Origin of the sequence: Maribellus sp. YY47, assembly GCF_023111095.1 — a bacterium.
Lineage (GTDB): Bacteria > Bacteroidota > Bacteroidia > Bacteroidales > Prolixibacteraceae > Draconibacterium.
Map to the genome: position 1 here is coordinate 230,687 of NZ_JALGYW010000004.1, position 50,358 is coordinate 281,044.

Genomic DNA, 50,358 nt, shown 5'->3' on the forward strand with positions numbered 1-50,358 from the left:
GATGGATCGTTCGTATCTGCGTTTAAGAAATCTTGAGATTGCTCATACCTTACCGGTAAACCTTTCCAAGAAAGCGTCGAAGGAAACCATACGTATTGCCGTTAACATTCAAAACTTGTTTACGATTGATAATGTACAATCAAAATACATCGATCCTGAAATTGGGCAAATGAATACATTCCAGCCTTATAGGGTATATAACCTTGGCGTAAATATTAACTTTTAAATGGCTTTAGCATGAAAAAATATATTTCAAAACTATTTACAGTGTTTGTCTCAGTGTTAGGCTTAGTTTCCTGTGCCGACCTGGATATTCCATCTGATGGACGAATGACGCTAAATGACATTTTCATGGATTATTATTCCACCAGAAATTACTTTAACAGATGTAGTGACTATATGCCGCAGGTTGGTTTTTCTTACGAAAATACCCCGTTGGCTTCGTTTTGCGATGAAGCACACGATGCCAGCGACGGCGTAAGCGGTGCTGTAAACGATTGGTATAACAACCGGACATCGTCATCAAACAATCCATTAGCATCGGGAGGCGATCCCTGGAGTCGTTATTTTGAGGGTATTCGGAAATGCAACACTTTTCTGGAGAGTATAAACGATCCAACTGTTGCTACTGCAAATATTGATGAAGAGGAGAAAAATGGCTGGATTGGTGAAGTTTATACCTTACGGGCATTTTATTATCTTCAATTAATAAAACGATATGGTGGTGTACCTATCATTGATGCACCTTACGAAATTACCTACGATTTTTCGCAAGATAGCCGTGCTACATTTGAAGCATGTGTAGATTTTATTTTGGCTGATTGCGACAGAGCTCTTGAAATTCCGGAGAGCAGTGTCTCGACCATCGGTTTTAGATGGGATATTAGTGATAATGAACGAGGTCATGTCACACGTGCGTTTGCATATGCCGTAAAATCGCAGGCAGCATTATACGCAGCCAGTCCGCTTTGGTATGAGCAGGGGAGCAAATACACCTGGGATAAAGTCACTGAAATTACAAAAGAAGCACTTGACGAATGTTTGGCTCATGGATTTGAACTTTTCGATATTACTCCAAACGCAGATATTGCTCAAAATGCTTATGCTTATTATTTTATTAATCGTTCCGATCCAAGCCGCTCGGTGGATAAGGAAACGATATTTGAAACTACATCTTCCCGCACAAATGTATGGAAATACGCAGGAACGCCCATTACAGAGGGAGCTTTAAAGGCAGGCGCTGGTCCTTCTCAGGAACTGGTTGACGCCTATGGAATGCAGGCAACAGGTGAAATGCCGGTTTTGGGATATTTCGATGCCAGCCATTTGCAGCCAATCATAAACGCCAGTGCCGGGTACGATCCTGCTAATCCATACGAAGGAAGGGACCCACGCTTTTATGCTTCTGTTTACTACAATAACTCGCCACGTTCACTAACTACCGGGAATATCGATAAGGATTTGTTTCCCTTAAGTTTTACTTCAACGATCAACAATATAACTGCAACTAAAAATGGTGACGAAGTAACTTTGGCAACAACAGGTAGTGATCCATGGATATTCACGACAACTTTAACCCGTCCGTTAACTGCAGGAGACAGTCGTGTTGTTTCGTTCGAATATAAAAGTAACAAATCAATTACTGATTCTGAGTTTTTCTTTTGTGTGGCTGGTGGCCCGCAGGGCGGAGTTGAATCAGGCCAGAATATTCACATTCCACAGGCTTCTGAATGGACTCGGTTTGAATACGATTTAACGACCGCTATCAATACGTGGGGTTTTGGCGTTAATTCAAGTGGAGGTGCAAGTCCTGAAAATCATTTTCTACGTTTTGACGTAACAGGCGGAGCTGGATACGAAATTACAATCCGTAATTTCAGAATCGAATGTTTTACACTACCGCCGGCACCTACGCCAGTCGAAACTTTTGTCGGAGGGAACTGTGAGATATCGGATCGGGTAAATGAAATTACAAATACCAGAACCGGCTATTACATGCGTAAGTTTAATAACTACAAATCGGGAGTAAATGTCGACCAGGATGGTTTGATGAAGATCTTCAGACTTGGTGAACTGTACCTGAATTTTGCAGAGGCAGCTTATCAATCAGTAGGTCCCGATGCAGCTGTGCCGTCAACAGTGGGCGGATCTGCTATGTCTGCTCGCCAGGCTGTGAATACAATACGCGAACGTGCGGAAATGCCGCCTCTGCCGGCAGGTTTGTCAGAAAGCGAGTTTGAGGTGCGGTATCGCAATGAACGTCAGGTTGAAATGGCATTCGAAGAACACCGGTTCTTTGATGTTCGCAGGTGGAAAATTCTGAATGAAACAGATGGTTTCGTTACCGGAATGAAAATTACCCAGGAAGGCGATTCTTATACATATACACGTATTAAGCTGGAAGATAGAGGTACTAATGCTGACAAGTACTTAAGGTACCCAATCGATCAGTCTGAAGTGTCAAAAATGGAGAGCTACACCGGTACCAGCTGGCAAAATCCAGGTTGGTAAGTTCATATCTTGTTTAGATGTAGTGTAATATTGAAAATGAGAAAGAGCAGCCAATTGGCTGCCCTTTTCTCATGATCAAAACACGATATTTTCCAGTTAAACCTAATGCTTTGTAAACGAACCTCTTTCTTTTTGAAAGAGCGTTCGACGCAAAGTTTCTACTACTGCCACTGTTGTCATTCGTATAATTTTAAACGACTTGAATATTAAAAAAGTAATATCATTGAAGGTATTCTTGTTTGGTCTTTCAAGATGAGCAGATTCGTCTATCGGTGCATTTTGCAGTTATAATTTTTCCTGAATTTGCCGATTCGCAGAACTCGTTAATCCTGAAAAACATCATGTATAAACAGGCTGCACCTATAAAATGGCACATTAATTTAAAAATGATTGGCTAACAGAAAACTTATGAATAAGCGATACAAAAAGGATTCAAGTAAGAGGGACCGATATAGATTAAGGTGCTTGATGGTGCTTTTTTGCTGTATGCTTATTTGTTCCGCAAAAGCCGGCGACAAAAACAAAGTTCAGGACAAATTTTCGGTACTGCCTTCGGGGGCCGTACAATTGGATGGATATTTAGACGGTTATATTCAGAAATCAATAAAAAACTGGAACAAAGGAGTGGTTCCTTATGCCTCTTTTGTTGATTTCTTTAGAAACGGCAGGCCTCAGTTTGCTTTAGGCGAAATGTGGGGTAAAGCGGTCCGCTCCGGCTGTATGTTTTACCGCTACACGCAAGATCCGGAATTAAAACGTATAATGGAGGCAACGGTAAAAGACTTGCTCTCTGCGCAACGTGCAGACGGAAGTATCAGTTGTATTGAACCTGAAAAACAACCCGATGCCAGCGATTTGTGGGAGCGAAAATATGTAATGCTCGGACTGGAAGAATATTACGAATGGGTAAATCCCGATCCGGCAGTTTTAAACGCTTTAATAAAACATGCCGATAATATTATATACTTAATCGGACATGCTCCAAAAACAGAAATTACCGATGTGGGCTGGAGTGCAACAAACATTGGTTACGAAGCATGTCATGTTGAGTCAAGCACTTTGTTCGAGCCTTTTATGCGTTTGTACAAGTGGACAAATGAGCAACGTTATTTAGATTTTGCGAGCTATATTTTCGAAGCAGGAGGTACGAAAAACTACAATGTTTTTGAGATGGCGCTCAATAATGTAGAACCCTATAAAATGGCCGGGCATTATCCAAAAGCCTACGAAACAACGTCATTATTTGAAGGCTTGGTTGAATACTACCGGGTGACTCAAAATCCCGAAGTGCTGCAAATGATTCAAAACTATTTTAATAATGTCAGGACCAAAGAGATAACGATAATTGGTAACGGAGGGAGCGACCAGCCCTATCATCCGATGGTTGCCGGAGAAGCCTGGGGAAATACCGCGGTAGAGCAAACCAATCCTGACATTACCCGTATGATGGAAACTTGCGTTGGCGTTACCTGGATGAAGTTCTGCAGCCAGGTTTCACGGCTTACAGGAACGTCATCGGCCATGGATGAAATCGAGAAATATGTTTACAACGGATTAATTGGTGCGATGAAACCGGAAGGCGATGGCTTCAGTTATGTAAATCTGCTGAATGGAACCAAAGTTAATGGCGAAGGCTGGGGCTGGATGTTCGATAGTCTTCATGTAACTTGTTGCAACCTGAATGGACCGATGGGGCTTGCCTACTTACCCTACGTGGCGGTTATGCGCACCGATGAAGGTCCGGTTGTGAATCTCTACAATACTGCAACAGCTGATTTTGTTACTGCCAAAGGAACAACGGTACAATTAAAAATCGAAACGGACTTTCCTCGTTCAGGGCTGGTGAAAATTAAAATTTTATCGGATAAACCGGCATCTTTCCCGGTGATGCTTCGTATTCCCGGTTGGAGTGAAAAAACGAGTTTGAGTGTCAATAATAAGCCGGTGGAAGTGACTCCCGGTACTTATGCTGAAATCCGGAGGAAATGGAATCCGGGCGATGAAATGGAACTGCAGCTCGATATGCGTTGTCGTATTGTTGATGCACCAAAAGGGAGTAACCGTGCCGGCGATCATTTTAACGCATTGATTCGCGGTCCGATCGTTTTAGCCCGAGATGAGAACATCGATGAAAATTACAATCAGCCGGTAAATATTGTTTCCGAGGATGGTTATGTGAATATTATGCCCGGGAAAAGTTCAGATGGTGCCGACTCTGGGATGGAGTTCCGGGTGCCTGTTGAAGGGGGCTTTATTACGGTTGTTGACTATGCATCGGTTAACAACTGGAACGGCAAACACATTTGTACTTGGCTGCCAACAGCTGAGTAGTAGTAGTAAGGCTAATAGTTTGAAACGGTCAAAAAAAATACAGACGAAATTAGATGAACGATGAAACAAACCATTAACATAATCCTGTTTTATTCGGCCTGCATGTTTTTATCCATTGTAAGCCTGGCTCAGCAAGCCGGTAAAAACAAGGCAGCAATTCCATCGTTTAGTAAAAAGTTAGCTCATCTTCCCGATGATATTCAACCGGTAATTGGTGCGTGGTTTTGGGGCGAAAATGATTTTACTGCTGATGGTTACAAAGCATCTGTTGATATGTTTGAAAGCTATTCGTGTTACGATCTCCTTGCTGTTGGCATCCGACGTTCCGGACACGATATTACAGATATTGATGTTCATAACCAGGTTAAACGGGCTGCTGAATACGCTCATGAAAAGGGATTAAAATTGGCCCTCGAACTGGATCCCAGAATAGCACGGCATAAGTTTCAGGCAATGTATCCCGATGAGTTGCAGCAATCATTGTGGCTTCAGGAAGTGCCGCTTTCAGAAAATGAAGCCGTTTCAACCATTGTAAAAAGTATTGACCTTTCCGATCACATGACTGGAAATAAAGTTCCGTATGTTTCGTTAAGCGGAGCCTTGCTGCGTGTGTATTCTTATACAAAAACTTCTGATGGGATCGATCCAAATACTCTTCAGGATATTAGCGACGAATGTAAGATAACCGTGTCGACAAAAGATTCGCTCGTGGTGAAACTGCCCGCAAAGCACGGATACAAAGAGCTTCGTGCCTGTGTAATGGTAACGTTTACACATCTTTATCCTGATGTTTTTGCTCCGCATTTAATCGAGTTTACACGTAATATTATTGACGCTTATGCCGATGTCCCCCTGGCAGGAGGCATGAGAGACGAATGGGGATTTCCGCCAAGTACGCCTGCCGACCGAATGGCTGGCGGGAATCATTTTTGGTATTCGAACCATTATGCCGAAGCGTATGCTAAAAAGACGGGAGGACGGGAGCTGTTGGCCGACTGCTTGCTGATGTATGCCGGAATAAAAGGAAAAGAAGCGGAACGTTACGGCGTAATCAATGCCTATATGGAACTGAATCGTGAACGTAACATTGAGTTGGAAAACGATTTCTACGAAAACATAAAAAAGGTTTTTGGACCGGATGCTGCAGTGGTGACCCATCCCACCTGGTTTCCCTATCCCAATAAGCTGGAGGCAAAAAAGAACGGTCTTTATTGGTGGGCAGCAAAGCGTGACTGGGCGCAAACCGATGAGGTGACTCCGTTTGCGGCACGAACTGCGGTCGCAAAAAAATGGGGAAGTCCGGTGTGGTACAACCAGTATTATGGAACACAACGGGAAGCCTACGAAGACGAACTTTGGAGTTCAGTATTGGCCGGAGGAAGAATAAACTATCATCCGCTATATCCTAGCGATAAAAGCAGGCAGGAAAAGTACACCGAGTTGCTTAAAGGTGAGTTAATGCAGGGGGAGAGCCGGGTCCGACTATTGAATTTTATAAGCGAGAGCCCCTTGAATTGTCCGGTCGCTGTTGTTTTCGGCCATCCTTCGGCAATGAACTGGGCGGGACCGTATGCCGAAGATTTGGGAATGACACTGATTAATCGTTTGTGGAGTGAGGGGATTCCTGCCGATTTGATTCCAACCAGCGAAATTGAAAACGAAAGCATGCAAATCGATGAAGATGGATGGATTACTTATGGAAGTCAGCGCTATGCTGCCGTTGTTTTATACCATCCCGAATTTGAGAAAAACTCAACATCAACATTTTTTCAAGAGGCCTCAACCGGACAAACGAACCTGTTTCGGATCGGGAACTGGACACGCGATTTTAACGGACAACTTTTTGATGGAAACGCGGCTTTGCCTTCAACAATGAAAATTTCAGAAAACATTGAAGACCTGATTAAAAAAGTTCAAAAAATTCTGAAAAAGCAAAAAATCGAGTTGCAGACACCTGCTTCACGCTTGCTTTCAGGATTTGGTTATGCTTCCAATACTCCGCCAACTCAGGGATTTTGTCGATTGATCGATGGTACCCTTATCCAGGTGGCGGCGATAAATCATCCGTCAGGCGATCCAATTGAATCTAAAATGAAAGTTGGAAAATACGAAGTTGTTTTTAATGCACTTGGAGTTGCAGCAGTACGGCTGGATGATAATGGACAGCTGGAGGCTCTTGCAGCTGGTGGATTGACCTTTTTTAAAACCGGTAATTTATCGATCAGGTTGGATAAGCCGGTTGATCTCGCAATATGGACTAACGACAAGGGAGAGCTGGAAGGAGTGATTCAAGGTGAAGTTGAAGATGTGCCTCAGGCTCTGCTCGATATTACTCAAAACTGGACCTACATAAACAGTCCTTTAAAATTTGACTAAATAAAGTAAGGAGGTGAATCAAGGCGTTCACTGTCAATATCAAAAATGAATAATCAATAAAAATCGAACGATGAATAATTGCCAATCCAATTTAAATCTGAAAAGAATATTGAGTTTACTATTCCTGTGTCTGCAGCTTCCGCTGTTTTCGCAGTGTAGCAATAATGAACCGGCGGCGGTTGTGGTCGTCGAAAGCACTAAACCTGTTATCGACAACGAAGTACTGACATTGAAACTCGATTTAACCCGCGGCGGTGCCATTTCCTATTTGTCGTTGTCGGGCAAAGACCGGAGTATAGTAAATATTTTTGATGAAGGCCGTTACATTCAGCAATCGTATTATGCGGGCAAAAGTGTAAACCGGCAGGACGAAGGACAATCGGCAAGCTGGTCGCCTTGGAGTTGGAACCCGATACAGGTAGGCGATGCTTTTCGAAATCGTGCTGAAATCCTCGATTTTCAGAAGTCGGAAAATGAAATTTATGTAAAATGCATACCCATGCAATGGGATATGAACAATAAACCGGCAGAGGCCGAAATGGAACAGTGGACCACGCTGGATGGAAATGTGTTGAAAGTAAAGAATCGCCTGACGTGTCACCGCACCGATACCATTTACGGAGAGGGAATTTTAAATGATCAGGAATTGCCGGCAGTTTACCCGATTTCTGCCCTGAGTAAGCTGTACAGTTACATGGGCGACGCCCCGTTTACGGGTGCCGATATCACGCAGCTCGAAGTTGTAAATCTTGCCAGCGGCTTTTGGGGAATTTACAACAATGTGCCGGAAAACTGGATGGCTTTTGTTGATGATTCCGGGTGGGGGATGGCTGTTTATAATCCACAGTGTATCCGCTTTTTAGCCGGAATGTCGGGCACTCCGGGCGCTGAAGCTGACGAAGCTCCTACATCGTATATCGCTCCGGTAAAAAAAGCAACCTTGAATAAAAACAGCGTGTACGAATATGAATATTACATCGTGGTAGGTACGCTTACCGATATCCGCAAAAAGATTTACGAATTGCATTTGGATAAAAATTAAAAATAATGAAACCCAAAAGGCGAAATAGGTACGGTAGATTGTTTCTGGTTAGTTGTTTCTGGTTGGTTTTTGGGAGTTGTTTCACTTCCGGAGCTCAGGAAAACAGCGGTAAACATTGTCTGGGAAATGGAAATTACTGTGTTTATGCCAACGGGGTTGATATTCAACAGGTGTTTGGCCCTCCTTACAGCACTCCGTCCTTTTTTAATTCATCGTTGAGCACATCGGGTATTGAGGTTGAAACCAGCAGGGAACCCGGAACTGATATTTATATACACAAGCTTTATAAAAACGGTAAAAAAGTTGGTACAATAACCGATTTTGTTCCCGCTGGAGTGGATTGTTTTTGCCGGACTTCGGATTTAACCGAACCTGTATATTTCTCGCTGTCGGTTGAAAATCATCGCAATTCTGTTTCTGTAATCGATTATCCTCGACACGAAAAAGAGTTCGGGATCAATAATAGTTTGTTGGTTAGTGCTTTGCCGGGCGTATTTGTTTACAACGACTATCCAAGCCCGTTTGAGATTAACCACCAGATTGTAACAAACGGTTCGGTTCGTGTTTACCCCAGTGCCGACGATAAAATGGAGTATATGCTGAAATTTGGAGAGGGGAAAGGTGTTTTGTACCTGGTTGGAGGCCCGGCGTTTCAGCAGTTAAACAGCAATCTGGATAAAATCCTTCGCCAAAAACCGGAGGAATTGCTTTCAAATACCCGAGGAGACTGGCATAAATTCGTAACACAAAGAACTGACTTTGCCCGGGAAATCGACGGACAGAATCCGGATAAAGCCGAACTGATGAAAGCGGTTGACGATGTGTCTGTTTTGCTGAGAACCCAACAAGGCGAATCGGGTGGAGTATTGGCAGGGCATTACTATCACATGGCTTATGTGCGGGACGAATACGGTGTTTCGCGGGCCTTTTTGGCGCTGGGATACTACGATGAAGCACGTAAGATTCTGGATTTCTATTTCGATGTCTGGCAACGATTTGGTGTACTTTATAATGCACAGGCCATCGGTATTCCCGGTATTTTTCATAAACACGAAAACGACGAGGTCGAAATCACCGGTTATTTGCTCATTCAGGCATTTGATTACCTGAAGAAAACCGACGATAAAGCCTTTGTTAAAAAGATATTGCCTTTTCTGGAATGGAGCTGGGAGGTTCAAAAAAAGAACCTGGTCGATAACATGCTGCCCTTTAACGGCGATGAGACTTACATTGCAGGGGGACTGATTCCGCGCAAGGTTTTAAACGATGGTTCTGCCGAAGCTACCTTGCTTTTTGTTGAAGGAGGAACACGTTTATTACGATTTATTGAAAATGAACAACTAAAAGATGCCGCTTGGTTAAATGAAAACAACGACTTGCTCGATCAGGTCAAAGCCGGTTTCCGAAAGAATTTCATGAAAAATGGTCGTTTAATGGCCAACAATCCCTCGCGTGCAGAACATTGTGACTATCCTGAATTCAGATACGGAGTATGTCTGTACCCGGGGCATGGTGGCTATCGCGGAATTCTGAAACACCACAAAGGTTCCTTGTATTTCTGTAAAGAATGCTATGGAAAAGTCAGCGACGGGATTGAGTCGGAGCCTTCGGATGAGTTTTTCCTTCCCTCGGTTTATCTGATGCCCATTTATGTGGATGCCGAATTATTTACGAACGAAGAAAAAGAGACGATGCTGAATGAGTTGGTGGCGCTTTACCAGCAAAAAGGACGTATAACGGTTGCACAGCAGGAAGGAAAATTGCTGGGATACGATTACGGCTTGTTTTTGTATGCCCTTACCTGGTTTAATCATCCACTGGCAAAAGATATTTACCTGAAAATGATGGATCTGCGCGACGAAACCGGAACATGGTGCGAATATTACCTCAACGATGTTCCGAACGGTTGCCGTTACCGCCCGTGGGAGAGCGGGATAAATATTGAAGCCGCAGTAAATTATGTGGAGGGGAATCAAATCACAAAAAATAGAGACGAAATTAATGACGTAAAATAGTGGAAGTATGAAGACATTAGATTTTTACAGATTATTACCGATGACGTTGTGGCTGTTACTTTTCAGCGCTGCCGCTTTCAGTTCGTGTGAAAAAGACTCGGTGGAAAAACCTGAAACGGAGCCTATCGTTGTAAAAAGCTATTTTAGCTTCAATTCATCATCTGCGCACGATCTGGAGGTGACCAACGATGGCGCCCACCAATATAAAATTCAGACAACAGGAACCGATCCGTACGTTACTTTAAATCCGCTGACAAGTAGTATTGCAGAGGATAAACTTGTGTTTACGTTTGAATACCAGAGTACCGCTGCGCTCAACAATCTGCAATTGTTTCTTGCACCGCCAACAACCGAAGAGCGCTCGGTGAAATCGGAGGAACTGACAGAATCAGGCAGTTGGAAAACCTTTTCCATCGATCTGGGTGATTATATCGATGAATTTAGCTGGGGAAATACAGGACATTACTTGCGACTTGATTTTGGCAACAGCTCGGGAGTTACCATTCTGGTCCGTAATATGGAAATGAGGGTGCGCACCGAAAGTGAGCAGGCGTTGGCCGATGCACGTGCCGAAGAACGCGAAAGGTTGCGCATTCTGGAAGAAAAACTAAATAATTATCTGGCAGCTACATTCGATGCATCTGTTACTGATGTGTCGGTTTCGGCTTCAAAAATTACGGTTACGGGAAATTGTCCCGATCCAGCCAATCTTTTGTTGTGTGAAGTCACTCCTTATCAGGATTTGGTAGAACTTACCAATTTTGAAAATGGCGTAGCACCCGGAAGTCAGAACTTTTCCATCGAGCTGGATCGTTACATTGAAAAAGACGGTTTCAACTACGATCGCAGCCTGTCGAAGTGGGTGTTGGTAAAAAGCGGTTCCATCACCGATGAAATTGTTTCGTTTGCCCGTTACGCCAGCGAGATAACTCCACAGGAAACAATGCCGGCCGGTCAGTTAAGGAGTAAAAAGGGACTTGGAGGTTATGCCGTTAGCCGTGGGTTTCAGCAAGATCTCGACGACCTGAAAATTACGAGTGTAACCGTAAATGTAGCGCTTACTTCTTATATGTACCTTCAACCACGGGCTAATACGTTTGAACATGTGTATGGCGGGAAATCCTATTATTTCAACAAGGCAAGAATAGAAGAACTCGATAGGACCATGCAGAAAGCCTACGAGAAAGATATTATGGTGGCTGCAATCATTTTGATTCAAAAGGCTTCTGAATGTGCCGATCCTGAAATTGGTGAATTGTTGCAGCATCCGGGGTTTAGTGGCGAAGGCTTTTTTACAATGCCCAACATGACCAACGCGGCCAGTTTAAATTGCTATACCGCAGCACTCGATTTTCTGGCCAGTCGCTACAACCGCCCCGACAACGCCTACGGAAGAATTCATAACTGGATTATGCACAACGAAGTAGATGCCGGATTAACCTGGACCAACATGGGCGATGTTCCCATGATCAATTTTATGGATACCTACATTAAATCCATGCGGCTGTGCCACAATATTGTGCGGAAATACGACGAGACAGGTCAGGTGCTCGGATCGTTTACCCATTCGTGGAAAGATGCGGTGGAATCGTATGCAACCGTGGATATGCTGGAGGTACTCAAAAAAGAATGTGCTGCCGAAGGAGATTTTCAGTGGGGACTGGCTTGTCATCCGTATCCGCAGGATTTAAATGAGCCCAAAACATGGAACGATGCAAAAGCGACGTTTAGCATGAGTTCATCGCTGGTTACCTTTAAAAACCTGGAAGTGCTGGATGCCTGGATTAAAAAGGCAGAGAATAAATTTCAGGGAACCATAAAACGCACATTATGGCTATCGGAAAACGGAACCAATTCAAGAACCTATGGTGAACAGGATTTAATGGAACAGGCTGCGGGCCTGGCGTATGCCTGGAAAAAATTAGAGTTGCTTGATGGCATTGATGCCATTCAGTGGCACAACTGGATTGACAACCGCGGCGAATTTGGCTTACGAATTGGCCTGCGCCGCTATCCCGACGATGAGGAAGATCCGGGTGGCGCAAAACCGGTGTGGTATGTTTACCAGGCTGCAGGCACCGATCAGGAAGATACGGTTTTTGATCCCTATAAATCGCTGATCGGAATTGGCGACTGGAGTGAAATTATGCACACCGTGTTGGCTCCGTAGAGTGCTTTCGTAGTTGTTCGGCTGCTGATTATCCGGGAAACAACGGACAGTGCAGGATACAAATCTGCGCTTTTTACAGTTGATTCGAAAAACATATGACATAAACCAATGAATAAACATAAAATGCGAACTAAATATTTTCTTTTATTCTTTTTGATCATCGGAACCTTGGCGGCATCTTCCAAGCCAAAATCAAACTTTACATTGTGGCAGCTTCCGTCGCAAATTAATACCATCGGCAATTCGTATGTTTTTAAAATGAGCGATGGGAAAGTGGCGGTTATGGATGGCGGAGTATCGGAAGAAGCGGATTATTTGCGGGGTTTTTTGGCGGCGCTGGGTAATCATGTCGATATTTGGTTTATCAGTCACCCGCATCCTGATCATATTGGTGCCATAACCGAAATATTAAAAGAGCCCAAGGGCCTCAAAATTGATCTGGTGGTGCATTCCGGGTTTTCTCCGGAACACCGGAAGACTGAGCCGGGCAGCACCGAAAAAGCAAACGGTTTTTACGAAGCACTGGCACAATCCGGCATTCCGCAGGAAAATATGACGGTACCGGGAAAAGTTTTTCAGCTCGATCAAACCCAATTTAAAATTTTAGATGTGAAAAACGAAGAAGTTACGGTAAATCCTTTTAACAATTCGTGTATGGTTGTACGGGTATGGGATGCTAAAAAATCGATGGTGTTTTTGGGCGACAGCGGAGCAGAACAAGGCGATCGCCTGTTAAACGGTCCTTTCCGCGATGAGTTGGATTGCGATTACCTGCAAATGGCGCACCATGGTCAGCAGGGAGTGAGCAAAGAATTTTACCGGACCATCAAATTCAGCGCTTGTTTATGGCCTACGCCATCGTGGGTGTACAACAACGATGCAGGAAAAGGCTTCAATACCCATATTTTAAAAACCATTGAAATACGTGATTTGGTAGATTCATTGGGGATAAAAGAGCAATATATCAGCTTTCAGGGCTTAAGTAAAATTGACTAGCAGATAACAGGACAGGCCGAAAATGGCATTGAACAATAACCTATAACTCTTGGGGATGTAGTATTTTTATGGACTACACAAAAACATAATGGAACAATGACAAAATTACCTTTCAAAAAACTACTGACCTTTATTATGGCGATATGTGCGACAGCTTTTTTCGGTTTGAATGCTAACGCGCAAAATCGCTGGGAATTAGCTCCCGACGGAAAGATTACCTGGAAAATTAGCGATAAACTTCCGCATTCCGATCATATCGAGATGAGTGGCGACAGTATCTCCGTTATTCTGAATTATACGGTTATTGCCGATCGTTCATTTAAACTTGAACGAAAATTGGTGTGGCCCATGCTGCGCACTATTCCCAATAATACCCATGCCAGTTTAATTCGTTGGGTGAACGACGATTGCCTCTCGAAAGTGCTGGTAAATGGGAAAGCCTTACAAAACATCGAAACCACGAGCCTCGCACACGGCGGACTGATGGAAGTGAAAAGTTCATCGGATCAGGTGGAGCTGGTGCGCACCCTGTTCCCGTCTACAGAACATCCGGCGTATTTCGAACATTATGTGCTGACCAATAAATCGAACGATCGATTGGCGCTTGAAATTCCCGATTACACGATAATCACTTCCACCGATCCGGAGCGGGGAGTAGAAGGAAGTTATAAAATTCTGACAGAAGTGGAAGGCGGAGGATTCTATGCGTTAAAACCCGGAGAATCGGTTGAATGGAATATGCGTATTGCTGCCAAACCTGAGACCGGGAGTTTTGCTTCGCAATCGGTGAGCGTGGAAAAACAATCACGCGAAAAACTGGTGGCTTCCTGGTGGAACAACCTGGTGCTCGAGACTCCCGATGAGGTATTGAATCGCGCTTTTGCTTTTGCCAAAATACGAGCTTCCGAAAGTATCTATAAAACCAAAGGCGGCTATATGCACGGTCCCGGAGGTGGCGCCTATTATGCTGCCATTTGGGCCAACGATCAGGCTGAATATGTCGGGCCGTTTTTCCCGTTTCTGGGCTACGAAAAAGGGAATGATTCGTCGCTGAATGCTTACCTGCATTTTGCCCGGTTTATGAATCCGGAATACAAACCCATTCCAAGTTCGATTATTGCCGAAGGAATCGACATCTGGAACGGTGCCGGCGATCGCGGCGATGCTGCGATGATTGCTTATGGCGCCTCACGTTTTGCACTTACTTTGGGCGACCGGGAAACGGCTGAAAAACTCTGGCCGCTGATTGAATGGTGCCTCGAATACAACAAACGAAAACTGAATGATGGCGGCGTAGTTTCTTCCGATGCGGATGAGCTGGAAGGGCGTTTCCCGGTCGGCGATGCAAACCTGTGTACTTCAAGTTTGTATTACGATGCCTTACTCTCGGCTGCAAAGTTGGGAAAGGATTTGGGAAAAGATGCCGCTCAGCTCAAAACCTATCAGAATGAAGCAAAAACACTAAAAAGCAATATCGAAAGCTTTTTTGGACGGAAAGTGGAGGGCTTCAACACGTATCGCTATTACGATGGCAACGATGTGTTGCGCGCCTGGATTTGTATTCCGCTGACGGTGGGTATTTACGACCGGGCAGAAGGCACCATCGACGCCTTGTTCTCGCCACGTTTGTGGACTGATGACGGACTGGCTACGGAAGCCGGCGATAAAACGTTCTGGGATCGTTCCACCTTGTATGCCCTGCGTGGTGTGCTTCAAGCCGGAGAAACCGAAAAAGCCATGGAATTTCTGGAGTATTATTCGCAACGAAGATTGCTTGGCGAACATGTTCCGTATCCGGTGGAAGCTTATCCGGAAGGTGGTCAGCGCCACTTGTCGGCTGAAAGCGGGCTGTATTGCCGCATTTTTACCGAAGGTTTGTTTGGCATCCGGCCAACCGGACTCTCAACCTTTGAGTTGACACCGCAGCTCCCGGAAGGTTGGGATAGCATGGCGCTTCGGAAAATTCATGCATTTGGCGAGGTGATGGACATTGAGGTGCAACGGAAAGGAGCTGGCATTCAGGTAAAGATTATTGCTTCAGATAAAGCGATTTCAAAGAATTGCAAAAATGGAAAAACCATACAGATTAACCTGTAATAAAAAGACAACCAACTCAACCTGACCGGAATAGCCGGCAGCCTAAATAAAAAAGGATGACAAACAAAGTAGTACTCATATTTACCGCTTTCATACTTACATTTAGTTGGTGTAAAGCGCAGTATCTGCAACGGGAAATTCCCGAATTTGGGAAATGGATCAGCAATTGTGAGGCAGAATCGACCGACAATGCTGATAGGTACTCCAATCACCCGGCTCCTTTGTTTCGCAGAGCGTTTGCAACACAGACGCGAATAAAAAAAGCTACCCTTTTTATTACGGCTGCCGGATATTACCAGGCCAGTTTAAACGGAGAGAGAATAGGCGATATTTATCTCGATCCGGCTTGGACCGATTTCAGCAAACGAATTTATTTTTCAGAATTCGATCTTACTGAAATGATAAAAAAAGGGGAGAATTGTCTGGGTGTTACCGTCGGAAATGGATTCTATAATCCGCTGCCCATGCGCATGTGGGGAAATCTCAATCTTCGGGATGCATTAACAACCGGTATTCCCGCCTTTACAGCTGTTTTACGGCTTGTTTACGACAATGACAAAACGGAAACAATTCAGACCGATGAAACCTGGAAATTTGCGGATGGCCCCCTCTTAAAAAACAATGTTTACCTGGGAGAGTGGTACGATGCGCGCCTGGCCCCAAAAGGCTGGAATACCCCGGATTATAATGACTTGGAGTGGACTGCCGCTTGCGTGGTGAAATCGCCGGGAGGAGAACTTTTACCTCGCTTTTTCCCACCGATAAAAGTAACCGAAAGAATATCTCCTTTAACGATTCGCTCATTAGCCGACGGACTTCAGATGGTTGACATGGGCGTCAATTTTGCGGGTACTTATAAAATCAGACTAAAAGGAAAAACCGGGGATACCGTTTCATTTCGATTTGGCGAACGTATTTACGATGACGGTACGCTTAATCCGATGACGAGCGTTTGCGGGCAGATTAAGCGCGAAGGAACAGGAGGTCCGGGTGCTCCCGATATTGCCTGGCAAGCCGATACTTATGTGTTTGGTGATGATCAGGAAATCTGGTACTCACCTGAATTTACCTTTCACACCTTTCGCTACATGGAGATTAGCGGCCTGTCGTATCCGCTTTCGGTGGATGACCTGCAAGGACTGGCGCTTAATACTGCAGTAGAAGAAACCAATCATTTCGAGTGCTCTTCTGAGTTGCTGAACAAAATACAGGAGATTTCGGTCCGGACGTTTAAATCCAATTTGCAGGGGGTGCAATCCGACTGTCCGGCACGCGAACGATTTGGCTATGGAGGGGATATAAATGCGGTAGCCGAATCATTTATTTATAATTTCGATATGCACTCTTTTTATCGTAAAGCGATTTACGACTGGGTGGATGCGATGAACGATTCATCGTTTGCCGATACTGCTCCTTTTGTTGGCTTGAAATATTGTGGCATTAGCTGGGAGTCGGCATTTCTGTTTCTTCAGGATGAATTGCTCAAAAATTACAACGACACCGGAATTGTTCGCGAACTGTATCAACTCGATCTGAAATGGATGGAGAAAGCCGATCGCTTGATTCCCGGATTGATCGTAACTGAAGGCTTGGGCGATCACGAATCGTTAATACCGGTTCCTGTTCAGATAACCGGAACCTGTCATTACCTGAAAGCCGCCAAAGTGATGAAAGAATTTGCGGCATTGATGAATGACCGGATAAATGAGGAGAAGTTTGCGAAGCTGGAAAGCGCCATCCGAAACGAACTTTACGAGAACTTCTGGAGAAATCCTGATGCTGATCTGACAAAAGTAAACAAGCAGACACTGTATGCCGCCTTGCTGGTTTCCGGAGTTATTCCTGAAAATGAAAAACAGGCTGCTGTTGATTCGCTCGTTTCGGCAGTTAATGAAAACGGGCACGGACATTTTACAACGGGAATTTTTGGAACCTACTTCATATTGGAAGCTCTTTCGCAGGCTGGTTTATCTCAAATGGTTTTTGATATTGTCAACAGTCCTGAATTTCCGGGATGGGGATACATGGTGGAGAATGGTGCCACCACGCTTTGGGAAACCTGGAAAGAAAGTGACAATGTCTATTCGAACTGTCACCCCATGTTTGGCAGCGTTTCCGGCTGGTTTTTCCGCTGGCTGGGCGGGATTCAACAGGATGCAAATTCGAAAGGATTTAAGCTTTTTCATCTTGTGCCGCAAACTCCGGAAGGATTGAATTTTGCAAAATGTTCGTATAAAACACCTTATGGCCTTATTCGGTCGGAGTGGGAGCGAAAATCAAACGGCAAAGTGATATATCGGATTACCGTTCCGGAAGGAACAAAGGGCGTTTTAAAAATAAAGTCGCCGGGAAAACCTGAAGTAAGAATCGATACCGGAGCAAAAGAAATGAAACAGGAAGGGAAGAGGGTAAATGAGTTTTATTTGATGGAGTTGGAAGCTGGAAAATATGAAATCGCATCAAGTAAGTAACCCATTTTTTTTGTGACGAAAGATCTAAACCAATAAAACAATTAATATGAGACAATTAAGGACTATGCTTTTTGTGCTGTTTTTGCTTAGCCCGTTTTCCGGGCAGCTGATGGCACAACAGGTAAACAGCGATCAGTGGGTAGCAACCGACGCGCTTGGACGTGAACTGTGTACCTTCGAAAATGCAGGAAATGAGAAGAAAGACAAATTCATCGCTATGTTTTACTGGACCTGGCATCAGGGAAACGACGACACAACCTACCAGGTAAAAAACATTACAGAAATTGTACGGAAATATCCCGAGGCAATGAAGGATTATCATCATCCGGCCTGGGGAACCAAACAACCCGGATTTTTCTACTGGGAGCAGCCTTTGCTGGGCTACTATAAAACCACCGATCCGTGGGTGCTGCGCAAACATGCCGAGATGTTGGCCGATGCAAAAGTCGATGCAGTATTCTTTGATTGCACCAACGGTAGCATTACCTGGAAAGATTCGTACGAAGCACTCCTGAAAACATGGGATCAGGCGCAAAAGGACGGTGTGAATGTGCCCAAAATAGCGTACATGCTTCCTTTTGGCCCGGTTCCACATGCATTGGTTTCGCTTCGTCAGCTATACCGCGATGTGTACAAACCCGGCCGGTATAAAAACCTGTGGTTTATCTGGAAAGGAAAACCCTGCATCATGGGCTATCCCGATAATCTGACCGATTCGGAGGAAGACCGAGAGATTGCCGAGTTTTTTACGTTCCGTCCCGGACAACCCGACTATGTGGATGGTCCCACACGCAATGATCAGTGGGGATGGCTCGAAAATTATCCGCAACATGGTTATGTAAAAGGCGAAAACGGCAAGTTTGAACAGGTGACGGTGGGAATTGCCCAAAATGCCAGCCCCGAAACCAAAGGTCATTGCAGCGCTTTTAACCTGCCCGGATCGTTTGGCCGTAATTTCACTCAGCGCGATGGTTTTGATCCTCGCGTGGAAGGCTACTTGTACGGTTGGAATTTTATGGAGCAGTGGGACCGTGCTTTTGAGCTCGATCCTGAACTCGTTTTTGTGACCGGATGGAATGAATTTATTGCCGGACAGTGGTTGCCCAAAGACAGCTGGACAGGCGATCCTTTTTCTTTTGTGGATCAGTTCGACTGGGAACGAAGCCGCGATATTGAACCCAATAAAGGTTGGGGAGACCGCGGAGATGTTTACTACCTCCAGTTAGTCGACCAGGTGCGGAAATTTAAAGGAATGGCAGTACCCGAGGAGGCTTCTGCTGCAAAAACCGTGAAGCTCGGAAAAGCCGATGACTGGGCCGATGTGAAACCTTATTTCGCGCATTACATGGGTAATACCATGCATCGCGATCACCGCGGACGTTACGATCAGTACTATGTAAACAACACCGGGCGAAATGATATTGCCGGCGCTAAAGTAGCCCGCAATAATCAGAATATTTATTTCTATGTGGAAACAGCAGAAAAACTGACTTCCAAAACCGACAGGAACTGGATGATGCTTTTTATTGACAGCGACCGCGATAAATCCACCGGCTGGAATGGCTACGATTTTATCGTAAACCGCATAAATCCGGATAAAAAAGCAATCGTGGAAAAAAATGTGGGTAACCGCTGGGAATGGGAAAAAGTAGCCGAAACCAATTATGCGGTTAACGGAAACAAGCTGGAGCTGGAAATTCCCCGCGCAGTGTTGAACCTGCTTGGTAAAAACGTTGACATTGAGTTTAAGTGGAACGATAATATGCAGGAAAACGGAAACATCATGGATTTTTATGTCAACGGTGATACCGCACCCGGTGGACGTTTCAATTTTGTATATGCTGAATAAATAAGATCAAGCCAACTAAATGTATATGAACCTAAAAATTTTCTCAAAAAAATACCTGATTGCTTTTATTTTACTGTTAGTAACGGTCGGTCAGGCATTTCCTCAAAACCTGGAAACTACCGGCAACGCCAAATGGATTTGGTATCCGGGCGATTTTGAAGTGTGGCTGCATACCCAGGTAGCCGGGAAACGGCAGGAACGCGGTCAGCCTTATCCTCCGTTTTGGCGCGTGGATGTGCCTTATCCGGTAATCCGTTTCGAAAAGCAGTATGAACTTGAAACGCCTGAAACGGTTAAGATTTATGCTGATGGTCGCTATTATATGCGCATTGATGGCGTTATTCAAACGGATTTCGATCCGCAGAATTTTACGCTGCCAGCCGGTAAACATTCGCTGTTATTTCTGATTGAAAACTACAAAACTTTTCCTTCGCTTTTAATTCAGGGAAATCATGTTCGTACCGATAACAGATGGACGGTAACCAATCAGGACAATTCGTATTACGGTGCGGCATCGGCCGATTTCGCCAAGCCCGATGCACCACCAGCCAGCTTTAGTTTGGAATATACGCCCATTACAGCCAAAGTTATTCAGCAGGATAAAAATGCACTCTTGCTTGATTTCGGAAAAGAAACTTTTGGAAAAGTGGTGGTGGAAAAACTAAAAGGGCAGGGCCGGCTGAAGTTATTTTATGGTGAATCGAAAGAGGAAGCTTTGGCAAAAACAGAAGCCGAAACATACGACTACCTGGACATTAATCGCCAATTTACAACCGATGAAACCACCGATACGCGGGCTTTCCGATACATTTATGCCGTTTGGGACGAAGGGGTTTCTTTTCAGGAAATCACAGCCTTGTACGAGTACCTTCCGCTGGAACAGAAAGGAACTTTTGAATGCTCGGATTCTTTGTTGAACCGGATTTATGACGTGTCGTTGTACACACTGCAACTGACGACACGTGAATTTCATCTCGACGGAATTAAACGCGACCGCTGGATTTGGAGTGGCGATGCTTTGCAAAGTTACCTGATGAATTTCTATTCATTTTTCGACGAGGGCGTGAACACGCGCACCTTGTATGCTTTGCGCGGACACGATCCGGTTAAAATGCACATCAATACCATTCTTGATTATTCCTTTTACTGGATGATCGGCATCTACGATCACTTTTTGTACACCGGCGACAGCGCTTTTGTAAAGCAGATTTATCCGCGGATGAAAACACTCATGGATTTTTGCCTGGAACGGACCAATAAAAACGGTTTTGTGGAAGGCCTTCCCGGCGATTGGGTATTTATCGACTGGGCGCCAATCGAAAAAGACGGAGAAATAAGTTTTCAGCAGTTGTTGTTGGCCCGAAGTCTGGAAGCCATGGCTTTGAGTGCCGAAATTGTCAACGATCAGGCTTTTGCCGAACGTTGCAAAAAGCAATCGGAAACGATCCGGCAGCAAATTGTGGATGTTTTCTGGAGCGACGAGCGCGGTGCTTTTCTGCATAAACGCAAGGATGGCGTATTGGACAATACCGTCACCCGCTATGCCAACATGTTTTCCATTCTTTTCGGTTACGCCGGCAACGACATGATCGGCAAGATTCGCGATAACGTGATTTTAAACGATGAGATTCTGAAAATAACCACGCCCTACATGAAGTTTTACGAGCTGGCTTCGCTTTGCGAAATTGGCGAGCAGCAAAAAGCCATTGAGTTTGTGAAGGACTACTGGGGCGGCATGCTTAAGCTGGGGGCAACTTCGGTTTGGGAGGCTTTCGATCCGGAGCAATCGGGAGCCGAGCATTACGCCATGTATGGCCGGCCGTTCGGAAAAAGCCTTTGCCACGCTTGGGGCGCCAATCCCATTTACCTGTTTGGGAAATACTTGCTGGGCGTAAAACCAACTTCGCCGGGGTACAACGATTACGTTATCTCACCTTCGCTCGCCGGCCTGGATTGGATAAAAGGGAAAGTGCCAACGCCTTCCGGAGCCATCGAAATTTACATGGACAAGCGGGTGATCAACGTGAAAACCATTGACGGGAACGGTATATTGCGCATCAAAAGTAAAAGCAAACCAAAAGTGAAAAAAGGCATTGATGTGCGTGCCCTGGAAGGTGGAATCTACGAGATTGTACTAAATACCGCCGGAGAATATGAGGTGCGCTACAATTAATTTATTTCCGAAGAAATAGAAATGCAATCAACTATAAATCAATACAAACAATGAAAACAATTTTATCATTATTTACCGCTTTTTTTATTGGATTGACCTTGTTGGTTTCCTGCGGGAAAACCGAAAGTGAATCCACTAAAAAAATGGAAACAGCCTTTATTAATCCGCCCGATTCGATTCAAACCAGTTGCTACTGGTACTGGATTTCAGATAATATCTCAAAAGAAGGAGTAGAAAACGACCTGATTTCGATGAAAGAAGCGGGTATAAACCGTGCTTTTATTGGCTACATCGGGCAGGATGATGTGCCTTACGGAAACGTGAAAATATTCAGCGACGAGTGGTGGAACATCCTTCATGCAGCGCTAAAAAAAGCAACCGAGCTCGACATCGAAATTGGAATCTTCAACTCGCCGGGCTGGAGCCAGTCAGGAGGTCCCTGGGTGCAAGCCGATGAAGCCATGCGCTATTTGGCGACTTCTGAATTGCACGTAAAAGGTCCGCAAAAGCTGAGCAAAAAGCTGGAAAAACCACTTGAGCCTTTCCAGGATGTAAAAGTGATTGCATACCCCGAACCCAAGTTTTACGAGCAAAGTTTTGATGCTCAAAACGGAAAGATTACTTCATCGCCCAGCGTGCAGGGATTGACAAAAATTGCCGATAAAAATACAGCTACAGGGGTTAATTTTCCGGCCAAGGGCGATTTTACCATCGATTTTGAAGCGAAAACTCCGTTTACTGCACGCAGTCTTTCGGTAACTTCCATCGAAAAAGGAATCAATAACCCGGCTGTTCTCCAGGTAAAAGAAAACGATGGAAACTACCGTACGCTGGCTGAATTTGCCATCGACCGCTATAATGCTTCGTTAAATGTGGGCTTTAAACCCTACGCGCCAATCGTTGTGTCGTTTCCGGCCGAAACAGCCACTTCGTTTCGCCTTGTCATCAAAAATGTAAATCCGGGAATGGGCCTTGCTGAAGTTGCGCTTTCATCGGCTCCGCGGGTGGCACGCTTCCCTGAGAAATCACTGGCGAAGATGTACCAGACACCACTGCCTTACTGGAAAGAATACCAGTGGCCCGGGCAAGCAGAACCCGAAGTGAAAGATGCGGTGATCGACGCTTCTAAAGTGATCGATCTAACTGCTCAAATGTCGGCTGATGGTACTTTGAACTGGGAGGTACCCGAAGGAAACTGGGTAATTCTAAGAACCGGCATGACACCTACAGGCGTGACCAACGGGCCGGCATCGCCGGAAGCAACCGGTTTGGAAATCGATAAAATGAGCAAAAAGCACGTTGAAAAGCATTTCTATGCCTACATCGGCGAAATGCTGGAACGTATTCCGGAAGCCGACAGAAAAACGTTTAAAGTGGTAGTTCAGGACAGCTACGAAATGGGAGGCCAGAATTTTACCGACGGTTTTCTGGACGAATTTAAAGAACGATATGGCTACGATGCATTGCCGTTTTTACCGGTTTACGAAGGTTTTGTGGTAAACAGCCAGCTTGAGTCTGACCGCTTTTTGTGGGATATGCGGCGCATGGTGGCCGATAAAGTGGCTTACGATTATGTGGGTGGCTTGCGCGATGTGAGTCATAAACATGGGCTGAAAACCTGGCTCGAATGTTACGGCCACTGGGGATTTCCGAGCGAATTTTTAATGTATGGCGGACAGTCGGACGAGATTGGCGGCGAATACTGGAGCGAAGGCGAGCTGGGAAACATCGAAAACCGGGCCGCAACTTCCTGCGGACACATTTACGGGAAAACAAAAATTTCTGCCGAATCGAACACGGTTGCCGGCGGTTCTTTTATGCGCTATCCGGCGATGTTCAAACAGCGCACCGACCGCTTTTTTGCCGAAGGAATCAACAATACCTTGTTACATGTTTACATTTCGCAGCCTTACGAAGACAAAAATCCGGGGGTGAATGCCTGGTTTGGCAACGCTTTCAACCGGAAAAATATCTGGTATCCGCAGCTCGACGTGTTTGTGGATTACCTGAAACGTTCAAATATGATGCTTCAGCAAGGTTTAAATGTGGCTGATGCAGCTTATTTTATTGGCGAAGATGCGCCCAAAATGACCGGAATTACCGATCCTGCTTTGCCGGTGGGCTACCAGTTCGATTATATGAATGCCGAAGTAATCGAAAAATACATGACGGTTAAAGACGGTTTGATTACGCTTCCGCACGGAACACAATACCGGATATTAGTATTGCCAAAACTGGAAACGATGCGTCCTGAATTACTGGCTAAAATCAATCAGCTGGTAAACGAGGGAGCCGTTGTAATGGGACCAGCCCCGCTGCGTTCGCCCAGTTTGCAGAATCAACCGGAAGCCGATCAGCAACTGCAGCAAATGGCTGCTGAATTGTGGGGCGATGTGGATGGCCTAACCGTAAAATCGCGAAAAGTGGGCAAGGGTATGATCCTGAATGGTTTGTCGATGGAAGAAGCTTTTGCATTGATGGACTGTATTCCTGATTGTAAACTTCCGAATGATAACAGCATTCATTACGGGCACCGTACGATGGATGGCGCAGAAGTTTATTTTGTTGCCAACCAAACGGATAAAACAAAAGTGGTTTCTCCTGAATTTCGCGTAAGCGGCCTCCAGCCCGAGCTATGGAATGCAACCACCGGTTCGGTGCGTGACCTTCCGGCTTACGAACAGTTGGAAAATGCCACTGCCGTACCGCTAAAACTGGCACCTTACGAAAGTGTGTTTGTGGTATTCCGCAAAAAGGCAGGCAAAGCAAAAGCGCAGGGCGTGGAAGCGAATTTCCCGGTAGCAAAAGTTTTGGCTGATATGAGCAAAGCCTGGAAAGTACAGTTTGACCCATCGAAACGCGGACCGGAAGAACCGGTTGTTTTTGAAACACTTCAGGATTGGTCGAAATTTTCTGACGAGCGCATCAAATATTACTCGGGAGCCGCATCGTACGAGCAAAGCTTTCGTTTGGATGCTGCACCAACAGCCGAAAACATAGTATTGAGTCTGGGCGATTTAACCGCCATGGCCAAAGTGTATGTAAATGGAGAATATGCCGGAGGCGTGTGGACTCCTCCTTATCAGATCGATATTACCAAGCTGGTAACTGCAGGTGAAAATACATTAAAAATTGAGGTGGTAAATACCTGGGTAAACCGCTTGATCGGCGACTTAAATTTGCCGGAAGATCAGCGTGAGACCTGGTGCCCGGTAAATCCGTATAAAGCCGACAGTCCGTTGCAGGCATCGGGATTATTCGGGCCGGTTACTGTTTCCGAAGTAAAATACTAATTCTCATTTATTCAGGTGCAATCAACCGATTGCGCCTGAATATACTGTTTTGCGCAGCGTTTAATTCAACCAATATAACCAATGAAACGAATACTGATTTTAATAAGCTTTACAATTTTGGCAGTTTGGCAACTCCATGCACAGTCGATCATTCTGACCAGTGATGAGCAACTCGAAGCTTTGACCGATCCTGAACAAAAGCTGGACTTATCGCTGGGGTACAATAAATATGTCCGCAGCCTGCGCGAAATTTGTGAAGAAGGACAACGACGCGGATCAAAAGAGATCAATCTTGCTTTCGATGAGTTTTTCAGGCAATACAGGAACGACACCGGAGCCGAGCGGAAATTAACGCCCGATATGGATGCCTATGTCGATAAAATCAAAATCGTGAGCGACTTCGCAAAAAAATATGACCTTGGGCTTTGCCTGAGTTTGCTAAGCCCGCTGGAACTGGGACAAGCTTATAAAAAACAGACCGGCAACAGTGGTCGCTGGCTGGCTTACAAAGTTGGTTTTAGGGATCCAAAAACCGGAAAATTTGATATTTCAATCTGGCAGCAACTTTACTGGACCAATAACAAAGGCAAATCGCCGATGGTGCTGAAAGGTGTTAAAGCTTATGCTTTTAAGGAAAGTGGCGGCGATATCCCATTTAGGGTGGTGGAGCCTGAAAACATCGTGCCTTTAACCGATGTGCAGTATGAAGCGACGGATACTATGAATTATGCAGCACGCGGAATCGGACAGAGCATCGACATGCGGCATCTGCAGGTATTTGGCGAAAAAGCTGAATATCCGGGTTACGACCGAGTGCTGGTGATGCTTGAATACGAAACGCAGGAAATGGATTATTTTAATGCTGATGCTCCGGTATTTCTAAAGTCGCTGATGGATAAATACCACGAAAAGGGAGTGAACCTAACCGCTTTGTATTCTGATGAAATGCACATTCAACAGGATTGGAGCTATTTCAGCCATCATGAAAACGGACAGTTTGCCGAACGCTATCTGAGCCAAAGCTTTTCGGATACCTATTCTAAAAAATTCGGACAACCTTTCGATGATAAATACCTGCTTTATTTTGTCTTCGGAGCGCCGAATTACGAACCATTTGCGCAGTCGGTAATCAATGTGCAGTACGTTATGGGGCCGAATCCGGAAGATATTCACCGTACTTTTTTGCTGCGTGACCGCTACTATAAGTTGCTCAATAATGGCGTAGTGGATTTGTTTAAGGATGCAAAAACGTATGCTGAATCTCTTTTTAAACGCGAATTAAGAACGAGTGCACATGCTTCGTGGGCGGAAAGTCCAACCATCGATTTGTGGAATACCGAGAAACAACCGGGCTTTGCGAATCAGTATGAATATACTTCGAATTTTATCTGGAGTAATACCGTGCACCAGGCATCTGCTGCGTGTTACGATTACTTTAAATGGGGAGAATACCTGGAGCCTACCGGTAACGATTTTGCCGAATGTGGCTGGAGTGACCGGAATTATTATGGTGCTGCAATGGCAACTTCAATTGGTGTAATTAACAAATACCCCAATGCTTACGCTGCAGCTTGGGGATTCCCGAAGGAAGCCCTTGAACGCAGAATGGCGATCAACCATGCTTTTGGCGCACAGCCTCCCCGCGATATTGAGATGATGACCGGCGGCGTTCACCGTGATGTGGAAGTACTTGCCATCTACCCCATGAGTCTGGTTGCGGTTGAAGAACGTTTTGGTAGCTGGATGACCCAGTATGGTTATGCGAATTACCTCTCGGCTGCCAAGCTGCTGCAGATGGGAAAACTGCAGGACGATGGCAAACTGGCGGTGAAAGACAAAAGTTATGGCACTGTCGTAGTATTGTTTGAGCCGCTTCCGGAAAAAGGATTGCTCGACCTGCTTGCACAATTTGTTGAAAAAGGCGGGAAAGTACTCTGGTATGGAACGCCTCCGATGCTCGATTCCGAAGGAAAAGATTGCACGGCACAATGGCAAAAACTTGCAGGTGCGACTTATCATTTCGATAATTATATGGGCGAAATTGCTGCCGGAAAAGAAGTTGCGTTTTCGGGAAGCTTTTCGCAGGTGCCAACGCAAACCATCCTGACCGACTTTCTGGTCGATCGCATTTATCCTGTTGATCCCGAAGCAGGCGAAGTGGTTGCCCGTTGCGATGGAAAAGTGGTTGGCGTGAAAAATAAGCTTGGAGAAGGTGACTTTTATTATTTGGGATTCCGTCCGCGCGACGACCAATCGAAAAGCCTGGGTTACGAAACACGCACTTTGTTCGAAAACCTCAATGCTGCCGGCGCTTATCCTCCGTCGGGTGCCATATCCGGAATTAATGACAATCCTTCTGTGGTTTCGCGTACCTCCGAGTACTTTGTTACCACCTTCCCGAATACAACGACCATGGTTGTTCGCCACTATCGCACACACCGCGAAAACTGGGAAGGGGGCTTTTCCCGCAATGCTGAACATGATGCGCAGGCATTGGCGGTAAATCCTTTGCCTACCGATAAAATTGAACTGGACGATGCCGCCATTAACGGGCATCGCATTACGTACAACGGGCGCTTGTGGATGGCATTCCGAACGAACGAAAACAGACTGTCTGCTTTTATCGGAAACAATTGCAATGAAATCACCATCGATGGAAAACTCTATCACTTTACCGATCAGCCTCTTGCGAAGCTTGTTTTTATTCCTGAAAGTAAGGAGAAAAACACGCTGTATCATGTTCAGGTATCCGGCCTCGGGAAGGTGAAATTGCCCATTGCTCCGGGAAAGAAAAGTGTGAAAGTGAAAGTCGGAAAACAATCAGTTCCGTTTAAAGCGACGAATGACGAAATCGAACTGGAAATAGGAGAATCGCTTTCCGGCAAATGGATAACAGTAGTGCTTTAAGTGTAACCCATAAAGAAATGAAACCAATGAAAGTAATCACAAATCCTGTTCTCTTCCTTTTCCTGTTTGGACTCGGACTGGTAAGTTTTTCCTGCCAAACCCGTGAAGAGAAAGACACAACTTCCATAGCGGAAGATAAAAATAGTTACTACCGCGATATTTTTCCTGACACCTGGGTCGCCAACGATGCCTTGGGAAGGGAGATGCCTTCTTCTGATGAAGTTGGTCCCCGGAAAGATGATCAACGCCGGGTAGTGGGAATCTTTTACATAACCTGGCACACACAGGGGCTGGCTAAGCTGGAGCAACCTTATCGTGCCGATGTAACCAAAATACTGGAGAAAGATCCGTCGGCACGACTAAAAGCCGACCATGAACTGTGGTACACCAATTCGTATCACTGGGGAGAACCGGAAATGGGATACTTTTTAAGTCAGGATGAATATGTGATTCGAAAAGACATGTCGATGCTGGCCGATGCCGGAGTTGATGTGCTGGTGATGGATGTAACAAATGCAGTACGTTATTGGGATGAATGGGAAGTTACGTTCAGCACGATGCAGAAAATGAAGGCCGAAGGAAACAAGGTGCCGCAGTTTATTTTCTGGGCTTTTAACGGTCCGGTAATTACAGTTGTTCAGGATTTGTACGATCGTATTTACAAAGAGAAAAAGTACGAGGATCTGTGGTTTTACTGGGATGGGAAACCGCTGCTACTTTATAATGGAAAACCAGCCATGGATGCCAACGGTGGCGGGGTGAAAAATCCAAATCCGCACTACGATGCTGCTGCAAAAACTGATGAAAACCATCTGCATTACGGCGACCCGGATTATGCGGAAGAATTCTATACCGATTATACCAAAGAGGTAAAAGACTTTTTTACCTTGCGTACCATGTGGTGGGGCTATTACGAGTGGGCCGGCGAACGTTTTGTTGGCACCGAAGACAACTGGAGTTTTGGCTACAGTATGGCCGATCCAAAAGTAAAAGCGCTGAAACCCGAAGAGCTTCTTTCCACACATCAGGGCAAACGCGAGCAGGCAGCCGTTACGCCGGCACAGCACCCGGTAACCATGACCAAAGAAAATATGGGAGTGGGAAAATCGTGGTCGCGGCAATATGGCGAACCGCCATTAAATGAGTATGATATGCCCGATTCAGCGTATGTTCCGTGGCTGGGAAAAACGGTGAGCCATCCAACTGATTATGGTATTTATTTCCAGGAACGCTGGAATGAAGCGATTGCAGCGAATCCCGAATTTCTTTATATCAACGACTGGAACGAGTGGACCGCCGGGAAATATCAGCCCGACGGAGGCGGAACAACACCCTGGCTTGGACGCGATAACCCGTTCTTTTTTGTCGATCAGTACAATGCTGAATTTAACCGCTGTATTCATCCGATGAAAGGGGGTTACACCGACAACTATTACATGCAAATGGCGCAGAATATTCGTCGCTACAAAGGAATCAGACCGATTCCCGAGCAGGAAGGATATGATAAGATGAAGGCTGACGGCGATTTTTCAGATTGGGAAAAAATACAGAATGAATTCCGTGATACGCAGGGCGATATTTTTCACCGCGATGCGATAGGATATGCCGGCGTTCAGTATACCAATAATTCGGGGCGGAACGATATTATAACTGCGAAAGTTGCTGTGGACAAAACGAACATCCATTTTTATGCGGAAACTTCAAACGAACTGACGGCGCACAGCGATAACAACTGGATGCTGTTGTTGATCGATGCCGATAAAAATCCTGAAACCGGCTGGTATGGCTACGATTTTATTGTCAACAAAAAAGTCCTTGATGAGAAAACCACAACGCTGATGCGTTACCAGCAAGATAATGCTGCTCAACCCTGGGCGGAAGTTGCCACACTCGATTATCGGTATGCCGGGAAAGAACTGGAATTGAGCGTTCCGAGAGCACTGCTAAACCTGGAAGGAAACGCGGTATCGTTTGATTTTAAATGGGCTGATAATCCGTCAGAACTCGAAGACCCTATTTCGCTGTGCTTAAACGGAGATACGGCTCCCAACCGCAAGTTTAATTACCGGTTGATTTGGAGAAAATAATTTTGAAGATCAGTCTTTTCGAAAAAAATGAAATATGAATAATAGGAGAAATAACATAAAAAAAGCAGCAATTGGCAGCTGTTTGTTTGGGATATTATTCGCTCTCAGTTTGTGTACAAATAAGGTACAACCTGAAAACGATTATACCGTGGCTGCATTTTACTGGCCTGCATATCATTACGAACCCAGGGCTGAATTTTTGTTCCCCGATAAAAAAGGAGAATGGGAGATCATTTACAATGCTGTTCCAAAAGAAGAAAACCACGCGCAACCTAAAGTTCCCGAGTGGGGTTATGTTGACGAGGCTGATCCAGTTGTAATGGACAAAAAAATTGAAACAGCCGTCGAGTATGGTGTGGATGTTTTTATTTTCGATTGGTACTGGTATGAAGGGCACCCGTTTCTGGAGGACTGCGTAAACAACGGATTCCTGAAAACCAATAACAATCGGATGAAGTTTTATCTGATGTGGGCCAACCACGATGCCACTACCTACTGGGACGTTGATAATCCCAGTATCGACTCAATAATATGGCCGGGAGAAGTGGATCGGGAGCAATTCAATATTGTGGTTGATCGGGTGATTGAAAACTATTTCAAAAATCCGTCTTATTATAAAATTAATGGAGAACCGGTATTTTGCATTTATGAGTTGAATACACTGGTTCGCGGACTGGGAGGAGCACAGGAGACCAGAGAGGCATTGGATTATTTCAGGCAGAAAACGATTGAAGCCGGATTTCCGGGACTGCATTTGCAGGGGATTCTGTGGTCAGCTCTTCCCGCGTCGCTTGAAGGGGTACCGGCCGATAATGTGAAAAGCCAGGATGATGTTTTAGCTTATTTGGGATTCAACAGCCTGACCAATTATTGCTGGGCGCATTTGCAACAGCCCGACGGCGATTATCAAAAATGGGGCGATGCTTCCACTGCGATGTGGAGCAGTTTTAGCAAGGATTTTAACGTTCCTTATTTCCCGAATGTAACGATTAGTTGGGATGCCAATCCACGCTTTTTATTCAAGGCCGATTACATCACAAATTCAACACCCGAAAAATTTGAAAACTATCTGAAAAAGGCAAAAAAATACGTCGACGAACATCAGCTAAATCCTAAACTGATCACCATCAATGCCTGGAACGAATGGTCGGAAGGAAGCTACCTGGAACCGGACACGGTTTGGAATTACGGTTATCTCGAAGCCGTGAAGAATGCCATGAATACGAAAGAAAAGTAGCATGATGCGAATTACGAATGAAAATCTGAAAAATATAAAAATGCACAATCCACTTACTAATTTACTGGTCGTTCTCTTTTGTTGTATTTCGTTTTTCGGATGCGCCGAGAAAGGAACAGACGAGAAAAAAATAAGCACTGGCTTGTCAGAAGAGATCATTGTACAGCCTCTGGCGGGAACCGATGAGTTGGGTAGAATCTTACCGCTGAACGAGAGTGTTGGAAATCCAAAATCCAATCGTCAGGTCGGGATCTTCTACTTTCTGTGGCAGGGCGATAAAGGCTCGCCAACTTCTGAAAAGTACTGGGATTTAACCGAGATTGTTCCGGACCACCCGGAAGTTTTGGAAGATGTTACTCATCCGCAATGGGGAACAACGAATTATGGCGGGTATTATTTCTGGGGTAAGCCTATCTACGGTTATTACCGGGGCGACGACTACTGGGTGCATTTGCGCAGTATGCAGCTGCTCGCTGATGCACAGGTCGATTTTCTGGTCCTTGATGCCACCAATACCCTGATTTATCCTGAACAGTCGGAAGCATTAATGCAGGCCATTGAAGACATTCAGACACAGGGGATAAAAGCGCCCCGGATTGTTTATTACACGAATACCGCTTCGGGCAACACCATGCAAAATATTTACAATACTTTTTATAAAACGGGAGCGCCGCATTATCATCCGTCAACCTGGTATTATCTGGATGAAAAACCGTTGATCGTCGGAATATCAGATGAAGCCGCCGGAAAAGATTACGAATCGTTCTTTACCTTCCGCGAATCGCAATGGCCCAATGTTCCAGTGTTAACCAATGGCTGGCCCTGGATCGAATTCAAACGTCCACAACAGGTTTACAGCAACAATAAAGGCGAAAAGGAAATCATCAATGTATCGGTTGCACAGCACCCCGATGTGCCTGCTGGAATGGGGGGCTCGGCTTTCTACGGCAACAGCAATAACTGGGGCCGCAGCTACCGGAATGGTTCTCCGGGAAATCCGGAACAGGATATTCGCTATGGTTACAATGCACAGGAACAATGGGACTTTGCACTCAACCAAGATCCTCCGTTTATTTTTATCACCGGCTGGAACGAGTGGATCGCCGGAAGATGGCCCAGCCCGGATGGCAATCCAAAGCACTCTTTTTTCTGCGATCAGGCCAGTCCAGAATACAGTCGCGATATTGAACCTACCCGGTCTGCCGGATTAAACGACAACTACTACATGCAAATGGTGGCCAATATTCGCCGTTACAAGGGAGTTGCAGCCTTACCGCAATCGGTGAAACCAAAAACCATCCGTAAAATGGAAGATTGGGATGATGTGGCTCAGCTGTATACCGATTATACAGGCGACACAAAAGAACGTAATCATCCCGGGGCAGAATCGAGCCCGGAACGGATGTATACGAATGTTACGGGCCGCAACGATTTTTCGCAGATGAAAGTGGCCAGCGACGATCAAACGATTTTCTTTCTGGCGCAAACCAGCGAAGCAATTACCGGCGAAAAGACAAGTAACTGGATGAATCTTTACATCGATACCGACAGAAATGCAAAAACCGGTTGGCTCGGTTATGATTTTCGCGTGGCAGAAGGAAATCAATTGCAGCAGTACGCTAATGGAGCGTGGGAGAATGTTGCGGAAATTGATGTGGAGACGGATAAAAACAAGCTGATGTATCCCATTCCGCTTAAGCTGCTTAAACTCGAAAACAAACCCAATATTGAATTCAAATGGTCGGATAACATGCAGGATGAAACCGATCCTTTGGACTGGTATGTGAACGGAGATGTGGCACCGGGCGGACGTTTTAATTTTATTTATACCCTTGAAAATGAATAACAACAATAGAAAATTACAGTATTGCCTTTTAATTATTTCCATTTTGCTTTTTTCTGCCTGTGCGAAAGAGCAGGCCCAATTAAAAGTGGAAGAACTACGGTGTTGCAACCTGGTTAATCCCGAGGGGATTGAAAGCCCTTTGTTGGGCTGGAAAATCAAAACACAGGAGCAGGGACTGGTTCAAAATGCCTGGGAAATCCAGATCGCCAGTTCCCCGGAACAATTGCAAAAAGGGAAAGCCGATGTGTGGAATTCTGGAAAACAACTGTCGGATCAGCAATTTGATATCATTCCAGAGGGGGTAGCTTTCGAGGAAACCGGAAAATATTTCTGGCGGGTACGCATCTGGGATGGAAACGGTTCGATAAGCTCCTGGAGCGAACCGGCAAGCTTTTCAATCGGTTTGCTGAACGAAAATTCCTGGACAGGCAAATGGATTAGCTATCCGTATTCAAAAGAGCGGCCTTTGCCTTATTTCAGAAAAACCTTTCAAACCGGTGCCGCGCAAGATGCTGCCGTGGAAAGAGCCACCCTGTATTTTTGCGGGCTGGGTGCCGGAGAACTTTACCTGAACGGCCAGCTGGTGGATTCAACGCGGTTTTTAGATCCGGCTCAAACCAATTACGAACAATATGCCTTATACAGTACATTTGATGTAACGTCGCTGCTTGAAAAAGGAGAGAACTGCATGGGTGTTATGCTCGGAAACGGTTGGTTTACTCAGGATGCCGCCTGGAACGGAGCGCCGTTTAGTTACGGTCCGCCCATGCTGAGAGCCCAGCTGGTGGTTTTCTACAACGACGGATCGAAAGACATTATTGCCAGCGACGAAAGCTGGACATGGCACGAAGGTCCGGTACAAAAAACAAACATTTACATGGGCGAATCGTACGATGCCCGCAAAGAAATCAAGGGCTGGAGTACAGCCGGTTTTCAGGCTGAAAACTGGCAGCCGGCGCAGTTGGTTGAAAACTCGGCCCCGCCGGTATTGAAGGCGCAACTGATGCACCCGATTCGGAAAAAAGAAGTCATTTCGGCTGTAGATATGTGGCAGGATGCATCGGGGAACTGGTTTTTCGATTTTGGTGCGAATGCTGCCGGAGTGGTTCAGTTGCAGGCAGAGCAGCCGGCGGGAACGAAACTCAATATTAAAATGGCAGAGGAGCCCCAAAAAGATGGCGGGCTTGATTATTCAACCCTTGGCTGGATTCACCACGGAAAAATATTTGAGCACGAGTACGTTTGCAAAGGAGAAGGAATGGAAAGCTGGAGTCCGCGTTTTGCGTATCACGGATTTCGCTATGCCGAACTGAGTGGTTTTACGGGAAAGCCGGACTTGTCGACACTGAGCCTGGTGGTGGTGCACAGCGATGTGGAAAATACCGGTTCTTTTGAGTGTTCTGAACCACAGATCAACCGCTTGCACGAACTGGCCATGCGCACGGTCTTTGGCAATTTACACGGGATCCCAACCGATTGTCCCGACCGTGAAAAATGTGGCTGGCTGGGCGATTCGCATGCCTATGTAAAGATGGCGAACGTCAATCTGCAAATGAATAATTTCTGGGAAAAATACCTCGAAGATATTCGCTCGGGAGCTAATCCGAAAGAAGAAAAAACTTTGTTTCACGAACGATTTAATACCACTTTTTATTTTACCGAAAAACCTTCCGGATTGCCCTATATGATTGCTCCCGGCAAACGGCTTTGCGGCGTGGCTTCGCCCGATTGGGGAACGGCGCTCGTTCAGCTGCCTTGGTGGTTGTATGTGTATTACGGCAACGCTGCGGTTCTTGAGGATTATTATCCCGAAATGAAAACGTGGACCGATCATGTGGCAAGCCTGGCTTCCAATCCCGAACGAACATCGAACTACAACAAGGAAACCAAACACATTGTCTACCAGGGCCTGGGCGACTGGTGTCCTCCCGGTGGCAATGAAATGATGGATACACCGATTGAATTTACATCAACGGCTTTTCACTACCTCGATGTTTGTATCGTTGAGCAGACTGCGCGTTTACTGGGTTTTACTGCTGATGCTGAGAAATATGCCAGTCTGAAAAAAGCGATTGCCGGCGAAATGGTGGAAACGATGTACAATGAGTCAGAAAAAACATTTGGCAGCCAGACCGCTGACGTGATGGCCTTAGATTTTGGACTTGTTCCTGCGGGCGATGAGGAAGCGGTAGCCCAGGCGGTGGTGCGCAATATGACAGAAAAGCACGATGGTTTTATGAACTGCGGAATATTCGGAATTGGCCGCGTGGGTAGCATGTTGGCGCGTTACGGACAAGCTGAAGCTGCCTTTAAAATGTTTACAAAAACCGGTGAAAACAGTTTTGCCCGAATGTGGGATAAAGCGGGGGCAACATCGTTGTGGGAAACGCTTCCGGTAAGTGAGGCCAGCGAAGAAAGTGGCCGGGAGGCTTCACACAACCATCCGATGCAGGCGGGATACGACATTTGTTTTTATGAAGACATGGCTGGCATTCGTCCCGATGCTTCCGCTTACAAAGTGATTCGCTTCGAACCCTTGTTTATGGATTGGATGGACTGGGCCAAAGCAAGCATTGAATCGCCCTATGGTAGCATTGTCAGCGATTGGAAACACATGGCGGACGAAGTGGAATGGAACCTTGAAATTCCGGCCAATTCATCCGGAATAGTTGCTTTGCCGAACGGAAAAAAGCTGAACGTCAACGGAGCGTCTTTGGATGAAAATACCTTTGCGGTAGCAGAGAAAAAAGACTCAAAAACTTTCTACCATTTTCCATCCGGCAGCTTTCAAATTCGGATAAGTGATTAGTCAAAATTAAAAGCTAAGAAATAACACAAGTAATAAGAAAAATGAAAACGTTAGGACTCACATTTATACTGGTATGCTTTCTCTGTTGTTGTAGTGGCGCACAAACCGTTATTCCGCTATATGATGGCGCGATTCCCGGAGAAAAAGAGCATGAGAACAAAGAGTACGATGAAAACGGAATTTATTTTGCCGTGTCAAAACCTGACCTGACAATTTACCTTCCGCAGGATGAAAACCAGGCAAGAACAGCGGTAGTCATTTGTCCGGGAGGTGGATATCATGCGGTTTGCGCCAGTTACGAGGGGCATAAAATTGCAAAGGAAATGAACAGAAAAGGGGTGGCTGCCTTTGTGCTGAAGTACCGTTTGCCCAGCGACGAAAACTGTTCAAATAAAACCATCGCTCCCTTACAGGATGCGCAAAGGGCCCTGAAAATTGTTCGCGATAATGCCGAAAAATGGGGAATCAATAAAGACCGGATTGGAATTATGGGATTTTCAGCCGGAGGTCATTTGGCTTCAACGGCCGGCACCCACTTCTCAAAAGATTATATCGAAAACAAAGAAGGGACAAGTTTACGTCCCGATTTTATGTTGCTGGTTTACCCGGTCATTTCCATGCAGCCGGGATTGACGCACGGCGGTTCGCGCGATAATTTGCTGGGAAAAAATGCTTCTGACGATTTGCTGGAGCTTTATTCCAACGAAAAGCAGGTGGCCGAAAATACTCCTCCGGCGTTTTTAACCCACGCCATGGACGACGATGTGGTACCGGTAGAAAACAGCATTCGTTTTTATGAAGCCATGAAAGCAAAAAATGTTCCGGCCGACATGCACCTGTTCTCCAAAGGGAAACACGGTTATCCGCTTGAACCGGCCAAATCGAACTGGCTGAATTATGTCTTTCAATGGATGCAGGAGCAAGAATTGATCAAACAATAAACAGCTATTAAGTAACAACAATAATTGATTTATAATGAACAACAAATTTTTATTCATCTTATTTTTTCTGGGGATTTCCATCGGTGTCCGTGCTCAGGTTCCTCCTGTGGTGGAGGGTGCCAACTCATCGATACGTTCAACAGCGTTAACGCAAAAGTTTTTAAGCCCGACAAGAGTAGTTTGGAAGTCGGACGAAACCGGAACACAGGTAAAAAATGCAGAGCGCATTTTAACGCCCGGTATCGGACAGGCGGATTTAAATAGCGGCACTTACCTGACCTTGATCAACGGCAAGGATAATAAAGCCGGATTGATTCTTGATTTTGGATGCGAAATTCAGGGCGGAATCGAGATCATTACCACCATAAACAATCCCAACCCGGCAGGACGTGTTCGCGTGCGCCTTGGCGAATCGGTGAGCGAAACGATGAGTGATGTGGGTGTTGAAGGCGCCACTAACGATCATGCCATTCGTGATTTTGTGGTACAATTGCCTTGGCTGGGCCGAATTTTAGTGGGAGAGTCGGGTTTTCGTTTTGCCCGGATCGATTTGGTTGATCCCGATACAAAACTTGAGATCAAGGAAATCAGCGCCGCGCTGCGCTACCGCGACATTCCGTACCTCGGATCATTTGCCTGTAACGATGAGCGTTTGAATAAAATCTGGATGACCGGCGCTTACACGGTGCATCTGAATATGCAGGATTACCTGTGGGACGGTGTAAAACGCGACCGCCTGGTTTGGGTGGGCGATATGCATCCTGAAGTAATGACCATCAATTCGGTTTTTGGAGATAATGAAGTGGTCCCCAAAAGTCTTGACCTGGCCCGTGATTTAACACCGCTGCCCGGTTGGATGAACGGGATCAGTTCGTATTCGATGTGGTGGCTGCTGATTCAACGCGACTGGTATTATTATCACGGCGATTTGAATTACCTGAAAAAGCAAAAAGAATACCTGATGGCTTTGCTTCATTTGCTGGAATCAAAAATTGATAAAAACGGTAAGGAAGTGCTGGATGGCAACCGTTTTCTGGACTGGCCTTCGAGCGAAAACAAAGAGGCGGTGCATGCGGGTCTGCAGGCTATGATGGTGATGACATTTAATGCCGGAGCCGATTTGTGTAAAATTTTGGGCGATAAGGAAACCGCAAAACTTTGCCTGGCAACGGTTGAACGATTGAAACAACATGTGCCCGAAATGGCCGGATCGAAACAGGCAGCTGCCTTGTTGGGAATGTCGGGAGTTGTTAAGCCGGAAGACGCGAATAAGGAGGTTTTGGCAAAAGATGGCGTGCATAAAATGTCGACTTTTTACGGCTACTACATGCTGAAAGCCCGCGCGATGGCAGGCGATTACCAGGGAGCGATCGACAATATTCGCGAATACTGGGGCGCGATGCTCGATTTGGGCGCCACAACGTTTTGGGAAGATTTCGATATCGACTGGACAAAAAATGCAGCACGCATTGATGAGGTGGTGCCCGAAGGCAAAGTTGATGTACACGAAACCTATGGCGGCTATTGTTACGAGCAGCTGCGTCACAGTTTTTGTCACGGCTGGGCATCGGGGCCAACAAGTTGGTTGAGTCAGTATGTACTAGGCGTGAACGTGCTGGAACCGGGCTGTAAAAAAATCAAACTGGAGCCGCACCTGGGCGATTTACAGTGGGTGAAAGGAAGTTTTCCAACGCCTTATGGTGTGCTGGAAATCGAACACCGCAAACAGGAAAACGGTACGGTAAAAACAACTTATAATGCTCCAAAAGAGGTGAAGGTTATACTGTAATCAGTTCGATATCAATTTATAAAAAACATCAGCATTCTTTTGAAATTAATGGTCTGACGAAAAAAGGCGAATTAATTTCAGTTCAACCGAAAATTAAAAATGATAAATCATCAAATCAATTACGCTGCTATGGTAAGGCAAGAGAACAACGAAAATAAAGCTTCGTCTCTTAAACAGCTGTACACCATCGTTTTATTTATCTGTTTAGTCTGTCCTTTTACCGGGCAGGCTGCCGGTATTCATATCCTTCCTCAGCCATCCGGTATCGAAGACTTTCATAAAGAAATTTCGTTAAAACAAAAGCTAAAAGTTTTTATTGATCAAAATGCGAATCTCGATAAAGATTACCTGCTGGAGGTATTCACCGACGAGGGTTTTACAGTTAATTTTTCCACTTCGGAAAAGGGTGCTGATGTGGTTTTTAAATTGAATGCGACTACAGTAAGCGAAAAGGATGGCTATCGGTTATCCGTTTATGGGCCGCAAAGGAAGAAACAGATTTATGCGCTGGCGAATTCGACAAATGGCTTGCTGTATGCCCTGCAAAGTTTCCGGCAATTGATTATTCGAGACGGTGAAGCGTTAAAAGTCCCGGCTTGTGAAATACAAGATTCTCCCGCTTTTGGTTGGCGGGCTTTTATGTTGGATGAATCGCGGCATTTTCAGGGGAAAGAAGTGGTAAAAAAACTACTGGATGAGATGGCCCGGTTGAAAATGAATGTTTTTCACTGGCATTTGGTGGATGATCCGGGATGGCGGGTGGAAATAAAAAAATACCCGCTTTTGACCGAAATCGGCTCAAGGGGCAACTTTACAATGATGCGCGAAGGAATCACTCCGATGGATTCTGCCCATTTCAGCTCGTCGGCGCGGTGGTTTTATACGCAGGACGAAATCAGAGAAATGGTGGACTATGCGCATGCCCGGGGGATTGTCATTATGCCGGAGATCGAAATCCCGGGACATGTAACTGCTTCGTTGTATGCATACCCCTGGCTGGGGGCTTCGAGTAAACAGGAGGGGAAAACCGTTGCGGGTGATCTGTACGATGTAACTGATCCGAAAATGCTGCAGTTTTTTTATGATGTTTTGGATGAGGTGATGACCCTCTTTCCCGACGGCATTGTGCACATCGGCGGCGACGAAGCAAACTATGTGCATTGGCAAAATTCGCCGGCGATCAACGCTTTTATGCAGGAAAAAAACATCACGACGTATACCGATCTGCAAATCTGGGCGATCAACCGGGTTTCGAAACATTTGTCAGGCAAAGGCCTACGGATGATGGGATGGAACGAGATTACCGGCGAAAATATTCGTAACGAAGCGCACGTTCAAAAAAGCGAATCGGAAACCCTGGCTCCCGGAACGGTAGTTCAGTTTTGGGATGGCGAAGTCTCGTTGATTAATAAGGCCATTGCGAAAGGTTACGATGTGGTCAACTCAAACAGGATTTATACCTACCTGGATTATGGCTATGAAACGACTTCGTTGGAAAAAGCCTACAGTTTTCAACCAATACCGGAAGGCATTGCTGAAGGAGATAAGCAAAAGATTTTAGGAATTGGGTGTCAGATGTGGGGCGAATACACGCCAACGCCGGCACGTTTATATTATCAGACTTTTCCCCGTATTGCTGCATTTGCCGAAGTTGGATGGGTGGCACAGGAGCGCAAAGGTTCCTATCAATCTTTTAGGGAAAGGCTGAAACCGCTGGAAACAATCTGGGAAAAAATGGGCTACCTGAACGATCAAAAAGAGATGTATTAGAAGGTAAGTAAACGAAGAAGGAAGATTGAATTGTGTAATCGCTAACCTGCAAAACTGTTTTAAACCTGTTGAAATGAAAAGTATGCAAACATTTAAATTCTTTCTGTTAAAACAAAGTTCATTTAATCATAAATTAGCTATTTCGCTTTTTTCAATTGTGAAGGTATATTTTGTAATCGCTTTTTTGCTGATTTCCTTGTGTAGTTGTGGTTCAGATAGTGGTGTTACTACTGATGATGCGGACACGTCGAATACAGAAACTGAAGTGGTGAAAGGACTTGATATTACGCAGATGAGCGATGTGGTCAGTATTTGTTACAGTGTTTGGTTTAATAATGTTTACCGGCCATCGTATTATAACATTACTGAAATTCTAAAAAGCAATCCCCTGGATCCGCAGTGGGGACCTGTTCATGCTTTTCATTATTGGGCAGAGCCGGCCGTGGGATATTATAATTCGGATAATGTCGGTGTGATAAAAACTCATTTACGTCAACTGAATGAAGCAAAAGTCGATTTTATCATTCTTGATTTTACCAATGGACTGGCAGAAATGCTTCTGGAGGATACGGAGGTGCTTTGTAATACCGCATTGGAATTGCGACAATCGGGAGAAGATACTCCGGGAATTGTGTTTTGGTGCCAGAACAGTGAATCGGACAGGTCATCAAACGGCAAAAAATTATATGATCTTTTTTACAAATCAGGGAAATATGATGAGTTGTTTGTGTACTGGTCGGATAAGCCTTTTCTGATTACAACACAAGATCCTACCGATTCGGGAGATAAAACGTTAACCAACTATTTTACCTGCAGAAAAATGTGGGGACTGCAAACTTCTCTGGCTTCTCAAGAATGGTCATTTCTTCAGGACGAGCCTCAGAATGTGGCGATGAGTGGAAGCAGGGCAGAGCAAATATCAGTTTCGGTTGCACATCAGGAAACGTATATTTCATATTCAACAGCAACTACGAGAAATAAAGGGAAAACTTTTCAGGAGCAATGGAGAAAGGCGTTCACTGTGAGACCTAAAGTGGTGACACTTACCTGGTGGAACGAGTGGATGGCACAACGCTTTGTTGATGAAAACGGGGGCACGCGTTTTGTCGACAATTATACGCGCGAGGCTAGTCGTGATATTGAACCGATGAAGGGCGGTCATGGCGATTTGTATTATCAGTTCATGAAAACATATATCGATGCATATAAATCGCATAATGATTTTCCTGAAAATTTATTGGAAACTGAGAACTACGATTAACTGTAAACCAGTTTTTTGCGATATCTCAAAAGCTTAAACGCCGGAGAAATATTAACATATAACTAAAATCCAATGGTAAGATTCAAACCTAATTGGGTATTTTACTAAATTCAGAATGAGTATGTAACTAACTTAAACTGAGAATAGAACGATTATGAACTATAAAAACTTGCTGCTGGCACTTGTAATTATTCTTTCTTCCTGTGCGAGAGAGAATGAATCATACAACCAGTTAAAATCTTCGTTTCTGAATCCTCCCAATTCTGCTAAACCCGGTGTTTACTGGTACTTTATGGATGGCAACCAGGATAAACAGGAGATGACGGCTGATCTTGAATCGATGAAGAAAGTGGGGATAGAACATGTGCTTTTTCTTGAAGTGAATGTCGGAGTTCCTCAGGGGCCGGTTAAGTTTTTGAGCGAAGAATGGCAGGAGAACTTTGTGCATGCAGTAAGAGAATGTGAACGGTTGGGAATTGTTTTGACACTTGGCGCGGGGCCGGGGTGGACAGGCAGTGGAGGGCCTTGGGTGAAGCCGGAAGAATCCATGCAGCACCTGGTTGCAAGTAAACTTATTGTGAATGGCCCTTCCAAAATCTCACAAAAGTTAGAGGTCCCCAAAGGACGCAATCCGTTTTTTGGTTTGGGTGGTTTTACTCCTGATTTACGGGAAAAATGGGAAGCTTATTACAAAGATGTAGCCGTGATTGCTTTCCCCAGCCCTGAGAATGAAAGTCGGATAAAAGATATCGACGAGAAAGCCTTGTATTATCGCCCCCCTTATAGCTCGCAGGAAGGAGTCAGGCAATATTTTGAAGAACCCTCGGTATTGGCTAAAAATTTTGACGGTGAAAATGTTGGTGTTCCGGTAGGGAGTGTAATCGATATTACCAAATACATGCAGGAAGATGGTACCCTCAATTGGGATGTCCCCGAAGGCAAATGGACCATTATGCGGTTTGGCAATCGTAACAATGGAGCAATAACGCGCCCTGCACCTCTGCCGGGTATGGGATTTGAATGCGATAAAATGAGTGCTGATGCAATGAAGCATCATCTGGAAAGTTTTATGGTTCCGCTTATCGAAAAAGTAAAGCCCGATTCAACCAAACAAGGCGGGTGGAAGATGATTCACATGGATAGTTGGGAAATGGGAGCACAAAACTGGACGGTTGATTTCAGAAACAAATTCAAGGCATTAAAAGGCTATGATCCACTTCCATACTTGCCGGTTTATACCGGGATGATAGTCGGCAATGTGGGAAAAAGTGAACGCTTTCTTTGGGATCTGAGAATGGTTTCACAGGAACTGATGCTTAAAAATCATGTTCAGTATTTTAAAGATTTTGGCAGAAAATACGGCATGGGTTTGTCGATTGAACCGTACGATATGAATCCAAATACCGATTTGGATCTGGGTTCGTATGCCGATGTGCCGATGTGTGAATTCTGGAACAAAGGCTACGGTTTTAGCACCGGTTTTAGCACCTTCGAAGGAACTTCTATTGCCAATTTATACGGTAGACCGGTTGTCGCAGCCGAGGCATTTACTTCGTATTTAGTGGCATGGAGAAGCTATCCGGGTTCTATCAAAAATCAGAGTGACTGGGCTTTTTGTTCCGGTATCAACCGATTGGTATATCATACTTTTGCACACAAAGCTTTAGGCGAAGAATATCGTCCGGGGATGACCATGGGACCTTATGGCGTGCATTGGGATAGGGGACGAACCTGGTGGGATATGTCACGGGCATACCACGAATATGTTGCAAGGAGTCAGGCGATGCTGCAGCATGGGACCACTGTGGCCGATGTGCTTTACCTGATTAGCGAAGGTGCTCCAAATGTTTTTCTTCCTCCATCGTCGGCAGTCGACGGTAACAAATATTTGGAAGGTTATTCCGAATTTGGTTTTGATCCCGAAAAAGATGCAATCACTCAAGGTTCAGGGAAAGGTCAAAAGCAATTTATGCCCGATAGAAAAGGCTATAATTTTGATGGTTGCAGTCCCCGTATCCTGATCAACCGGGCAAGTGTAAAAGACGGTAAAATTGTATTTGAAGGCGGAGCCAGTTATGAGTTATTGGTATTGCCTCAAACCAGTTCGATGACACCCGAATTACTTTTAAAAATTGAATCTCTAGTAAAAGAAGGTGCAACTGTTATTGGGCATCCCGCGTTGTCTTCGCCCAGCCTCGAAAATTACCCTGCTTGCGACAGTGAAGTAAAAAACTTAAGTGAAAAAATGTGGGGTAGTTTTGATGTGCCGGAAAAAGAAACAGAGGTTTCTTATGGAAAAGGAAAAATAGTGTGGGGCGGTAATTTGTCGAAACCGGATAAAGGCGAATTGTACCCCAATTACCAAACTACAGCAGAATATTTGAATTCCAACGGAGTAAAACCTGATTTTAGAGCCGATGGAACCGTTCGTTATATTCATAAAAAAATGCCGGAAACGGATTTGTATTTTGTTTCGAACAGAACGAATAACTCAACAAAAGTCGATTGTGAGTTTCGTGTAGGAGAGGGAACTCCTGAATTATGGAATCCCATGACCGGTGAAATTCGTCCGTTATCTGAATATTCTGTCAAAAATGGCATTACAAGTATTCCATTGCAATTTGAAAGATACGAAGCTTACGCAATTGTGTTCAACAAAACTTCAGAACGTAAAGCGATAATAGGAGAAAAGAACTTTTACCCCAAAAAGAAAGTACAAGTTATTGACGGAAGCTGGGAACTTGCTTTCGACCCTAAATGGGGAGGACCTGAAAAAGTGACTTTCGATACCCTGGAAGATTGGATTGACCGACCGGAAGAAGGAATCAAATACTATTCGGGTAAAGCAACTTATTACAAAACTTTTGATTGCGAGGTTTTAACCAAAGGAGAAGCTCTATTCTTAAATCTGGGTAAAGTGAATAATCTCGCGAGGGTGGAATTAAACGGGAAAGACTTTGGAGTCGTATGGACAACTCCACTTGAAATAGAAATAACAGATGTTGTAAAGGCGGAAAATAATCAACTTGAGATTGAAGTAGCCAACCTTTGGATGAATCGGTTGATCGGAGATGAACAACTTCCGTACGACGGAATTGAAAACGGAAAGTGGCCGGAATGGTTGCTGAACAAAGAAGAGAGACCCGGCAAACGATATACATTCACTACATGGAATCACTATAAAAAGGATTCTCCGCTGGAAAGTTCCGGCTTACTTGGGCCGGTTGAGATTTTATCCGTTCGGAATTGGAAATAAATGACTCACCGGAAGTAAATTTTTCGGGGTTTACCGTTGTTGGAAATATCGAATTCAGTTGTACAGCTTTTAAAATTGTTCGAACTTATGGTTAAGCACATTTTCTAAAAAGAGTAAGCAATGAATATAAAATCTTCTATACTTGTGCCCGTTGTGGCTGTTGCGTTGACGGTGGCCTGCAATCCCCGAAATAAAGGCGAAATAATGTCGCGCCCCAATATCATCTTCCTTTTAACCGACGATCAGCGTTGGGACGCAATGGGGGCTATGGGAAACGAGGTAATTCAAACTCCCAATATGGACGACCTGGCCAATAACGGTGTTTTGTTTACCAATGCCCATGTTACTACTTCGATATGTTGTTGCAGCAGAGCCAGTATATTGTCGGGGCAATACGTCTCACGGCATGGAATCAATGGATTTAGTACTCCTTTTTCAAAAGAAGCGGTTCAGAAAACCTATCCTTTGCTTTTAAAGGAAAATGGATATTCAATAGGTTTTATTGGAAAATACGGAGTAGGTAATCCAAATGAGTTTCCGGATACACTATACGACTATTGGGCCTGCGATGCCAAACACCAACCGAATTATGAGAACGAAGACGAAAACGGGGATTTTATTCATTACACCGATTTGGTCAACAAGCGAATTATGAAATTTCTCGATTCCTATGGAAAAGAAGAAAAGCCTTTTTGCTTATCCGTGAGTTTTAAAGCTCCACATTGCGAAGATGGCGATCCGCGCCAGTTTATTTATGCTGAACGCTACAGCGATTTGTATCGCGATGTGGAAATTCCATTGCCCGAAACTGCTGACGATTCTTTTTATAAATTTTTTCCTGCTGATTTCCGAAACCCGGTTTCGAAAGGAAATACACTTTTGAATGAAGGCCGGAAACGTTGGGAACTGCGATTTCCAAATAAAGAAAAGTATCAGGAATCAGTCAGGTCGTATTACCGTTTGATTAGCGGGGTGGACGAGGTGATCGGAAATGTAAGGCAAAAACTCGAAGAAATGGGGGAGGCTCAAAATACGGTAATTCTATTTATGGGCGACAACGGTTTCTATCTGGGAGAACACGGTCTTGCCGGGAAGTGGTTTGCGCATCAGGAGTCGGTAAAAGTGCCTTTTTTTATTTACGATCCACGGTTTGATGATCATTTCAAGGGGCAAAAAGTGGATGAGTTTGCCTTTAACATCGATGTGGCCCCAACCATTCTTTCGTTAGCCGGAGTGGAAATTTCAAGTCAAATGCAGGGAATAAATGCCTTAAACCTACTCCTGGATGATGCTCCAAAGCGCGATGAATTTTTCTACGAACACAATCTTGATATTCCGAACATACCCAAGTCGGAAGCGGTCATCTCCAAAAAATACAAATACATTGTCTACCCCGAGTTAAATCCTCCGTTTGAAGAGTTGTATAACCTGGAAGAAGATCCACATGAAAAAGCCAACCTTTCAGGCGATCCAAATTATGCAGATGTTTTGAATGAGTATCGGCAGAAACTGCAAGAACTGGCAGGTGAGGCAAGGTGATTTGAAATATGGTCGAATATTCTTTCTTTTTTACTTTTTTTGAATGAACGCTGTTTGCATAGACTTTACACAGTCTGTTTGAATCAATAGCTCAATGGCAGATGGATAAAACGGAAGACTGGATCATCGAAATTTATCTCTCACGCCTGATAAGAATATTTTCTTTTGGATCGGTTAATTGTCGATGATAAGAAGACTCTTGCTTGCAGGATAATCTCAACAAACATTCCCCGGTAGCGATCATTGTATTTAACAGTGTCTCCTCTTTTTGCTTATAGAATAATTTCATATTGTAAGATTTTCTGAAAAACGATTTTGGTTATATATCGTTTGTCCGGAATTATATTCTCTTTATTCATGGGAATTTTTAGTTGCTCTTTCAGAAATTAAATTATTTATTTATTTTCGTGCACGTACACGGAAACTGACTTTGATCAGTGACGTATCAATCTAAACCATTAAAATGAAACCTGTAAAATTCAGTCTTAAAGTGGCGACCGCTTCAATCAAGAAAAGAAAGCAGATTTTCATTATAACGGATGAACCACGAATTCTGCAGATCATCTCTTGCAAATAAGCTCTAAAAAAATCAAAGAATCTAAATATTGAACAAATGAAACGACTAACAAAAATTACCACCTTGCTAATCCTTGCCGGATTTCTGGTAAGTGCAAAAGCCGACAAAGAAAACAACTGGACTTCTCTTTTTGACGGAAAAACCCTGAAAGGATGGAAGGTATTAAACGGAACAGCCGAATATAAGATAGAGAACGGCGAGATTATCGGAACCAGTAAAACAGGCACTCCGAACACTTTTTTGGTAACCGAAAAAAATTACGGCGATTTTATTCTGGAGTATGAAATGAAGATGGAAGCCGGTTTGAATTCCGGTGTTCAGATTAGAAGTAATAGTTTCAAAGATTATAAAGATGGCCGAGTGCATGGCTACCAGGTAGAATGCGACGACTCAGAAAGAAGATGGTCGGGCGGAATTTATGATGAGGCACGCCGCGGATGGCTTTACTCGCTGGAATACAATCAACCGGCAAAAAAGGCTTTCAAAAATGGCGATTGGAATAAGTACCGGGTAGAAGCCATTGGAAACAGTATCCGTATATGGCTTAACGGGCAGCCGGTCTCAAACCTTGTAGACGATCTGACTGCTGAAGGATTCATAGGCTTGCAGGTTCACTCTATTGGAAATAATAAAGAAAACGAAGGGAAAACCATTCGCTGGAAAAATATCCGGATCATGACAGACAACCTGGAAAGCGCCCGGATGAAGATACCCGCAGATGTTCGTGAGGTAAGTTATTTAACCAATACCCTGACCGAAAAGGAGAAGAGCGAAGGTTGGAAATTACTTTGGGATGGCAAAACCACCAACGGATGGAAAAGTGCAAGAGCTGAGGCGTTCCCCGCTAAAGGATGGCATGTTGAAGACGGAACATTGGTGGTTGAAAAAGCCGATGGCGCGGAGTCGGGGAATGGCGGCGACATTATCACCGAAAAACGCTACAAAAACTTTGTGTTGGAACTTGATTTTTATATGACAGAAGGTGCCAACAGCGGAATAAAATACTTTGTGCAAGGTAACTTAAACAAAGGTGAAGGTTCGGCTATCGGTTGTGAATACCAGATTCTGGACGATAAGAAACACCCGGATGCACAGTTGGGAGTAGCGGGCAACCGTACTTTGGCTTCGCTTTATGACCTTATTCCGGCCAACGGAAAGTTCTTCAATCCAAATTTACAGGTTAAACGATTCAATGGAATAAACAGTTGGAATCGTGCGCGGATTGAAGTCAACGGAAATCATGTTGCGCATTACCTAAATGGTACCAAAGTAGTGGAATACGAACGAAACACCCAGGAATGGCAGGCGCTGGTTAATTACAGCAAATACCAGAAATGGGAAAACTTCGGTAATTTTGAAGAAGGCCATATTCTTCTTCAGGACCATGGCAACGAGGTGCGTTTTAAAAACATTAAGATCAAAGAACTGTAATAGAAAAAGTTTTTTGTCAATAGTCATTTAATTATAAACCAACTAAAAAATGCAAACAAACAGAAGAAAATTTATACGCACTTCATTGGCCGGACTGGGCGCTGTTACCATCGTTCCCGGACATGTAGTGTTTGGAAAACCAGGCAGGGTAATGCCCAGCGACAAAGTGAATATTGCTTTCTGTGGAATTGGAAACAGGGGAGGGCAGATTCTGAAAGATATTACAAGCACCGGTTTGGTGAATAACGTTGCGATGTGCGATACCGATATGGGAGCGGAACATACGCTGGCTTCCATAAAGGCTCATCCCAATGCAAAGCAATTCCAGGATTTCAGGGTAATGTTCGACAAGGCCGGAAACTCGTTTGATGCTGTAGTGGCCGGTGTCCCCGATTTTGCTCACTTCCCGATCACTATTCTGGCGATGTCGCTCGGTAAGCATGTTTATACCGAAAAACCGCTGACCAGAACTTTCCAGGAAGCCGAACTGTTGATGAAAGCCGCAGAAAAATACAAGGTTGTTACCCAAATGGGAAACCAGGGCCATTCGGAGGGAAATTACTTTCAGTTTAAAAGCTGGGTTGAAAATGGTATCATTAAGGATGTCACCAAAGTAGTTGCTCATATGAACAGCGGTCGCCGCTGGCATGGTTGGGATACAGGTATGAAAACGTTCCCCAAAGCAGAACCGATTCCTGAAACACTCGACTGGGATACCTGGCTCGGTACGGCTCAATACCACGATTACAACAAGGATTTTATAAACGGACAATGGCGTTGCTGGTACGATTTCGGAATGGGCGCACTCGGCGACTGGGGAGCTCACCTTATTGATACGGTGCATGAGTTTCTGGAACTCGGATTGCCTTACGAGGTTGATCCGGTAAAAATAGAAGGGCACAATCCGTTGTTTTATCCGCAGGCGACCACGCTCGATTTCAAATTTCCGAAAAGAAAGGGAATGCCGGCACTTACCATTTCGTGGTACGATGGAGTGAACAATCTTCCTGAATTGCCCGAGAACTATGGTAAATCAGAACTGGCATCCAATATTCCGGCGGCAAGCACTGGCCAGATTGAGAAACGCAATCTGAATCCGGGCAAGATTATTTACAGCAAAGATTTAATTTTCAAAGGCGGATCGCATGGAAGTACATTAACGATTTTGCCTTCAGACAAAGCGGAAAAAGTGATGAAGCATCTGCCTGAAGTTCCGGAAAGTACGTCGAACCATTATAAGAACTTTGTTCTGGCCTGTAAAGGCGAGGAGAAAACACGCTCGCCGTTTGAGATTTCAGGGCCGTTAAGTCAGGTATTTGTATTGGGAACACTGGCACAACGCTTAAATACCAAGTTGAAATTTGATCGCGAAACCAAACAGATCACCAACAATTCGCTTGCAAACGAATTATTGCAGGGACCACCACCACGAAAAGGCTGGGAAGAATTTTACCGATTATGACTAGTCCTAAATAAGCGTTACAGATTATTGGACTAAGTTAATAGATTCACAGACCGTTTCAAAGCTAGCTTTGAAACGGTCTGTTCTTTTATAGCTTTTAATTTTAATGGTATCTTGTTTGT

General features: G+C 44.8%; 26 protein-coding genes (1 of these 26 running past the window's edge). All 26 read left to right on the forward strand.

Translation table 11 applies throughout. The features are described 5' to 3' along the window. Positions 1-226 carry the final stretch of a SusC/RagA family TonB-linked outer membrane protein gene (locus tag MR764_RS05015; protein ID WP_247978303.1) on the forward strand. Its footprint begins 2,852 nt before the window's first position, so the window shows 226 of its 3,078 coding nt (coding positions 2,853-3,078); the start codon falls outside the window, past its left edge; it ends in the stop codon at positions 224-226. Between the two features lie 11 nt (positions 227-237). Next, a complete protein-coding gene (locus MR764_RS05020) occupies positions 238-2,511 on the forward strand; it encodes a RagB/SusD family nutrient uptake outer membrane protein (protein ID WP_247978304.1) in 2,274 nt (757 codons plus the stop codon). A gap of 486 nt (positions 2,512-2,997) precedes the next feature. Continuing rightward, positions 2,998-4,842, forward strand: a complete 1,845-nt coding sequence (locus MR764_RS05025) for a beta-L-arabinofuranosidase domain-containing protein (RefSeq protein WP_247978305.1) — start codon at positions 2,998-3,000, stop codon at positions 4,840-4,842. 60 nt (positions 4,843-4,902) lie between these two features. Next, positions 4,903-7,218, forward strand: coding sequence for a hypothetical protein (locus MR764_RS05030; RefSeq protein ID WP_247978306.1), 2,316 nt, complete (start codon positions 4,903-4,905; stop codon positions 7,216-7,218). 70 nt (positions 7,219-7,288) lie between these two features. After that, on the forward strand, positions 7,289-8,260 hold the full coding sequence (locus MR764_RS05035; protein WP_247978307.1) for a hypothetical protein: 972 nt from the start codon (positions 7,289-7,291) through the stop codon (positions 8,258-8,260). Between the two features lie 5 nt (positions 8,261-8,265). Then, positions 8,266-10,275 carry a hypothetical protein gene (locus MR764_RS05040; protein ID WP_247978308.1) on the forward strand — a complete coding sequence of 670 codons (2,010 nt, stop codon included), beginning with the start codon at positions 8,266-8,268 and terminating at the stop codon, positions 10,273-10,275. Positions 10,276-10,282: 7 nt separating this feature from the next. Further along, the gene (locus MR764_RS05045; protein WP_247978309.1) at positions 10,283-12,445 is read left to right on the forward strand and encodes a DUF5722 domain-containing protein; all 2,163 of its coding nucleotides are present in this window, start codon (positions 10,283-10,285) and stop codon (positions 12,443-12,445) included. Between the two features lie 123 nt (positions 12,446-12,568). After that, positions 12,569-13,441, forward strand: a complete 873-nt coding sequence (locus MR764_RS05050) for an MBL fold metallo-hydrolase (RefSeq protein ID WP_247978310.1) — start codon at positions 12,569-12,571, stop codon at positions 13,439-13,441. A gap of 96 nt (positions 13,442-13,537) precedes the next feature. Further along, positions 13,538-15,538 (forward strand): hypothetical protein, encoded by a 2,001-nt coding sequence (locus tag MR764_RS05055; protein ID WP_247978311.1) that lies wholly within the window; start codon positions 13,538-13,540, stop codon positions 15,536-15,538. A gap of 56 nt (positions 15,539-15,594) precedes the next feature. Beyond that, complete coding sequence (locus MR764_RS05060; RefSeq protein WP_247978312.1) at positions 15,595-18,009, forward strand: family 78 glycoside hydrolase catalytic domain; 2,415 nt, start codon at positions 15,595-15,597, stop codon at positions 18,007-18,009. Positions 18,010-18,055: 46 nt separating this feature from the next. Then, positions 18,056-19,858 carry a hypothetical protein gene (locus tag MR764_RS05065; protein ID WP_247978313.1) on the forward strand — a complete coding sequence of 601 codons (1,803 nt, stop codon included), beginning with the start codon at positions 18,056-18,058 and terminating at the stop codon, positions 19,856-19,858. Between the two features lie 25 nt (positions 19,859-19,883). Further along, a complete protein-coding gene (locus MR764_RS05070) occupies positions 19,884-22,031 on the forward strand; it encodes a hypothetical protein (protein WP_247978314.1) in 2,148 nt (715 codons plus the stop codon). 50 nt (positions 22,032-22,081) lie between these two features. Continuing rightward, positions 22,082-25,324 (forward strand): glycosyl hydrolase, encoded by a 3,243-nt coding sequence (locus tag MR764_RS05075; protein ID WP_247978315.1) that lies wholly within the window; start codon positions 22,082-22,084, stop codon positions 25,322-25,324. A gap of 81 nt (positions 25,325-25,405) precedes the next feature. Continuing rightward, positions 25,406-28,231: a hypothetical protein gene (locus MR764_RS05080; protein ID WP_247978316.1), complete on the forward strand. Its 2,826-nt coding sequence runs from the start codon at positions 25,406-25,408 to the stop codon at positions 28,229-28,231. Between the two features lie 26 nt (positions 28,232-28,257). Next, positions 28,258-30,318, forward strand: coding sequence for a hypothetical protein (locus MR764_RS05085; RefSeq protein ID WP_247978317.1), 2,061 nt, complete (start codon positions 28,258-28,260; stop codon positions 30,316-30,318). Between the two features lie 34 nt (positions 30,319-30,352). Further along, entirely contained in the window at positions 30,353-31,555 is a 1,203-nt protein-coding gene (locus MR764_RS05090; protein ID WP_247978318.1) for a glycoside hydrolase family 99-like domain-containing protein, read from the forward strand. Position 31,556: 1 nt separating this feature from the next. Continuing rightward, positions 31,557-33,401, forward strand: coding sequence for a hypothetical protein (locus tag MR764_RS05095; protein WP_247978319.1), 1,845 nt, complete (start codon positions 31,557-31,559; stop codon positions 33,399-33,401). Next, positions 33,394-36,210, forward strand: coding sequence for a family 78 glycoside hydrolase catalytic domain (locus MR764_RS05100; protein WP_247978320.1), 2,817 nt, complete (start codon positions 33,394-33,396; stop codon positions 36,208-36,210). Before MR764_RS05095 ends, MR764_RS05100 begins: the two co-directional genes overlap by 8 nt. A gap of 41 nt (positions 36,211-36,251) precedes the next feature. Beyond that, positions 36,252-37,151 (forward strand): alpha/beta hydrolase, encoded by a 900-nt coding sequence (locus tag MR764_RS05105; protein ID WP_247978321.1) that lies wholly within the window; start codon positions 36,252-36,254, stop codon positions 37,149-37,151. A gap of 34 nt (positions 37,152-37,185) precedes the next feature. Continuing rightward, positions 37,186-38,940, forward strand: coding sequence for an alpha-L-rhamnosidase C-terminal domain-containing protein (locus tag MR764_RS05110; protein ID WP_247978322.1), 1,755 nt, complete (start codon positions 37,186-37,188; stop codon positions 38,938-38,940). A gap of 99 nt (positions 38,941-39,039) precedes the next feature. After that, positions 39,040-40,710, forward strand: a complete 1,671-nt coding sequence (locus MR764_RS05115) for a beta-N-acetylhexosaminidase (protein ID WP_247978323.1) — start codon at positions 39,040-39,042, stop codon at positions 40,708-40,710. A gap of 82 nt (positions 40,711-40,792) precedes the next feature. Continuing rightward, positions 40,793-41,971 (forward strand): hypothetical protein, encoded by a 1,179-nt coding sequence (locus MR764_RS05120; RefSeq protein ID WP_247978324.1) that lies wholly within the window; start codon positions 40,793-40,795, stop codon positions 41,969-41,971. A 154-nt stretch (positions 41,972-42,125) separates the two neighbouring features. After that, complete coding sequence (locus MR764_RS05125) at positions 42,126-45,227, forward strand: glycosyl hydrolase (protein WP_247978325.1); 3,102 nt, start codon at positions 42,126-42,128, stop codon at positions 45,225-45,227. Positions 45,228-45,347: 120 nt separating this feature from the next. After that, positions 45,348-46,766, forward strand: coding sequence for a sulfatase (locus MR764_RS05130; RefSeq protein ID WP_247978326.1), 1,419 nt, complete (start codon positions 45,348-45,350; stop codon positions 46,764-46,766). A 613-nt stretch (positions 46,767-47,379) separates the two neighbouring features. Next, complete coding sequence (locus MR764_RS05135) at positions 47,380-48,774, forward strand: DUF1080 domain-containing protein (protein ID WP_247978327.1); 1,395 nt, start codon at positions 47,380-47,382, stop codon at positions 48,772-48,774. Between the two features lie 49 nt (positions 48,775-48,823). Then, positions 48,824-50,236 (forward strand): Gfo/Idh/MocA family oxidoreductase, encoded by a 1,413-nt coding sequence (locus MR764_RS05140; protein WP_247978328.1) that lies wholly within the window; start codon positions 48,824-48,826, stop codon positions 50,234-50,236. Positions 50,237-50,358: the final 122 nt, after the last annotated feature.

What these genes read in the sequence shown, in the direction of transcription:
- MR764_RS05135 (WP_247978327.1), top strand. Translation starts at nt 47,380, where the DNA reads ATGAAACGACTAACAAAAATTACCACCTTGCTAATCCTTGCCGGATTT.
- MR764_RS05065 (WP_247978313.1), top strand. Translation starts at nt 18,056, where the DNA reads ATGAGACAATTAAGGACTATGCTTTTTGTGCTGTTTTTGCTTAGCCCG.
- MR764_RS05125 (WP_247978325.1), top strand. Translation starts at nt 42,126, where the DNA reads ATGAACTATAAAAACTTGCTGCTGGCACTTGTAATTATTCTTTCTTCC.
- MR764_RS05100 (WP_247978320.1), top strand. Translation starts at nt 33,394, where the DNA reads ATGAATAACAACAATAGAAAATTACAGTATTGCCTTTTAATTATTTCC.
- MR764_RS05080 (WP_247978316.1), top strand. Translation starts at nt 25,406, where the DNA reads ATGAAACGAATACTGATTTTAATAAGCTTTACAATTTTGGCAGTTTGG.
- MR764_RS05070 (WP_247978314.1), top strand. Translation starts at nt 19,884, where the DNA reads ATGAACCTAAAAATTTTCTCAAAAAAATACCTGATTGCTTTTATTTTA.
- MR764_RS05030 (WP_247978306.1), top strand. Translation starts at nt 4,903, where the DNA reads ATGAAACAAACCATTAACATAATCCTGTTTTATTCGGCCTGCATGTTT.
- MR764_RS05120 (WP_247978324.1), top strand. Translation starts at nt 40,793, where the DNA reads ATGCAAACATTTAAATTCTTTCTGTTAAAACAAAGTTCATTTAATCAT.
- MR764_RS05075 (WP_247978315.1), top strand. Translation starts at nt 22,082, where the DNA reads ATGAAAACAATTTTATCATTATTTACCGCTTTTTTTATTGGATTGACC.
- MR764_RS05115 (WP_247978323.1), top strand. Translation starts at nt 39,040, where the DNA reads ATGATAAATCATCAAATCAATTACGCTGCTATGGTAAGGCAAGAGAAC.
- MR764_RS05055 (WP_247978311.1), top strand. Translation starts at nt 13,538, where the DNA reads ATGACAAAATTACCTTTCAAAAAACTACTGACCTTTATTATGGCGATA.
- MR764_RS05090 (WP_247978318.1), top strand. Translation starts at nt 30,353, where the DNA reads ATGAATAATAGGAGAAATAACATAAAAAAAGCAGCAATTGGCAGCTGT.
- MR764_RS05025 (WP_247978305.1), top strand. Translation starts at nt 2,998, where the DNA reads ATGCTTATTTGTTCCGCAAAAGCCGGCGACAAAAACAAAGTTCAGGAC.
- MR764_RS05095 (WP_247978319.1), top strand. Translation starts at nt 31,557, where the DNA reads ATGATGCGAATTACGAATGAAAATCTGAAAAATATAAAAATGCACAAT.
- MR764_RS05105 (WP_247978321.1), top strand. Translation starts at nt 36,252, where the DNA reads ATGAAAACGTTAGGACTCACATTTATACTGGTATGCTTTCTCTGTTGT.
- MR764_RS05060 (WP_247978312.1), top strand. Translation starts at nt 15,595, where the DNA reads ATGACAAACAAAGTAGTACTCATATTTACCGCTTTCATACTTACATTT.
- MR764_RS05035 (WP_247978307.1), top strand. Translation starts at nt 7,289, where the DNA reads ATGAATAATTGCCAATCCAATTTAAATCTGAAAAGAATATTGAGTTTA.
- MR764_RS05085 (WP_247978317.1), top strand. Translation starts at nt 28,258, where the DNA reads ATGAAAGTAATCACAAATCCTGTTCTCTTCCTTTTCCTGTTTGGACTC.
- MR764_RS05140 (WP_247978328.1), top strand. Translation starts at nt 48,824, where the DNA reads ATGCAAACAAACAGAAGAAAATTTATACGCACTTCATTGGCCGGACTG.
- MR764_RS05040 (WP_247978308.1), top strand. Translation starts at nt 8,266, where the DNA reads ATGAAACCCAAAAGGCGAAATAGGTACGGTAGATTGTTTCTGGTTAGT.
- MR764_RS05045 (WP_247978309.1), top strand. Translation starts at nt 10,283, where the DNA reads ATGAAGACATTAGATTTTTACAGATTATTACCGATGACGTTGTGGCTG.
- MR764_RS05130 (WP_247978326.1), top strand. Translation starts at nt 45,348, where the DNA reads ATGAATATAAAATCTTCTATACTTGTGCCCGTTGTGGCTGTTGCGTTG.
- MR764_RS05050 (WP_247978310.1), top strand. Translation starts at nt 12,569, where the DNA reads ATGCGAACTAAATATTTTCTTTTATTCTTTTTGATCATCGGAACCTTG.
- MR764_RS05020 (WP_247978304.1), top strand. Translation starts at nt 238, where the DNA reads ATGAAAAAATATATTTCAAAACTATTTACAGTGTTTGTCTCAGTGTTA.
- MR764_RS05110 (WP_247978322.1), top strand. Translation starts at nt 37,186, where the DNA reads ATGAACAACAAATTTTTATTCATCTTATTTTTTCTGGGGATTTCCATC.